Raw genomic sequence first — 57,671 nt, 5'->3', positions numbered from 1 at the left:
CAACCAATTCATATTCAATTTTTTTTATGGCATAGGTATCCCAATAAATATAAATCCATCCTTTGGGATGATAACCATCATTGAAAATTCCTGGTGTTTCCAAATTCACATATTCAAAACTTTCTGAAATTTGAATTTTATAAATCTTCCGGTCATTTTCAACTAGAACCGTATCCAAATTAAATTGGTGTTTGCTCATGATATCCTCGCCAAACAACGCACGTGAATTTCCCGCATTACGAACCATGTTTAATTTACCTTGAAATAAGGTTTCTAATCCGTTGGTACGATTATCATTCCATTTAATAGCCTTTATTAAGGAACTGGTTCTAATGGTATCACGCCTTAAATTATTCTTTGAAAACCTGATATTCTTGGATTTGTTTTTTAAATAAGATGTGTATGCTAATAAACTATCTACATCACGCAAATCATAACTTTTACGAACCTGATCTACATTAATTTTGAGATTTTCTGCCGTACTGGATGCGTAATTGGAATCGTGCAAAGTAATAGCACTTTCAATAAGCCATTTAAATTCCTTTTTATTGCGCTCTTTATGACGCATAAATCCTTTTTGTAAATAAGACGAATCCGGCAAGTTTTCTGGCAACTCTTCAATAGCACGCATGACGATATCCTTACCCGTTTTTGGTCTAGTTTCAGCTATTAATAATACCTCGTCTAGAGACGCTACATCTTCATCTAAATAAATTTCAAAAGAGGCATCAAATTCATCAACCGGGATTTTATAACTTTTAAATCCAATTGAGGATACAATTAACGTATCTTTTTTATACTTGTTTGGTACGGTTAATAAGAATTTACCATCCGCGTTTGAAACGGTTCCGATAGTTGTATTTTTAACATAAATACTCGCACTTTCTATAGGTTGAAACGTGCTCCCTTCTAGAACCGTATTTGTTAATTCGGTTTGAGCTGAAGCACATGTTCCAATAACAAGTAGCAGGATACTTAAAAAATAGGTTTGAAAACGATTTGTCATTTAAAGTTTATTTACTTGGTTGCAGGCTTGTAATCTACGCCGTCCAATGTCATTTTAGCGATTATTTCCTTTAGCATTTTCGCCAAAATAACTTTCGAAGTTATTTCGTCGCTGGCTTATAATCTTTTCCATCCAACGTCATTTTGGCGATAATTTCTTTTAGCATTTTCGCCAAAATAACTTTCGAAGTTATTTCGTCGCTGGCTTATAATCTTTTCCATCCAACGTCATCTTGGCGATAATTTCTTTTAGCATTTTCGCCAAAATAACTTTCGAAGTTATTTCGTCGCTGGCTTATAATCTTTTCCATCCAACGTCATTTTGGCGATAATTTCTTTTAGCATTTTCGCCAAAATAACTTTCGAATTTATTTCGTCGCTGGCTTATAATCTTTTCCATCCAACGTCATCTTGGCGATAATTTCTTTTAGCATTTTCGCCAAAATAACTTTCGAAGTTATTTCGTCGCTGGCTTATAATCTTTTCCATCCAACGCCATCTTGGCGATAATTTCTTTTAGCATTTTCGCCAAAATAACTTTCGAATTTATTTCGTCGCTGGCTTATAATCTTTTCCATCCAACGCCATCTTGGCGATAATTTCTTTTAGCATTTTCGCCAAAACAACTTTCGAAGTTATTTCGTCGCTGGCTTATAATCTTTTCCATCCAACGTCATTTTGGCGATAATTTCTTTTAGCATTTTCGCCAAAATAACTTTCGAAGTTATTTCGTCGCTGGCTTATAATCTTTTCCATCCAACGTCATTTTGGCGATAATTTCTCGCAAAATTTCAGATGTACCACCTCCAATTGGTCCTAGTCGGCTATCACGTAATAATCGTGCCATAGGATATTCTTCCATATAACCATAACCACCTAAAAATTGAAGACACTGGTATATCACCTCATCGGCCATTTTGGTAGATTGCAATTTGGAAATCGTTGCTTCTTTAACCACATATTCACCTTTATTCATTCTGTAGGCAATAGAGTAGTTAAATTCTTTACAAACAATCATACTTGCGTATGCATCTGAAAAGGCATGACGTAAGGCTTGGAATTTATTTATACTCTTTCCAAAGGCGTAGCGTTCACTCATATATTTCTTGGCATAATCTAAAGCAAATTCAGCGCGAGCATGTGAGTTTACGCCCATAATTAAACGCTCAAATGCAAAATGTTGCATGATATATGGAAACCCTTTATTCTCTTCACCCATTAAATTTTCAGCAGGAATGGTCACGTTATCAAAAGCAATTTCGGCAGTATCACTTGCTCGCCATCCTAATTTATCTAATTTGGTTGCAGAAATACCAGGTGTATCACGATCCATAATAAACATACTAATTCCCTTGTTTCCTAACTCCGGATTTGTTTTAGCGGCAACTACTAAATAATCGCTATAAACCCCATTTGTAATAAATGTTTTGGATCCGTTAAGGACATAAGTGTCACCTTTCTTTTCAGCCGTTGTGCGCATTCCTGCCACATCACTACCACCAAAAGGTTCGGTTACACAAAGGCAACCAATCATATCACCAGAAATACTTGCTGTTAAATATTTTTCCTTAATAGCATCACTTCCTTCAGCATTTACGTGTGTCATTGCCAAATAAGCATGCGCCCACATATTGGCTGCAAAACCGCCAGAATTAACTTTTTGCAGTTCTTCAAGAAAAATGATTGTATAAAATAAGTCTAAATCTAATCCGCCATACGCTTCCGGATAATTAACACCAAAGAAGCCCATATCCCCGAATTTTTTCCAAATAAAACGCTCAACAGTTCCGTCTTTCTCCCATTTTTCAATATGTGGAACTACCTCTTTCTGTAAAAAATCTTTTAAGCTCTGTCTAAACAAGTTATGCTCTTCGGTGAAGTACATAGTATTCATAAATTTTGGTTTTTTGTATAATTATTCGAGTGTCAAATATAACGTAATTATCTCAATCTTGTTTACAGGGAAGTCTTTAACTTTCGTTAAATCGGTTAATGATTTAAAGCCATCCAGAAGAATTCGTTGCTCTATAATGTTGTGCGCCACTTCATAATCTATATATGGAATGGTAACCAACTCATCTCGCGTAGCTGTGTTTACATTGAAACGCGCAATGGGTTTTGGTGTTTTTACAGTGAATTGTTCTTGAATGCGTTCAATGACCTCAGCAGACAAGCCATACACTTGCGTTAGTTCTACATCAGCAATAAATTGACCTCCTATTTTTTCGCGATAGGAAACTATGCGCTCGGATAAAGCATCACCAATACCATAAATACGTTTTAATTGAGAAGCTGTTGCTTGGTTTAAATCAATTTTCTGCGCAAATGTTTTGGGTTTGCTATTGTAGTTATTAGAATTGAAAGGTTTCGGTTTCGGATTTGTAACCCATTCTGGAAATTTAAAATTTGGTGATAATACGGCTAAAAGCGAATCAGACACTTTGGTTACTTGCTGAAATTCTGATGCCGAATTCACCCATTTTTCCGATGCTCTAAACTTATGAAGTCTATCTATTTCTTCATTGCTCATGCCTAAAGTATAGCCTTTATAGTCGGTTATATAATTAGGGTTGAAAGGAAATATTTTGAATTTAGAATTTTCAATCTGAACCAATTTTAAAGAATCAATTTCCTGCTGGAGTTCGTTATTGATGAGCGCCTCATGGTTGTTGCCATCTAATGTTTTATTATAATAGTGAAACAAAACTTGAAGAATCACCATGATAGCGATTAACAAAAAAATCCCATTTCGCTGTTTTTTAGTAAACGTGAAATGGGATTTCATAATGATTAATTTAGAAGTTTATTTCTTATCCAACCTTTTATATAATTGGTTAGTTTTTAGTTTCTGTATGTATTCGTTTAAATCGAATTTCACCTCACTAGACATAATGTAAAGACCAATTATGTTTGGAAACGACATGGCTAAAATCATCATATCTGAAAAGTCAAGAACAGCCCCTAAACTAACGGATGCTCCAATAACTACAAATACTAAAAATAACATTTTATATATAAATTCAATTTTCTTACTCTTACCAAATAAGTATGTCCAAGCTCTCATTCCATAATAAGACCATGATATCATAGTTGAAAATGCAAATAAGAATACCGCTACCGCTAACACATATGGGAACCAAGATATTTGACTACCAAAAGCATCAGATGTTAATTGTGCACCAGCCATACCTTCTACTTCATGCATACCAGTAAAAATTAATACTAAAGCCGTTAATGTACAAACAACAACTGTATCAATAAATGGTTCTAATAAGGCCACAAAACCTTCCGATGGTGGATTGTTTGTTTTCGCTGTACTATGAGCAATAGCTGCAGAACCTACACCTGCTTCATTGGAAAATGCGGCACGCTGGAAACCAACTATTAATACGCCAATAACGCCGCCTTTAAGAGCTGAAGGACTAAAAGCACCTTCATAAATAGCCGTAAATGCAGGGCCAATATTTTGAATATTCATAATAATTACGGCAAGGGCAGCAACTACATAAATACTAGCCATTACAGGAACCACTCTACCTGTTACTTTAGCAATACTGTTAATACCTCCAATAATAACAACTCCTACTAAAATTGCGGTTATAATACCAAAATAGAACCCGTTACCTTCTAACATAGGAAACTGACCTGCTAACTGCTCAAAAGATTGATTGGCTTGAAACATATTACCACCTCCAAAAGAAGCACCAACTGCTAAAACGGCAAACATACCGGCAAGCACTTTTCCAAATCCTTTCATGTTACGCTTTTCAAGCCCGTAACGTAGGTAATTCATGGGGCCACCAAACACACGACCATCAGGCAGAATATCACGATATTTAACACCTAAAGTACACTCTACAAATTTTGTTGACATCCCTAATAATCCACAAACAATCATCCAGAAAGTTGCACCTGCTCCTCCCAAGGATACTGCTACAGCTACACCGGCAATATTCCCTAAACCAACAGTACCTGAAACGGCTGTTGCCAAAGCTTGAAAGTGTGTAACTTGTCCAGGTGCATCTGGATCGTCATATTTTCCACGTGCTAAATCAATAGCATGTCCAAATCCACGGATATTAATAAAGCCCATTCTAATTGTAAAGAATAACGCCCCCAATACTAACCAAATAACAATAAATGAAATAGGTTTTGTTAGTGGGTCACCATTTGGATGGGTTAAAACAACTGGCTTATCATAAGTTACTTGTGCGAAATTATGAGCACCTTGTTCAATTACGTGTTGCGCATTATCTGAATTAAAAATAACGTTTCCTTCTGCGGTTAAATGCTTTAATTTTCCTTTTGCTGATGAGTTTACCGTAATATCATTTCCAGCCATATCCTGAATAACGGCAATTGGCTCATCTTTAAGGACATTTTCACCATCGTCTTTAAGCCAAGACTTAAGTGTATATTTATTTTGAACTTCGTTCGTCCAATTTGGAATACCTATTTGTTTGCTATCTGCATAGACAACTGGGTCATAAATTCCTATTGCAGCAAAAGGATCCCAAAAAAGCACCGAACCTAGCGCACTAACTGCCGGTGTCATGGTGCCATTAAAAACCTCTGTAATTGCTTCCGTTTCTACCGTATAAACCACTGTCTTACTGTTTCCTGCAGCATCTGTAACAACAACTGAATACGGAACTCCTTCTGTAAGCCCCATAGCTCTATTAGAAGTTAACGGTGTACTTTGATTACTCCAGCGATAGGTATAAGGCTCTACTCCACCTTTAACCGTAATTGTTACAACACCATCGTTAATTGTGGATGAAGGGTTTGAGACTTGCCCTTCTATTTCAAAATTTTGCGCAAACGCTATTATGGGCAGAATTGCAGTAAAAATTGAAAGAAGAATTTTCTTCATAAGATTTTTTATTAGTTAGTTTTTTATAAATTAGTAGGACAAGATGCTAAAAAAAAATGAGTTTTTAAAACATCTGTTGTTAAAAACAAAATTTGATTAACGGATGTTGTAAACTGAATTAAGCTTCATTATCTGTTCTGGCCTTCCAAGCACGATAACTTTAGAATTAGGCATTAGGCGTTGTTCGGCTTCTGGATTAATAATATAATCGCCATTTTCATCTTTATAACCTATAACATTACAACCTGTTTTTTGGCGTAAATCCAAATCGCGAATGGTACGAATTTCCGTTGTATCATAGAATTTACTCACCGCAATTTCTTCAATATTAATATTGGATTTCCCAACAATAGATAAGTTATCAATAAACTCAATTAAATCGGGAACAACCACCAAAGATGCCATGTGATCTCCACCTATTTTATCTGGCAAAATAACATTATTAGCACCAGCTAGTTTCAACTTGTTGTAAGACGTTTCTTGAGATGCACGACTAATAATTGTCATATCCTGATTTATTTGCCGAGCAGATAATACCACAAATAGGTTATCCGCATCATTAGGCAATGCAGAAATTAAAGTCTTAGCCTTCTCAATTCCTGCTTGTAAAAGAATCTCGTCTTCATTGGCATTTCCATGAACAAATGGCACCATTTCACTTTGGAATTTTTCAATAACCTCTTTATCCCGTTCAATTACCACAAAAGGTTTTTTATAAGCCATTAGTTTATGTGCAGCTTGTTTGCCGTTTCTGCCATAGCCACAAATAATAATATGACTAGAAAGATTATCAATCTTTTTTTGCATTTTCTTTTGTTTTAAATCTTCAAAATTATTTTTACTCAAAATATATTCGGTAATCACACTAATAGCATAACCAACAATAATAACACTAGTAAGAATTAAAAAAATAGTGAATATTTTAGAAGCATCATCCAAAGGGCGGACTTCGCCAAAGCCTACCGTTGTAACGGTTATTACTGTCATATAAAGCGCGTCTACCCAGCGGTAACCGGACATAATCATAAACCCTATAACGCCAACTAAAAGCAATAAAATTAACAAGACAATTGCTATTATTATTTTAGAACGAAAAAGATTTAAAACGAAGTTTCTCATACTTATAAATCAAACACTGATGAGCGCTTTGTGAATAATAAGTCTTTTATTCGCATCCAAAAAGCAATAAACAAATAGAGGGCAAAACCAAAGCCTAATGTCACAAAGGTGAGATACATAAATGAGGTTCTTACAACCTTCGCACGAATACCCATGCGGTCAGCTATACGCTGGCAAACGTAATAACCACGCTTTTGAAAATAAAGTAAGGCATTATAAAAAAAATTCATGTTGCAATGTAATAATTTATTTGCTTATTAAGCGATTTCCAATAGCGCATTGTAAACATTTATTTGGATTGCAATACTGCATCTTCAGCTGTAATAACGCTTGTGAAACACTGGCGTAATTAGGCATTGGTTTCAATTGGTTAAACTTATTTACAATGGTATTGTTTTCGGAAGGAACATGTGCCATAAGTTCTAGTAGTTCTGAAATTACATCTGTTCCTTGTTTTTTATTGTAGGCAAATTTTAAAGGCACAACCGTATTTATAATTAATAGGTGAATAAAATTTTTAGTCAAAATCTTTTTTGATGGTTTGGAAGTCGTTTGAAACGTAAAATGTGTTCTCCAAAATTCAGAACAGCCCACTTGAAAAAGCTTATAAATTTGCTCAAGGGTTTTACAATCCATTATTTTTGAAAACAATGCGTCATTTTCAGTATATAAGACGGCCAATTGTGATAAGCGTATGGTTGGAAAATTAGGAGGCCGTAACTTAAAAAACTGCGGTTGTGTTACCAAACTATTATCCAATTGAAATTTGTTTTTCATAAATTTATAATGCGCCTTCAATTGCAGCTCATAAGGCTCATTACTTTCTGAACTTAATAATCCGGCCTGACCTAAAAATAAGGCTTCCAGCTCTTCAGGTTTATTTTGAAGTTTTCTAATGATAGCAAAATCTATAGATTGTGCCATGCTTAAAAACGCATCACCATTAATATTAAGACCAAAGTTTTTAGCGAGCATGGCAAACAACACGGCTTCCCAATTGTTTTTTGATTTTTTCAATAAATGCGTAATTGCAACGGACTTCTGCTCTAAACGTTCTATATATAAGCGTTCCAACCAATTTTGCAATAAAAAGTCTGGTGTATCACTAAATTCATTTTCGCAATTTATCCATGATTGTTTTTTAGAGAAGAGTTCATGGTAATTATTAAGTAATTTTTTATCCACATGATGCTTCAGTTCCAATGTTGGAATTACGGTATTATCTTTTCTGAAAACATCGGTATCGTGTTCCCAAACCACATGAAGTATCACGTTTTGATACGCAGGATCTTTTTCATGATGATGCACATACCAATCGCTAGATTTAATATGAATTTCTACATTTCCTGCCCAAAGCTGATTATCAATTTTAAGTTGCGCTGCAAAAAAATCAGGGCCAGAAAGCTGATTGTGCTGTCCTGAATTTACCACAGTAATAAGCTGCTCTTGAGTTGTTTTCAAATTCAAAAGCTGAAACTTTTTAAACTGCCATAAATAATGTAAAAACGCTTCTTGCATCCTCCTAATTTACATATTTTAAACTAATTATGGCGCTGTGTTGCGAGTTTCGTATTTTTACAAAAACTAAAAATAAGCGGAAACTAACTATTTACATGAAATATCTTGCTTTTCTAACCGTAATCCTTCTAACACAAACACCTATGACACTTTATAACTTTAATACAGATAGTAAACAAACCGATTGGTATATTCTTGATGATGTGGTTATGGGCGGAAAATCTAATGGCACGTTTAGTATTAATGAAGCTGGAAATGGTATTTTTAAAGGCGAAATATCATTAGAAAATAATGGCGGTTTTTCTTCTGTTAGACACGATTGTAATGTAAAAAATCACGAAGGTTTTACACGTTTTAGAATCCGAATAAAAGGTGATGGTAATCCCTATCAATTCCGTGTAAAGTCCAACAAAAATAATAGATATAGTTATGCAGCCACATTTCAAACCTCTGGAGATTGGGAAACCATAGACATTGCCTTTACTAATATGCCTGCTGTTTTCCGTGGTCGAAATTTAGACATGCCCAATTTCCCTGGTAAAAATATGGAAGAAATTGGTTTTTTAATCGGTACTAAAAAACCGCAAAAATTTCAATTAGAAATAGAGAGTATTGTGTTAGTAAAGTAAAATTTCATCTGAACTTTTTAGTATCTTCGAATTCATGAATACAATAGAAATCCGACAGGTAAATGTAGTGCAATATATCAATCCATTGCGCGAAGGTGGTTCGCTTCCAGCCATAGTAAAAGCGGATGATGGCTTCCTGTATGTCTTAAAGTTTAGAGGTGCTGGTCAAGGCAAAAAAGCATTAATTGCCGAACTTATTGGTGGCGAAATTGCACGCGCTATCGGTTTACATGTGCCCGAATTGGTGTTCATGAATCTAGACGACTCCTTCAGCAAAACCGAACCTGATGAGGAAATTCAAGATTTACTCAAATTTAGTGTGGGTTTAAATCTCGGACTTCACTATTTATCTAGTGCTATTACTTTTGATCCGTTAGTAACCCATATTGATTCTTTGACGGCTTCCAAAATAGTTTTAATGGATAGCATCATTAGTAATATTGACCGAACCGCTAAAAACACCAACCTTTTAAGTTGGAATAAAGAATTATGGGTTATTGATAATGGTGCTAGTTTTTATTTTCACCATAATTGGCAAACATGGGAAAACCATTTAACGAGAACGTTTCCACTTATTAAAGATCATGTATTACTAGAGTTTGCCAAAAATTTAAATGAAGCTTCTCAACACATTACAACACAACTTAACACGGAGAAAATTGAAGAAATTATTTCATTAATCCCGGAAGATTGGCTTGAAAGTGACGCGGATACGTTTTCTCCAAACGACATGAGAGCAGCTTATACCACCTATTTAAAGGCCAAACTTGCCATGATTGATCAATTAGTTAAAGAAGCTGAAGATGCCAGATAACGTTACTTTTGAATATGCCATTATAAGATTGGTTCCTAAAGTTGAACGGGAGGAATTCTTTAATATTGGTGTGATCCTTTTTTCGAAGCGGAAAAAATTTCTAGGCATGAAGTATTATATAAATCCTAAAAAACTAGCCGCATATTCAAGCGACATAGATAAAGCTGAAATTGAGAGCTATTTAAAAGTCTGGGAGTCCGTTTGCCAAGGTAATCCTTCTGGTGGCCTTATTGAAAAAATGGAAGTTTCTGATAGATTCCGATGGTTGGCAGCTTCCAAAAGCACCATTCTTCAATGCTCCAAAACACATTCAGGACTCTGTACAAATCCAAAAGAGACCTTGGAAGGCCTCTTTGAATTGTTTGTATTGTAAAATTCGTTCTTAATTCTTAATCAACTTTTTTGTTGAAGTTTGACCATTTTGGTTAATAATCTTTAAAAGATAAATACCGCGTGTTAAGGTTGGTGCAAAATTTTCAAAATTACGAGTCTTTGAAGAAACATGAACCCTTTTTCCCAATATGTTATAAACCTCAATCGTTTTTATTGGAGTTACTGTATCTAAATTAATCATGTTTGTGAACGGATTAGGATAAATTTTTACTACTTGACTTTCTATATCTGCAGTTGATAATAAAAAGGATGCATAAACATAATCTGTAATTGAAACAACGGTAGAATAACTATCTAATTCTTGCTTAAGCAAATTAGCATCACAATTACATACCAATTCATATTGTTCATAGGAAGTTCCAACATTTACATTCTCATAAAGACGCACATTATAATCAGAAAATATTTGATTTAATCCTCCATCATTTGTAACGGCTATTTCATTGGAGTATGACACAAAACTGCCGACATTATTGTCTACTAGATTTAGAACTAAACCATTAGACAAAACATCCCCAGAAAATATATCAACGTAGTTTATTACTGAATTATAATTTGTTAAGTCTTGCAAAAACTGCTCCACGTCACAGTCTTCACAACTTACAACACCTAATTTATCCATCATGGTTTCATTTGTATAACCATAGACCATTTCATAAGACGTAACGTTATGATTTTGAAATATTAGATTTAAACCGGCATCATTGGATTCGTTTGAATACTGTCCTCCAACCGTTAATGAATACCCAACATTTTCATCCACCAACTCAATCTGAATCTGATGTTGTTGCGCATAAGTAGAAATGTTAATAAAAATAAATATAAAAAAGTATATATGTTTCATACAAATAGATCTAGCACTTTAAAGGTACAAAAAATAACTTTTAGGACTTAATCTTCCAAAAGGTTAATTGAAACCTTATTCAACATAACCCATTTTCTCCATCCATTCGTTGTTGAACATTTTTCCAACATAACGACTTCCGTGATCGTGGAATAAAACAACAACTACATCATCTTTTGTAAAATGCTCTTTAAGCTGTAACAAGCCTTTTATTGCTGCTCCCGCCGAATTCCCTAAAAACATGCCTTCTTCCTTGGCTAATTTCTGGGTATATATAGCGGCGTCTTTATCCGTAACTTTGGTAAAACCATCTATAATACTGAAATCCACATTTTCTGGTAAAATATCTTCACCAATACCTTCGGTTACATATGGATAAATTTCCTTCTCGTCAAAAATTCCTGTTTCATGGTATTTTTTAAAGACACTTCCATACGTATCAATTCCCCAAATTTTTACATTCGGATTTTGCTCTTTTAAATATTTACCAACACCAGAAATAGTTCCTCCTGTTCCAACACCAACAACAAAATGCGTAATTTTTCCATCGGTTTGTTTCCAAATTTCTGGACCTGTGCTTTCGTAATGTGCTTTGGCATTACTTGGGTTATCATATTGATTAACATACCAAGAATTTGGTGTTTCTTCACCCAATCGTTTGGAAACAGAATAATAACTTCTTGGGTCATCTGGCTCCACATCTGTTGGACACACAACTACTTCTGCTCCAACGGCACGAAGAATATCCATTTTTTCTTTAGACTGCTTATCTGAAATCACAAAAATACATTTGTAACCTTTTACAATAGCAGCTAAAGCTAATCCCATACCTGTGTTTCCTGACGTTCCTTCAATAATCGTTCCGCCCGGTTTTAAACGTCCATCTGCTTCCGCATCCTCAATCATGGTTAAAGCCATACGATCTTTAACAGAGTTTCCGGGATTAAAAGTTTCGTATTTAGATAATACCAAACATGGTAAATCTGCTGTTAATTTATTTAATTTTACCATGGGTGTATTACCAATGGTTCCTAGTATATTTTCTACGTAATCCATATATGAGTTTTTAAGATAATCGTTCGCACTAAACAATAGCGATTACCTTTTTACATGTGTTCTTAATTTAGAATTGCAAAGGTATGATTTTGATAGGAAAGCACGAAAGGTTTTTTGATAGGGAGTTTTTGCATGGAGATTTGTGGAGAAACGTGGAGATTCATAAAGAGTTTACGTCAAAATTATTTAATGATAACCTGATAAACTGCAACTATGACTGAAAACTGTAAACTGCGATTGAGTACCGCAAACTGTAATCTGAACATTACTCAAACCGAATAGCTTTAACTGGCGAAATTTTTGTGATGATATAAGAAGGAATCAACAACATTAGTAAACACAGAATAAACGTACCAATATTTAAAGCGGCAATATAGGTGATGCTTAAATAAACAGGTGCTTCACTTACGTAGTACACATTTGGGTCTAAAGGGAAAATTTTAAAATATTTTTGCGCCAATAGAATGCCTAAACCAATGAGGTTTCCCCAGATTAATCCTAAAACTATTAAATAGGATGCGTTGTACAAGAATATTTTTCGGATGGTCCAGTTATTACTTCCCAACGCTTTTAAAATACCAATCATTTGCGTGCGTTCTAAGATTAAAACGAGTAATGCGGTAACCATATTAAATCCCGCTACCAGAACCATAATGCCAATAATGCCATAAATGTTTTTTACAAAAATACTTATCCACTCAAAAATGGAATCGAATTTTTTCTCCACCGTAACGGTATTAAATTCAGATGGTGTGTTTTGATATACTTGCTCGCGAATAGCATCTAATTGCGAATAATCATCCACAAAAAGCTCAAAATGACCAACGTGATTTTTTTCCCATTTATTAATACGTTGTAAATGTTTGATATGCGAAATGAGATAAGTTTTGTCAAATTCCTGAAATCCGGAATTATAAATACCCACAATTTCATAAGGAATAATACGTACTTTTTGGTTGAAATCTTTATTTACAAAATAGGTTTGAATGGTATCTCCAACCGTTACATGTAACCGATTGGCGGTGAATTCGGAGATTAAAACATCCTGACTATAGGCATCTGTATATTCTGGAAGTTTCCCTTTAACTAGGTATTCTTGAAAATAATCCCATTTATAATCCGTACCAACACCTTTTACAATTATAGCTTCAAAATCGGTTTCGGTTCTAATAATTCCAAATTTTGTTGCCACACCTTGGATATGTTCAACACCTTCAACCGCGTTGAATTCAGGATAAAAATCTTGATCTAATGAAAGTGATCCATCACTCTCTTGCGAATTATTATTGCCAAACTTGGAAATCATTAATTCACCATTAAACGCAACTACTTTTTCACGAATTTTTTGTTGAAGCCCAATTCCAGTAGCAATGGAAATCATCATGACAATAATACCAATGGCAATTGCAGCGATACCAATTTTTATTATTGGTGCCGAAACGCTACTTTTATACGCTTTACTATCAATAATGCGTTTTGCTATAAAATATTCGAAATTCAAATGATGCAATTACTTTTAAATCGATTCAAAAATACAGTTTTATTATTTGTTATGGTACTGATTTCTTGTGGAAACTTTTCACAAACGGAATCAGTTGAAAAAACAAATATGCTTCAAAATTCAGCACATTCTAATCCTGAAACGAAAAAAGATTTAGTGGTTGGTGCTAATCAAACAGATGCGTATTTACCCTTATTAAAAGGAAAGCGAATTGGTATTGTTGCCAATCAGACTTCGGTTATATTTAAAAACTCGGGACATACAAGTTACACGCATTTGGTAGATTCATTAGTCGCATTAAACCTCAATATAAAAAAAGTATTTGCGCCAGAACATGGTTTTCGCGGAACTGCTGATGCTGGCGAAGTAGTTAAAGATGGAATAGACACTAAAACCGGCTTGCCTATAATTTCGCTGTATGGTGACAATAAAAAACCAAAACCTGAACAATTGGCTGATATTGATTATGTAATTTTTGATATTCAAGATGTTGGTGCCCGTTTTTACACTTACATTTCCTCATTACATTATGTTATGGAAGCTTGTGCAGAACAAAATATTCCACTCTTAATTTTGGACAGACCCAATCCAAACGGTCATTATATAGATGGTCCTGTTTTAGAAATGGCTCATAAAAGTTTTGTTGGCATGCATCCAGTGCCTGTGGTTCATGGTATGACTATTGGCGAATATGCCCAAATGATAAATGGCGAAAAGTGGTTGAAAAACAACGTTAATTGCATACTCACGGTTATTCCTGTAAAAAATTATACGCACCAAACAGCTTATAGTTTACCAATTAAACCATCGCCCAATTTACCGAACGATGTGGCTATAAATCTGTATCCGAGTTTGTGTTTTTTTGAAGGCACCAATGTTAGTGCTGGACGTGGAACAGAAAAACAGTTTCAAATATTTGGGAGTCCTTTTCTAGATAAAGCGATGTTCAATTATAATTTTGAATTTACTCCAAAACCAAATGAAGGTTCCAAATATCCAAAACATGAAGGAAAAGTTTGTTATGGTTTAGATCTAAGTGACGCGCAACAACTAAACCGACTGGATTTAAATTATTTGATTGAAGCCTATCAAGCAACATCGGACAAAGCAACCTTTTTTAATAACTTTTTTATCAAATTAGCAGGAACTGACAGGTTGCAAAAACAAATTGAAAGTAGTCATACCGCCTACGAAATTAAAAAAACCTGGGTTCGTGATTTGCAAACCTATGATAGCATGAGACAAGCATATTTAATTTATAGATAACATACGGCTAATCGTACGGTTTTCCGTTAGGTCTTAAATTCGCGGCTCTGTATTCTGCTCGTGTTTGAATGACATAGCGTTTATCATTACTTAAACGCCTTGGATCAGACAAACTATAAGGAACAAAAATTGTTCCTTCACTTTCACCTTTACTAATTTTAGTGGTTTTGTAAATCGCTACAGCTTTGTTTTTAGTGGTAAATTTTTTATTCTTTAAAGCCGTTTCGCTTGGCGGATAAAATTGCTTTAATGCTTCATTATTTATTAATAGTCCTTTTGTATCAGGAGACGGTTTAATCTGCTTTTCCGATTTGACCAATTCACGAGCTTTTGAGTCATTTATTTCCGAAGGTTTTAAAATAATGTCCTTATCCATGTTCGTAGTTGCTGCTAATCGTGTATTAGGCGCAGCAAACTCCATGATGGGCAGCAATCTTGCAATTTTAAAAACAACGGTTTTACTGTAAATATAGGTGTCATCTTTACCTTCTATAAATAATACGGAAAGCGTATAATTACCAACCTCTAAAAAACTCAATGGGACTTTTACCTCCTTTTTGTTGCCACCAAGCGGCATAATCTGCACACCCGATTCGCTTATTATTTCAATTTTGGAAAGAGGATATTCACTTTTTAGAAGCAAGGTATCACCTGTCGCATTCAAATTATGAGCCAAGCTGGCTGCTTTGGTATTTATGTTCTTTGTTATAGTAGAATATATATTACTTTGTGCGAGGGAAACAAAATGGCAACTAGTAACTAAAATCATAAACATCACTATACGTAGTAGTTTCATGACGAATATATTTAAATTAAACAATCTGTTATGGGCTATTAATCAGATATTTAATACTGTAAAAGTATGAGGTCAAGGCAAATACTTCAAATATTGAGATGTTTATTCGTTCAGTCTTTATATTTAATAGACTAACAGAAGGTGAATGAAGAAATAATCGACAAACAGACAGTAAGATATGTTGCTGTTATTGTTACAGCTTTAATACTAACAACTTTATTTATAAGAAAGTTTTGTACGCTCAATTCTAGTAAAAGCATCGATTATATAAATAACAAAAACTATTTTTTTAGCGGATTGCGAAACAACGAGTACATGTTTTCCTTTAGATAAATTTTGTAACGGTATCTGAAAATTTTTAGCATCTATATACAGATCTATTTCACGCTTATATGCCGTATTAATAGAATAAATATGACTAATTTTTGTAGGACTTTGTAATAGTAGGGTGTCCTTGGTTGCATTTAATTCGTGCAGTAAGGTGTTTGCATATAAGTTCGTGTTTTTCTCAATTTTAGCCATGTAGCTGGTTTGCGAATTGGCAAACTGATTACTGAATAAAAAGGGAAATAGGAAAAAAGGGAAAACGTAAGTGTTCATAAAAATCATTGTGTTTTGTTTATAACCAACACAACGACAGCGCATTAATCTCTCGAGATAAATCTAAACAAACGCCCACAATTATTTATAATCTTGTCTACAAACAGCATAAAAGTCGGATGAAAGCTGTGCTTCTCATATACTTACCTATACTTACCTAAACATTTAGTCCTTTCCAGGAATAATAGTCGGTTTTTGATATTTCTTAAAAGGCTGCTTTAATAACTCACCAATTTTACCATTAGCAACTTCGTCTGGAAACACATCTACACCATAAACAATGTTATCCCGATCTAGTTCCATATAGGTTCCAAAGAGTCTATCCCAAATAGAAAATATATTTCCATAATTAGAATCTGTATAAGGCAGAACATAATGGTGATGGACTTTGTGCATATCAGGTGAGACCAACACATAACTCATTAACTTATCAAGCTTTCTAGGCATTCTTATATTAGCATGTGTTAATTGCGTAAAAATGACGGATAAAGATTGGTATAGAAAAACAATAGCTATAGGTGTTCCTACAATAAACACACCCAAAATGGTAAAAGAAAACCGAATGACACTCTCTATAGGATGGTGTCTGTTTCCTGTAGTTGTATCTACATGATGATCGGTGTGATGCACCAAATGAACCATCCAAAGTGGTTTGACTTTATGTTCCACAAAATGTGCCAAATAAGCGCCAAAAAAGTCCAGTAGTAACACTCCCAAAAGCGCATATAAACCTAAAGGCATTTCGGGTAACCAATTAATAATACCGAAATTATTGGCTGCTACCCAATCCGTGGACATAAGTAATAAAAAGGCCAATCCAAAATTAATAATGATGGTTGTTAAGGTGAAAAACAAATTTGGCCAAGCGTGCTTCCATTTCTTGTAACTAAACTGAAATAAAGGTAAGGCACCCTCTAAAAACCAAAAAAACATAATACCACCTACTAATAAAATACTTCGGTGTAATGTGGGAATGGTTTCAAAATAAGTGATAATTGCTTCCAAATTCTTTTTTGTTTAAAGATAGTAAAAGTTCAATTTAAAATTTAATCCGTTTTTTCATTTCCTCCACAATATTAAAAGCTGCCGGACAGATTTCTACATTTTTCATGGTAAGATTAGCTATTTGTTGAAATTTCTTTCTATCCGTATGTGGGAATTCGGCACAAGCTTTTGGCCTTACTTCATATATGCTGCAATAATTATCAGCTCCTAAAAATGTACATGGGACAGATTGTAGCACGTAATCATTATCTTCATCAACTCGTAAAAATTGATCAATAAACGGTTGTGGTTTCATTTTAAAATGTTTTGAAATCCGCTGAACATCCTTATCAGTAAATAACGGCCCAGTTGTTTTACAGCAATTGGCACATTCCAAACAATCTGTACGTTGAAATTCAGCTTCATGAAGTTCTTGCATGATATAATCTAATTGTTTTGGTGGTTTCTTTTTTAGTTTTTTAAAGAAATCTTTATTGTCCTTATGCTTATCTTTGGCAAGTTTTGGAAGGCTTTCTATTTTGGCTTTCAGGTTCAAATTTTCTGGTTTGAGATTCAAATCATTACAAAATTAGGAAAACCATCTTAACAATAAACTTTAAATAGCAAACTTTGGAATTAAAAGACATATTCGGAAAAGCATTATTGGATTATCAATCGGGAAATTATACGGAAGATTTAATTACTTCTACAAATATTTCTGAAGACGATGAGTTACCTATTCCCTATTTATTTAGAGCGTTTAAGGACATGCCCATGCTTGAACAGAAAGCTTTACAGTTAGCAAAAGGGAAAATTTTAGATGTTGGGTGTGGTGCAGGGAGTCATAGTTTATATTTACAAGAAAAAGGTTTTTCTGTTAAAGCTATTGATGTTTCGGAAGGCGCTATTGATGTGGCCACAGAACGTGGTGTAAAAAACGCTGAATTAAAAGCCCTTTTAGATGAAACCGAAACTTTTGACACCATTTTATTACTGATGAATGGTACAGGCATTTTTCAAGAGTTATCTGAAGTCAGCACCTACTTAAACCATTTAAAATTGTTGTTGAATCCTGGTGGTCAGGTTCTAATAGATTCTTCAGATATAAAATACATGTACGAAGATGAAGATGGCGGTTTATGGATTAATACCCAAGCCAATTATCATGGCGAATTGGACTACTATTTAAGTTATAAAGGTGAAGATGAAATACCTATGAAATGGTTATATCTAGATTTTGAAACCTTGAATCTTGCGTGCCAAACGGTTGGATTAAACTGTGAGAAGATACTAGATGGTGCACATTATGATTATTTGGCACGATTATATTACTAGTTCAAGGTTTAAATTTCAAGGTTTAAAGTTCAGTGCTCTAGGTTCACGGTTTTTGGTTTAAGGTTTTCCCAATTTCAACAATCAACAATCATTAATCTCCAATCCCTACTAATGCCTAAATACTAATAAACTTGAACTCCTCCCAAATAGGTTTGTTCCACTTTAGTTTCAGGAACTTGCTGAATATCAACATTCATAATATCACGATCTAGCATAATAAAATCGGCAAACTTACCTGCTTCTATACTCCCCTTTTCGTTTTCTTCAAAATTAGAATAAGCTGCCCAAATGGTCATACCACGCAAAGTCTCTTCACGTGATAAGGCATCTTCCATTTGAAAACCATCTTTAGGAAATTCCTTTAAATCCTGTCTGGCAACAGCGGCATAAAAGGTTAAAAACGGACTTACTTTTTCCACAGGAAAATCGGTTCCTAGTGCTACCTTCCCGTATGTATCCAATAACTTTTTATAAGCATAAGCACCTTTAATGCGTTCAGCTCCTATCCTATCTTCGGCCCAATACATATCGCTAGTTGCATGTGTAGGTTGTATGGATGGCATAATGTCATCAAATTTTTCAAAATCTTCAGGTGAAACAATTTGTGCATGTTCAATACGCCAACGTCTATCATTTTTGCCATTGAGTGCTTTTTTATAAATATTTAAAACGGCATGATTGGCCGAATCACCAATAGCATGTGTATTCAATTGGAATTCTGAATTCGCAATTCGTGTTGCTGCTTTTTCTAAATAATCTAAACTCGTAACCGGTAAACCGTAAACCGTATGTGCATCGGAATACGGCTCACGTAATAAAGCACCACGAGATCCAAGCGCGCCATCAGACGAGATTTTAAACGAGCGAATATGCAAACGATCCGTTTTTACAATGCCGTTTTTTAAGTAGTAATCTAACTGATCTTCCGTACCACTTGCCATGACGTATAACCTAATTTTTAAATCGCCCGTCTCATACAAACTCTCCATTATTTCAATAGCATCAGCCGAAACTCCTGCATCATCAATTGTGGTTAAACCAAATTTAAAACAGTCCTCTTGAGCGGCTAAAAGCGCTTTCACACGTTGACTTCTTGAGGCTACTGGCCAGTTATTAAAAACGAGGTTTTGAGCTCGATCTACTAAAACACCGGTTAACTTGCCATCTTTTTTAATGAAATCGCCTCCATCAATCTCACTGGTTTCCGTTACATTTCCTAAATTTAATGCGGCTTGATTAAACAAGGTAGCATGACCATCCACACGACCTAAAGCAATAGGTGTATCAGGGAAAAGCTGATTGAGTAAAGCGTTATTAGGAAATTCTTTTTCTTCCCAATCATTTTGATCCCAACCTCTGGCATAAATAACGCCAAGTTGATGCTCGTTCTGAAAATCTAAAACACGCTTTAAAACTTCATCAAAACTATCCGTCCCCATTAGGTCCACACTTAATAAATTATTACCTAAACCTTCAAAATGTGCGTGCGCATCAATGAAGCCTGGCACAATAGTTTTGCCTTGGGCATCAATAATAGTATCTGCTACGTATTTTTCTTGAAGTATTTTTGAAGAGGCAATTTCTAAAAACTTACCGTCTTTTATGGCGAAGGCTTCAGCTTTATCAAAATTACCATTTACCGTGTAGATGTTTCCGTTGATTACAATAGCATCAACTGGCGTTTTTTCTTTTTGACAAGACAATACGGTTGCGAAAATGGCTAGGGTTAGAAGTTTTTTCATATTCATTTTAAAATTAGTTTTCAATGCGTTCCTCTTTATAGTAGGAATACGCAAATGAACGTTTTGTAAAAATAGTAAAAGCGTTCAAATTTGAACGCTTTTATAAAAATTTAGATGTAATTAATGAGATTGCCACGTCGTTACCGCCTCGCAATGACATTCTATCTTTATCTTTTAGAAGTCGAATTTATAAGTCGCACCAGCTAAAGCCTGAAAGCCTTGTACTGGATAATTTAACCAACGTTCATAATTCTGGCTAGCCATATTATTTGCTTTGGCATAAACCGATAATCGGTCGTTAATATGGTAACCAACATGTGCATTGGCATCAAAAAAGCCATCTAATGTTACTTGTTGTGTTGGGTTTAACAATGAAGGAAATAACGGATTATCAATGGTTTGAAAACCTGATAATGCCTCACGCTCACCTTCATAAAACAGACTGGCGCCTGCAAACCATTTATCGCTAATTTGATAATCCACAAACAACGAGGCTTTGATATTAGGGAGATTCCAAGCTTCCGTTTCATATTTAGTATCATAAATAAAATAATCGGCTGCCAGACCTAATGTGAAATTACGATTCACATCCACATTCAATTCGCCACCAAATGAAAAGGTTGATACATTATCATAAACAACGCCAAACGAATTCCCGTATTGATAGGTTTCATTTAAATCGAAACCAAAAGGAATTAAATTGTTTCGGAATAAGGCTTTATCATTTTCAGCTATGTAAACACCTTTAAGATTATACCCCATATTATTGGATATTTTTCCTTTAAGTCCAACAAAAGCATGATATTGCTGATCTGTTGGAATAATACTTAAAGTTGGCGAAACAAATGGGTTATCTTGTGCAAAGCTGTAATAGGTATTCTGAATTAAGCCACCTTTAATACCACCATAAGCAATAACCAATTCATCTACCACACGATAGGAAGCAGAAATATTTGGGTAAATATAGAATTTGATATCTCCAGCTTGCGTATCATTTAAATACACCAAGGTTACACCTAGATCTAATGTTAAATCCTCTTGAATTAATTGATAGGTTGGTGCTAAACCAATGTTGAAATTTCCATATTTCAGTTCGTCATTCGTTATGTAGTTTCTCTCGAAACTACCACCAAGATAATCGATAGTTAAGGCCGTATTTATTTCGAAATTACTAATTTCAATATCGGAACTTATTTTCGCATTGAAATGATTTTCTCCTGATCCATTATCGTCTCCAAAATGTCTAAAAAGCACGGTTCCTTTATCAATATAGGTGTCTTCAAAAGCTATATCACCACCCACATGAACACCATAAAATGTATGTCCAGCGTCTATTCCTTGCGCATCTGCTTCGGTAAAACGCGGTTGATCCATGCCATACCAATTATATATTTGGTGTACACCGCCAAGGTTGACATTCCAAGACATATCGCGATTGTTTTGACCGTATGTTGCTTGCATTTTGGTATTATAAAAATTATCATCTAACAACACCTCATCCAGGCCACCTTGCGATGAGTGATGACTAAAGTAACCACCTACATTTTCTGTTCTACTAATAGCATGGTTTAAATAAACTTCACCCAAAATACTCGTATAACTACCAAAACCTAAAGACGCATAATTATCATACAATTTAGGTGCCTTTTGTTTATCTAAAACGGCCGCTTTCCCTTTTGCAGGCGTAAATGTAGACGCGACTGGAATTGAAAAAATATTATAGTCTATATCTTTTTTAGTTGCTGTAACATCATCATCTAATGATGGTGTTTCTTTTACCTTAAACGCATCTGAAATGGAAGGCGTATATGGTTTTACCACATTAATAACGTTGGTGTCCAACGTATCTTTATCGCGTTCTTGTGCCCACGAAAAAACCGATATAATAAGAAATAAACTCGTAAATACTATATGAATGTGCTTGCGCATAGATTTATTTTTTGATTGCTGAAATTGCTGCTGTGTTGTCATAATAATTATATCCAATTAGTTTCCTGCTGGATCTTGTTCTTGTACGGATGCGTTTGTTTTGGCTTGCTCTGATTTAATTTTGGTTAATTCTTTTTGAGCTTCCGTAACCACATCGTCATAGTCTTTGAAATTTTCAATAACGCTTTCTAAAATATAGGTGGCTTGAAAGGCATCATTTAAGGCATAATAATTTTTAGCCATAAGCACCAAACCTTTGGCACTGAACTTTTTATAACCTGAATAATCCTTGGCTAATTTTTGAACCGTAACATTAGACGCTTCATGATTTCCCGCTTTATTTTCAAAATACGCTTTGAAATAAAATGCTTCCGCGGCTGTTTCTCCAGATGCTGTTTTTTCTACTTCGGCATAAGCCGTTTTAGCACGTGTTTCATCGTTCGTTTTCATGGCAGAACGTGCAATAATAACATAAGCATCACTGGTAATTCTATTATCAATTTTTGATTGCTGCAACACCTTTTCAGCATACCCAACGGCGTCATTATATTTATTTAATTGATAATTGGCTTTCATTAAATTGGATTGCGCATACACGACATTCTGTGGAAAACGGGCTTCGGTTTCCAAACGCTTCAGCACAGGAATGGCAGCTGACCAATTTTTAGAATCTAAATGAATTTGTGATAATCTAGATAAAGCTTCCTCTGAAAACTCACTTGGCGTTGCACTAATAACCGCTTGGTAATGTGGCGCCGCATTTTCTTTTAAATCGGTTTTAAAGTATAACTGTGCAACATAAAAATGCGCTTTCAAATTATGAAGTCCCTTTGGAAACTGATTTAAATACCCATTAAATTGCTTAATGGCATCGTCCGTTTTGTTATCTAAATATTTCTTTTCGGCAGACTCGTACGTGGCATTATCTAAATCGGCATCAGAAACAGATACATAATCTAGCGTTTGTACCCAAGCTGCATATTCGTTGACGCGACCTAAATCAATATAAATTAATCTGACGGTTGAAACCGCTTGATTGGCTTCAGCTGTATTTGGATAATTGGTTGCTACAGTTTTAAATTTATCGAGTGCTTCGTTATTTCTACTGGCATTATAATGTACTAAACCTTGACGCAATAAGGCTTTAGGCACGAAGGTACTTCTCGGATTTTCACGAGCCAAACGATCGTACATTTTCATGGCTTCCACCGTTTGATTAGCTTTGATATAGGAATTACCAAGCTCGTACATGGCATCATCCCGAAGCGTAGAGTTTGGATATTTCTGAATAAATTCTTCTAAACCACTTATTTTCTGGGAAGATTCACCTTCATAACCTTCACTTAATGTTTTTTGGAAAAAGGCATAATCGGCATCCACCTTATTCATTTTTACAGCTTTATCATAGGCAGCAATAGCAGCACTATAATTACTAGACACAAAATGCGCATCACCCAAACGTAAATACGTATCGTTTAAACGCACGGGATCTAAATCAGTTCCTTGGAGAAACTTATTAAAAAACTCGCTGGATTTTGTGTAGTTCTTTTGCTTGAAATAGGTATAAGCTATGTTATAATCACTATTTTTATATTCGGGCGTTGTTGTTGCCGTATTGGATTGTTGAAATTGTTTGAAACCAATTAAAGCATCATCGTAATTCGTTAAATTATAGTCGGTTTCTGCTTTCCAAAAGGTCGCACGCGTGGTGTATGTTTCGTTGATAGCTTCTTTAATAGATTTATTAAAAAGTGCTTTTGCTTCTTGATAATTCCCTTCATTGTACAATTCCAATCCACGATAAAAAGTCACTTTCTGATAGGCTTCCTTACTGGCAAAACTGCGTTTCCCTTCTAATAACTTTAAAGCTTCTTGATAATTTTTGGAGGTGATATAAGAATCAATTAAAAGCAATTCAATTTCCTCTTTATAGGTTGAATTTGGATAGGTTTCCAAATAGGTTGTCAACACCTGCGGAACGGATTGATACGGATTGCCAATTTCGTAACTAATTTTAGCATAGTTCAACCAAGCATCTTCTTGAATCTTTAAATCGAAATCCATTTGAGATGCATTTCGAAACGCATTTAAAGCCTCCTGCTTTTTATTCAACTTAATATAGCTTTCACCTAAATGGTAATAGGCATTTTGCGCCACACTATTATTGCCATCAATAATTTTATTGAATTCTGAAATGGCTTTTTCAAAATCGCCTTGTTTGTAATGCGCATAACCTAATTGATAATAATCGGTATTATTCCATTTGCCATTTTTACCTTGATATTCGGTTAAATACGGAATAGCTTCCGCATATTTTTGTTGGTTGAAATAACTTTCGCCTATAATTTTGTTTAGCTCCGAAATTTCAACCCGATTACTTTTTGGCAATTGCGCTTTGGCGAGTTTTATAGCTTCGTCAAAATTTCCTAATTTAAAGTTTAAATCCGCTTGATAATAAGATAGCTTTTCTTTGTATTTTTCTTGATCGCTTACTTGGTCAAAATAAGTGTTGGCTTCTTGATAATCATCGCTTTCATAAGCCATAAAACCAATGTAGTATTTAGCTTGAGAGCCATATTCGGCAGAATTTTCAATACGCGATAAGTAGTTTCTAGCTGTTTTATAGTCTTTGGTTGCAAACGCCACGTATCCATTATTGAAACTAAATTTATCGCGCTCATTTCGGGATAAACTACTTTCTTCCACACGATCATACCATTTTTTAGCATGCGCATATTTTCCGTTTGTAAAATAATAGTCGGCTACATCTAAAAAAGCCGAATTTCGTTTGGTACTTGTTGGATGATTTTCAACAAAATCCTCAATAAGTTTATCCGCATTTTGTTGATTTAAACGAACGGCACAATTAGCCACGTAATAATCGCAATCCGCTATAATTTCATCGTTATCAGCCGTTTTTTTCAACGCTTTAAAAAGTGATTGTGCGGCTTGATATTGACTATTATTATATAAAGTCAGGGCTTTTTGATAATCAACCAAATGATTGGTATACGCTTCTGATTGTTGAGCGTGACTGCTTAATAAAATTCCCAGTAAAAATATAAGTGAAAGAACCGTTTTTTTCAACATGAAACCATTTTTAAATTTAAAAATCAAAGATAATTTAATCTGTATTTTATAACGTTAGAATTATGTTATAATTATAAACAGACTTATAAAAATGATAATTGTTGCACACAAAACATGTTTAATTTATTTCTGATGGCTAAAACAAAAAACTTGCGTAACAATTTATGATTTCTGCTTTCCCTTTTTGTCATTAATTGCTTACTTTGTCAAGCGTTATAAAACGTAATAATAATTAGTTTAAAAATTCATGCAGCACGTACTTTATCTTAAGGATGCCTCTATATTTCAAGGCGACAGTTTGGTTTTATCTGATGTTAATGTTGAAATTAACAAAGGTGATTTTGTTTATTTAATTGGGAAAACCGGATCGGGAAAAAGTAGTTTTATGAAAACGCTTTATGGCGATTTACAACTTACCAAGGGCGAAGGCAGCATTGTTGATTTTGATTTACGCCATTTAAAAGAGAAGGATATTCCGTTTTTACGCCGAAAATTAGGTGTCGTGTTTCAAGACTTTAAACTATTAACGGATAGAACCATTAATGAAAACTTATTATTTGTTTTAAAAGCAACTGGCTGGAAGGACAAAAAAGACATGAATACACGTGTGGAAGACGTTTTAAATAAGGTTGATATGAAAACCAAAGGCTTCAAATTCCCGCATGAACTATCTGGAGGTGAACAGCAACGAGTAGCTATAGCACGCGCTCTATTAAATGATCCAGAACTTATTTTAGCCGATGAGCCTACTGGAAATTTAGATCCCCAAACTAGTGTGGAAGTTATGGAAGTGTTACGCGATATTAATAAAAACGGCAACACCATTTTAATGGCAACTCATGATTACGCGCTACTTTTAAAGTACCCAAGTAAAACTTTAAAATGTGATGACAATCAAATTTATGAAGTAGTACAACGTAAGGCATAATTGTTTTCAGATTCTAAAATTTTAGTAGTTATAAATGCCCTCTATCCTTTTATCATGTTTTATACAAAAATAAAGTCGCATTTCCACTTACTGTAAAACGGTGTAACCGCAATTAATTATGTAGATTTGACCCCTTGACTAAAATGCCCAAATGCTTTCTATTTTAATTCCAACATATAATTATAATGTATATCCGCTAGCCAATAAGCTAATGGAAGACGCAAGTCGTTTAGGCATTCCATGCGAATTAATTTGTATGGACGATGGTTCTGGTTCGGATTTAAACACAGCCAATGAACGGATTAACAACTTACCCAACGCTACTTTTTTAATAAGTAAAAAAAACAACGGTAGAACCCTTACCCGGCAACTGCTAGCCAAACAAGCCAATAACGATTGGCTTTTGTTTTTAGATGCTGATGTTATGCCGAAAAATGATGATTTTTTAAAAAAATATATGGATTTGATTAGTGACTCAAATCCCATTATTTTTGGTGGTATTGCCTATAATGAAAAAGATTACCAATTAGAAAACTCACTCCGTTTTAAATTTGGCAGTAAACGTGAAGTTGTAAGTGCTCAAAATCGAAATAAATTACCATATCGCGTGGTGTGTTCTGCAAATTTCCTAACCAAAAAAAACATGTTTTTGGATATTAACGCGTTAAATTTAAATCACGCTTATGGTATGGATTACATTTTTGGAATGACATTGAAAACACAATTAATTCCTGTAAAACACATTGACAACGAGGTTTATCATTTAGGTATTGATGAAAATCATAACTTTTTAGCTAAAACAAAACGAGGGCTTCAAACGTTACATTCTAGAAACAACGATATGATTATTTTGAATAATCAAATTAATCTTCTAAAATATTATAGAATCTTAAAAAAAATAAGACTTCATAACTGTTTTGGTCAATTTATGTTATATTTAGATAAACCTGTAACGTCAAATTTGGTCAACAGTAAAAACCCAAGTTTGTTTTTATTTGACTTATATAGGTTGGGGTATTTTTGTAGACTTAAATAGACTTTCAGCCTCTTGAACCATTAATCTTTCAATTCTAAAACCAATTTGAATAATTTAACAACTTCTTCAAACCCACTTTTTTCAATTATAATTCCGCTTTATAACAAGGCTAATTTTGTAAAAAGCACCATTGATCAGGTTTTAAATCAGCGTTTTCAAAATTTTGAAATTATTGTGATTAATGACGGGTCAACAGATGCCAGTTTAGACGTTGTTCAAAATATTAAAAACGACAAAATCTCTATTTTCACCACAAAAAACCAAGGTGTATCAGCTGCTAGGAATTTTGGTGTTTCTAAAGCAAGAACTGATTATATGGTATTTTTAGACGCCGATGATTCATGGCTTCCAAACCATTTAGAAAACTTAAAAAACTTATTAGATGCGTTTCCAGACTGTGGTTTATATTGCACAGGTTATGCTAAAAAAATAAAATCTCATGTGTACCCAGCGTCTTTTAATAAGGTTCCAAATGACGTAAATTGGTACGGAATTATACCCGATTATTTTGAATCGAGTATAACCAATGCTATAGCATGGACTTCTGCCAGCATGGTTCCTAAAAGTGTGTTGCTCGAATTAAAGGGTTTTGATGAAGGCATTACATTTGGCGCTGGTGAAGACACAGATTTATGGATCCGCATTGCCTTGAAGTATCCTGTAGCCTTTAATAATGACGTAACAGCCATACATAATCTTCATGCAGAAAATAGAATTTCTAATACAAAAACAGATTTACGCACCTTTATAGATTTAGATAAGTATGACAGTTTTGCCAAAAACCACCCTTCTTTAAAAACGTATTTAGATATAAATAGATTTTCAATTGGAATTAAATACCGTTTAAATGGGCAGCATGTTTTGGCTGAATCCTACTTCCAGAAGATTGACCCCAATAGCTTGAATAGCAAACAACGTATGTTAATAAAGAAGAATCAACAAACCTTAATAGTTTTAAAGTATCTTCAAAAAAATTTAAGAAAATGGCGAATTAATTTATCACCTTTTAAATAGTTCAAACGCTTCATAATCGCGAATATAATCGCTTTCATCATAATCTTCTGAAGCTAAAACCAAGCAGACCGATCCTGAAGAAAAATTATCAATTTCACGCCAAATTCCCGGAACTATTAACAAGCCTTTATCTGGTTTATTTAAGGTGATTTTCCGTTCATTTTCACCATCTTTTAGGTGTACTTCAAAACTACCACTTAAGGCAACAAGCATTTGATATAGTTTTTTATGTGCATGACCACCACGATACGAATCGCTTGGTACATCATATAAATAATAGACTCTTTTTATATTAAATGGAATACAGTCTTTTTCAATTACGGCAAGTTTTCCACGTGTATCACTAACCGTTGGAACTTCAACAATTGAAACGTTATTTATAGTTGTTTTCATCTAAATTTTCAATTAATTTTTTCCAATCTTCACAAATATTTTCTAAAGAAAACTTTTCAACACTCCTTTTAGCATTGGATTTGCATTGCTGGTAGAGTGTCTCATCAAATATAAAACTATTCATGGCTTCTGCCAGAGCATTCGCATTATAATTTTCTACGAGCAAGCCATTGTGTTTGTTCTGAATAATTTCATTAGGACCAGATTGGCAATCTACAGAAATAACTGGTGTTTCTAAATATAAGGATTCCGGTAATACCAACGGAAACCCTTCATAACGACTGCTTAAAACCGTAAACTTTGCATGTTTAGCATATATATAAGGGTTGTCGGTTTGCGGTTTAAACACGACATCTTTCTCTAATTTAAGCGTTTTTACAAAACCCGTTAACATGGCTTTATCTGAACCGCTTCCTAAAATTAAAAGTTTATAGTTTTGCCGTGCTAATGCCGATTTCTTGTAAGCTTCAATAAGCAACTTCAGATTTTTAGAATCATCATCTAATCGGCCATAAAATAAAATATAGTCGGTTTCTAAAAACGGATCATTATTTGGCTCTGACGCTCGTTTATCAATGTTCTGAAAGTCAAATGCATTATGAATACATTCAATATGTTTTAAGTTATATTTCTTTTTAAAATGAGTTGCAATGGCTTCAGAAACACCAATCATAACTTCATGCTTATACAAATAGCTACTTAACCAATCCTGCTTTGGAAACATGATATTGGTTTCAAACGAATGAATAACATACACCGTTGGTGCTTTATAAATGAATTTGGAAATAATAAATTCCCGATACGATTGTACACGCGAACGATGATCTATAATAACATCAAAATTCTGTGTTTTTAAAAACTTTCTAAACTTAAAAAGCCTAGAAATCCGGTTAAAGGATGATTGCTTATCAGATTTGTAAAGCCCTAAATTAAATAAGGTTCCTGAATAGGTATAGAATACATCTGGAAAAATGGTAACAATATGCACATCATAACCTAGCCTATATAGCAAGTGAGACTGCAAAGCTGCCGCATGTTCCGCACCACCTTTTCCAAGGGAAGATACTACCAAACAAATCTTTTTATTGTTACTTTGCAAGAATTTAGATTTAAAAATCAAATATAGTAAACGAATTGGTGCCAACTAAATTTTAGTTAACCTAGCTCTATTTTTGAAAAGACTAATAGTATATTGATGAAAATTTTATTAATCGGTGAATATAGCAGGCTCCACAATTCTTTAAAAGAAGGTTTAGAAGCTTTAGGAATGACGGTTACGATAGCTGGTTTTGGTGATTATTTCAAGAATTACCCAGTGGATATTCGTTTTGAAAACTCGTTTAACTCTGGCATTCCATTTTTGATCAAAAAGGTAATTTATAAACTTACGGCAATCGATTTGAATTCTGTATTTATAAAAAGGCAGTTTGAGAATCATAAAAACCATCTGAAAGGTTATGACATCGTTCAACTGATAAATGAAAACCCATTTAACACTCTACCTAAAACTGAAAAATTACTTTTAGATTTTATTTTTAGACACAATAAAAATGTCTTTTTATTGTCTTGTGGTACAGATTACATAAGCGTTAAGTATGCTTTTGATAAAAAATTTAAATATTCCATTTTTACGCCATTTGAGCAAGAAAAGGTACCCAAAGCAAACTATTGGCATATACTAAAATGGCAAAGGAAATCTTATAAAAAATTACACGATTATATGTTTAAAAACATTAAAGGTGTACTGGCTAGCGATTTGGATTACCACATTCCTTTAATAGGAAATAAAAAATATTTGGGCATGATGCCTAACCCTATAAATTTAGAAAAATTAGATTATATCAATTTAAAAGTAACCGATAAAATTGTCATTTTTCATGGTATCAATCAAAAGAATTATTACAAAAAAGGCAATGATATTTTTGAAGCTGCTTTGGACATTTTAAAGAAAAACCATGCCGATAAAATTGAAATTATTACTGTAAAAAGTTTGCCTTATGCTGAATATATAAAAGCATTTAATCAAGCGCATATTTTGCTAGATCAAGTTTTTGCCTATGATCAAGGTTTTAATGCTTTGGAAGCTATGGCAAAAGGCAAGGTCGTTTTTACAGGTGCAGAACAAGAGTGGTTAGATTACTACAATATTGAAGAGGATACGATTGCCATTAATGCGGAACCTGATGCTGAAAAAATTGCTAGAAAATTAGAATGGTTGATATTACATCCTGAAAAAATTTCAGAAATCTCCAAAAACGCTAGAGCTTTTATTGAAAAAGAACATCATTATGTTGATGTTGCAAAACTGTATTTAGAAACGTGGGAATCTAAACTCTCGGAAAACGCAACTCCAAAGATACTCTAGTTATATCCTTATTATTATTTACGGCTGCACCATGAATTAAAAAAGGCGTAAAAATTAAAGCGTCTCCCGGTTTTGGGTTTGGTCTTGTCATTTTAATAGTTCCGGTTTTGGTTTCCAATATACATGGCACATAATATATATTACCATTAATTTCGGCACCTTTACTCGCGGTTCTTAAAATGTTATTCTCTGGAATTAAATGGCTGCCTGGAAAAACAGGTAGGGATGGGTTTTCATTACAGCCTTCAATTGGAATCCAGACATTTATAATATCTTCCCAATAGCTTAAATAACCATCTCTGTGCGGTGGATTTATATCTAAAGAATTCGGTCTGCTTATCCTGATTTGGATATGCGATTTTTGGAGTTCTTCAACCCATGATGTTAATTTATAACCTAAAATTGCTCCAAAACGTTCTGCTAGCGCATCAATATTAAAGTCGAAATCTTCGTTTTCTAAATTTCTAGTGATGTTAATTACTTGGTTGTGTAATTCATCTGTGTTTACTATTTCATGGTATTTAGCTAGTGTAAAGGTGTTTTCATCCAACGAAATATTATTTGCTTTTATAGCCTTAATTATGTTTTGAGTTAGAGATTCTTTCAATCTTGAAAATTCATCATTTATAAAAGCACCAACAACTTTATACCCTTCATGCTCCCAAGGCATTTTTGATAAAACACTATTTGTTTTATTATAAAGCAATTCTTCTTTTCCCCAAAAAAACGCACCCTTTACATTAAACTCATAAGGTTTATCATCAATATATATATGACAGGTTTTTGTATTCATAGGTTTAAGAATCTAATTCATTTTCATCTTCAGAAATCACACCAAACAATGATGAACTAAAAATAAGCAATATCAATCCGTAATATAAAACATAGGATGCAAAGTGTGCAATATTAGCACCTTTTACACCATAAATATCAATAAAGTAAATACTCATAAAATATAAAATGGCCACTGAAAAAGCTTCGGTTATAATATAATGCCAGAACATTTTTTTTGCTAAAAACTGATACGCAATTACAATGGAAAGTACTTTTACGAAATCGCCTAATAATTGCCACAAGAATAAATCGGCTACGGGTTTGAACTCTTCAGTAAACAATACCAAAACTATAATATGGCGCAATAAATAAATCACTAATAATCCGCCAGCAAAAATGGGAATAATAGTTTTATAGAAATTGAAAACTTCGGCTCTAAATTCTTTTTTATTATCAATTTCAGAAAATCTTGGTAAAATATAAAGGGTCAATAAAGAGGATACGAACATTAAGTAATATCGAGAAATTCGGTTCATAGATTCCCACATACCGGCTTCTCTTAATCCAACCGTATCTGTTATATAATTCCGAATGGCAATGGCTACAATTGGCAGTAAAAAGGCAGAAAAAATAGCCATCACAGAATAAGAACTCAATTTTTTTACATAATCTAAACTAATATGTTTCACCTGAATTAATCCTGCCAAACTACGCCTGTTAGCAATACCAACCAAGGTAATAAAGAATAACAAGGATTCAGAGATAACAACCGAAATCAAAGCACCATCCAAGCGCTCTTTATATATTAATAGAATGGTTATGGAAAGCCCAAAAATCTGTCCAATAATATTAATAACAATCAGTATTTTATATTTTGAAAAGCCATTCAGGATTCCAAAAATGAACATGTTTAAGGCATAAAATGGCAAAGCAATGGCCATAATCCGGATTACATAAGCATAGTCATTATAATAGGCAAAGACAGAATCATTAATAGATTCCGCATTATAGTAACAGAAAAAAGATACGATTATGGTCGCAATAAAACCGGAATAGAAAACGGTGGAAATTGTTTTACTAAGCTCCAAAGTATTCTCTTTGAATTCGGCAACATATTTTACCACGCCATTATACAAACCCAATGTAGAAACCGCTTGAACCGAGCTTAAAAAATTACGCAAGTTCCCAATTAAAGCCATTCCTTCTAATCCAACAAATAAAGCAATCACTTTGGAGGTTAAAAACCCAGAAATGATTTTAACTAACATTGAAACCGAGTTTAAAGAGGCAACCTTAAACAAGACATTACTATTAATATAGTTTAATAAACGTTTCAATTAGTAGGTGTTTAGGATGTTAATAATTTTTATCACATCAGAATCTGACAGAATTGGGCTCATGGGAATACTAACCACATTGTTATGTATAGTTTCTGTAATGGGTAATTTTAAATGCGCATAGTTGTGTAATGCCGTTTGTTTATGCGGTGGAATTGGGTAATGGATTAGGGTTTCCACATTATGTGACTGCAAATAGTTTACAAACAAAGCTCTATCCTCTACCTGAACCACAAACACATGAAATACATGATTTTCAGAACCGTCATAGAATGGCAGTTTAATTTTAGAGTTTTTAATTCCTTTTAAATACTGATTTGCTACTCGGCGTCTTTCGTTATTATCAGCATCTAAATCTGGTAATTTAATATTTAAAAAAGCAGCTTGTAGGGCATCTAAACGTTTATTGTAACCAACACGTGTATTTACATATTTTTTTTCAGAGCCATAATTTCGCAATTCAGAAATAGCCTTTGCTAATGCCTTATTGTTTGTTGTTACTGCGCCAGCATCACCTAATGCACCCAAATTTTTTCCTGGATAAAAGCTAAACGCAGCTGCATCTGCCAAATTTCCTGCTCTTTTTCCGTTGGAATATTTTGCTCCTTGCGCTTGAGCAGCATCTTCCACAACCAGTAAATTATGATTTTTAGCTAGATTATTTATGCCGTCCATATTGGCCAATTGACCATATAAATGCACGACCAAAATAGCTCTTGTTTTTGATGAAATGTGTGTTTCAATTTTAGAAACATCAATGTTGTAAGTTTCTGGATCTGGCTCAACAAAAACAGGCTTTAAGTCGGCATGGATAATGGCTAAAACACTTGCTATAAACGTATTTGCAGGTACGATAACTTCATCACCAGGTTTTAATTTGCCTAATGCCATGTAGGCTTTAAAAATTAAAATTAAAGCATCCAATCCATTACTGATACCTATGGTATATTTAGTACCACAATATTGCGAAAAACGCGTTTCAAAAGCATCAACTTCAGGACCAAGAATGTAGCTGCCATTTTTTAAAAATTGCTGAAATTTTTCTTGAAATGCTGCTTCATAACGTGCATTTATTGCTGAAAGATCTAGAAATTTTATCATAGCATCACGTTATTTAGTTTTACATGATTACACACGGGTACCGAATAAAAATCTTGTGTCATACTACGAGCTCCAAATCCTTCTTTCCAATAGAGTAATCCAGAATTCACCTGTTTACCTTGATTTTCGTTAGAAATACCAAAGTCGAAAAATGGTTTATTTTTAAAGGCAGTTTTCAAAAGAAAGTCATGTAAAAAATCCAAACTCCCTAATTGATTTTTATCCGCATTCCCCGAAATATATTGCGAATGTGCTACCTGATCTGTTATAAAAATCGTGGTTCCAGCAACCAATTCATTATTTCTATAAACGTTGAATTGCTTAATATTATTAGGAAAACGCTCTTGTAATAATTTAATTTCGTTTAATGAATGAACTGGTTTCGCGTCATGCTTATCTTCCAAATTCGGTATAAGAATGGTATTCCAAAAATCATCAAAAAGATTGTCATTTTTAACGACTAATTGATTTTTAACGCCACGTTTTACGCCATCCTTTCGGTCTTTTGAAAATGCTACTTCTTCAGAAAGTTTCACAACTGAAAGCATATCACGCCTGATTAATTTGGCTTCCATTAAAAACATGAGGTAGTTACTTTCATCGTTTGGAATACTTGAATAAATAGCAGGCAATTGTTTAATCTGCAATGTATTAAACCCTTCAGATTCGAAAAACAGAAGAAGACTTTTAAAAATTTCTAAAACCGCATGAAATTTTAATTTGGCACTATATACCAAACCTCCATAGGTTAACCCTTGATGACTAAAAATTGTTTTTTCTACTTTATTAGCTGGAAAAACGGCAATAGGTTTATCATTTTTAAATATAATTACAGACGCATCCTGAAAACGATCTTGATGATAGTCTATAAAATCCCGATGGAATAAAAACGTACCATTTTTAGAATTATAAACCAATTTATTCCATTGAGAATAAAAAGACGGTTCGTAAAACTGAACAGCATATGTAGAATTATTTAAATGGCTATCGGTCAAAATTTAAATTTATTTATAAGCGGTTTCAAGAACCACCAATCTCTTTCTTTAAAATACAACAACACACTAATAATAATTAAAAATTCAAAAGGAAAACTGAATCTATTATTGGTACCATAAGTTAATAGTGCTTGAAGTATGGACGCTATAAATATAACAGACATTATTATAAAACCGATATCTATTGTTCTATTTTTAATGGCTTTTATAATTAATACTGGCACTAAGAGTAAAAAAACAATTCGGAATAGATATATAATAGGTTCCTGAATATACCAAATACCTCGAAATAGTTTGTTGGCGTATTTAAAATTGAAATCGTTATAATTCCAATAAAGCGTAGGGTTCCAGAAATCGCGCCAAGAATAAAAAACCACTTGATGCAAGTATTCCATGGGATTGTTGGCAATGGTAACTTTAGCATATTCTGTTAGCGCTTTGGATAATTCGGAAAACTCCATATGGTACTTATCATAGGCGCCATCATCATAAGCATACCAAATGGACATGGCAATGTCTTTATTTTCTAGAATGGCTTGGTCTCTATAGGCTACATAAGGCTCTGAAAGCCATTTGAATTCATCGGGAGATTTTTCGGCAAAACGCACACAATTCTGGGAGATATAAACACCCATTAAGGTGGTAGAAGAAAAATAACCGTGATGTTTTTCTACAACCGAAGACCATCCTAGATACGCTAATACAGGAAATACTAAAATGATAAATCGCGAGGCTAATAATTTAAAATTTTTAGGCTCCTGTAAAAACCAAAAACCATATAATAGAAAAGGAATATATAGATAAAATGGCTTGGTAAGCACCAAATAACCAAATAGTAAACCCAATATCACATGCATAGCAAACGTTTGCTTGTTTAGGGTAATTAAGTAAAAAGCCAGCGTGATTAATAACAGGACAAAGGTTTCCATTAAAATGGCCGTTTCAAAAAAGTAAATATGAATAAACGTTTGTAAAAACAGCGTGATATAAAGACTTTGTTTTTTTGAAAACCTTAAATTCTGTAATAATAAATACCACAAAATAGCTGTTAAAATTCCAAATAGAAATTGATAAAAAACAGTAACATACAAATTTCCAAAGGACAGTGCTATAATTAATGCATAACCTGGCGTTCGTGCACCATCATAGCCCGAATAACTTAAGGCAGAAATATGCTGGGCCAAATCAATATAGCCCGAGCTATCTGGATAGATAGTAACATGCGTATAAAACACAAAAAAGATGAACATACGCACCAGTAAACCAAACGCACTGATATAAATTATATTGGTATCCTTTATCATATTTATAAAATAGCCTTATTATTTAATAGTTGGGATTTCAAATTTTCCAATTTTCTACTATTTGAGATTCTGTAAAATAGGCAACCTTCTTATGTCCGGTTTGCTTGCTCAAAATATTTAATTGAAGCGACCCTAAAACAAAAACACCTATACTTATTAATAAGGAATTAAAAAGCGTTGCCATCAAGGTACTACTCCAACCAGGAACAGCAACATCAATCACATATTTTTTATAGAGAATAAAGCCTGTTAAAATAAGGATACCTAAAATTAAAAACATACAAAGTTTTATAAACACAAAAAGCAAGCTTTGAGCATTTTCCACGAAGGAATTGACGGCATGATAAAATAAGTTTTTGAAACCCATTTTAGATTCGCCCGAAATTCGTTGATTCCTATCCCACTTCACTTGTGTTTTATAGCATTTCTGATTATCGAGAAAAGCCGCTAAATGCACAAAAGAATTTTCCGTAGCCGTGTTGACCAGTTTCGGACTCATCATACAGAAATTACCGAAGTTTAAGCGTTTACCAATAACTACTTTAAACAAGCTTTGATATAAGCGATAAAAGAATTTAAAGCGCCAGTTTTCATTGCGCTTGCCGCGGATTACCTGTACCAAATCCTTATCTGTATGTTTTAATAATTCTTGTATAGCGGCAGGATCATCTTCACCATCTGCATCCATGATTATTACATTATCAAAATTTTTAGAATGTGCGTAAATGAGTCCTTGTTGAATAGCTTTTTGATGTCCCATATTGAATTTCAAAGCTAGCAACACAGTGTTTATAGTAGGTGACGCTATCTTTAGGTTTTGAATTCGTGCTTTAGTATCATCAAGTGAGCCATCATCAATATAAATCAGTGCGAATAAAAAAGGAAGTTTTTCTAATTCAGTTACAAGCTGATTAGTAAGAATATCAATTCCTGAACTTTCATTAAAACAAGGTAAAAGAACGGCTATTTTTTTCATGTAATTTTATAAAATTAAAAATACAGTTTCTCTATTTGGTTAGCTTATTAAAAACAACTTCATTCTGTGCATTTTTGTCATTATAATTACCAATAGGTTCCCATTTGGAAAAAGGTATAAAACTTTTATGTACTTAAAGTTATTTTCAACTTGTTTGGGCTTTCAGTAAAATTGACATTACGCGTATGCAAGCACTAAAATACTTATTATTTTAAAACATTTGGTCGTTCTAAAAATTTTATTAGTTTATCTTTCACAACTCAATTAGTATTCAGTCTATCCATGTTGAAAAAACGGAACATAACTTATAAGAAAGGTATTGAAATTATTCTTTATGCGCTGGTCTTCCTCTATTGTATTTTCCATGATGCTATTTATTCCCCAGATACACCTAGTTACATAAATGCAAACATCTATAGATCGCCTGGTTATCCTATTTTTACCAGGTCTATTCAAATCGTTTTTCAAGGTTATTTTAATTTTTTTATTGTTTTAATTCAAGCACTATTAGGTCTTTTTGCAGTTTACACCATTAGCTCAAAGGTTCGTAAAATTCTAGAATTAAATTATGTATTACATCTGATTTTTTTAGTACTCTTACTTTTTCCTTTTTTTTCACCATTACAAGTGGCAAACAATATTAGTTCTGAAGGTTTAAGCTATCCTTTATATTTATTCTTTTTATCTTTTTCTTTAGATTTCATAATACTGAATACCAAGAAGTCCCTTATTTATATAATAATTTGCAGCATCTTTTTGGCTTTAACCCGAGGACAATTTTTAATACTTCCATTTGTTTTGGCCATTTTATATATTTTTAAATATAAAAGAACCGTATTTAATCGGTTTCATTTAACGAGGTTTATACTATTATTGATTATCCCTTTTATTTCAATTTTGGTAGATAAATCATATCATAAAATAAAAGATGGCTTATTCATTTCCACGCCATTCACTTACATAAATGCTGCTGCATCAGCATTATATATTAGCAAGGCTGAAGATGTTAATAGTTTAGAAAATGAGGATTATAAACACATATTTAATGATTGTTATTCCTTTATCTCAAAAAATAAATGGCTTTTATCTAGTGAAGAACGAATGAGTAACGCTGAAGATTATAAGCACTTTCACAGAAATTTAGGAAAAATATGCAATTTAACACTACATGAACGAGGTACAGCGTATTTTCTAAACAAAAATAATACGATTGTCGAAGCCAGATATTATACGGAGCAAGCTGCTAAAGCTATGTTTCCCATATTAGTGAAAAATAATTTTAAGGAATGGATTTGTTTGTTTTACAGTAATTTAATTTATGGTTTTAAACTACCAATACTATTTATATTTGTTTTATTCGCGATGCTTTTTAGTGCCTTTAAAGCAATTAAAGTATCTAATAAAAACGTTTATATAGTATTATTTCTATCTGCTTTAATTCTATCAAATGCATTAGTTGTTGCATTTGCCAGCCATTCTATCATGAGGTATTTATTTTATAATTATTCATTGTTTTTTTTAATCCTTGTGTCCATTTTTAAATATATAAATCATGTCAGAGAAAATTGAATTATCTATTGTAATGCCTTGCCTAAATGAGGCGGAAACTTTAGAGATTTGTATTAGAAAAGCACAAAGTTTTTTAATAAAAAATCATGTGCGTGGTGAAATTATAATTGCTGATAATGGTAGTACTGATGGTTCACAAAATATTGCTAATTTACTTAATGCCCAAATAGTAACTATATTAGAAAAAGGTTATGGAAGTGCTCTTCGTGGTGGCATCAAGGCTGCATCTGGCAAATACATTATAATGGCAGATGCAGATGATAGTTATGACTTTGAATCGCTTTTACCATTTTTAACAACCTTAAGATCTGGTTCAGATTTTGTTATAGGAAATCGGTTTAAAGGCGGAATTGAAAAAGGTGCCATGCCATTTTTACATAAATATTTGGGGAATCCTGTTCTCTCCTTTTTGGGTAGATTGTTTTTTAGAATTGAAATAGGCGACTTCCATTGTGGTTTACGCGGGTTTTCAAAAGAAGCATACCTTAAGATGAATTTAAAAACTACTGGAATGGAATTTGCTTCAGAAATGATAGTTAAATCCAAACTCAATAATCTTTCAATGGTGGAAGTTCCTACAAAACTACATCAGGATGGTAGAACAAGACCACCACATTTGAATACATGGCGAGATGGCTGGCGTCATCTTCGTTTTTTATTATTGTACAGCCCAACTTGGTTGTTTTTAATCCCTGGAATTACGTTAATGGTTTTAGGTTTTTGCGTGTCCGTATTATTAATAATTCAACCAGTAATTATAAAACATATTATGCTGGACATACATACCCTTTTGTATTCATCTAGCATGATTCTTATTGGGTTTCAATTTTTTGTTTTTTATGCACTTACCAAAATATACGCCGTTGAAAATGGATTACTACCAAAAAGCAATCGCTACAACAAACTATTTAAATATTTGAATCTAGAAACAGGACTGATAACTGGTGGCGTATTTCTAATAATTGGAATTACATTGAGCTTTTATGGATTTTCTATTTGGAAAGACACCCATTTTGGCAACTTAAATCCATCTCATACATTCCGGATAATAATACCTGCAGTATTCACTATATTATTTGGTATGCAGATTATATTTTTCAGTTTATTTTTTAGTATCCTAGGTTTAAAAAATAATCCAAATTAATTCTATTTTTTAATCTAGTTGCAGTTAACAATTCTCGGAGTTTGATAAAGACATGATAAAATGATTGCAACACATTCCTGAATTAAATTACCTATTTTTTTTATATTCTTATAAAACAAAAAAGAGGAATCGTTTTACGGATTCCTCTTGAGGGTATAATTAAGTACTCGAATTTTGATTAGAAATTCTTATTACGTTTTCTTTCAACTTCTGTTAAGTAAATTTTACGCAAACGAATATGGTTTGGTGTAACCTCAACATACTCATCTTTCTGGATATATTCTAAAGCTTCTTCTAAAGAGAACTTTATTGCCGGAACAATCTTGGCTTTATCATCAGCACCAGAACTACGAACGTTACTTAACTTCTTGGTTTTTGTTACGTTAATGGCCATATCGTCACCACGTGAGTTTTCACCAATTACTTGACCTTCATAAATATCTTCACCTGGATCGACGAAAAACTTACCACGATCTTGTAATTTATCAATAGAGTAAGGAATTGCTTGACCTTTTTCCATAGATACTAATGAACCATTTTGACGTTCTGGAATACCACCTTTTAACGGTTGGTATTCTTTAAAACGGTGTGCCATAATAGCTTCACCCGCTGTAGCTGTTAATAATTGGTTACGTAAACCAATAATTCCACGAGATGGTACAATAAACTGACAAACCATACGGTCGCCTTTAGCTTCCATACTAGTCATTTCACCTTTACGCATGGTTACCATTTCAATAGCTTTCCCTGAAACATGTTCTGGTAAATCAATTGTCATTTCTTCAACTGGCTCACATTTTACACCATCAATTACCTTGATAATTACTTGTGGTTGACCAATTTGAAGCTCATAACCTTCACGACGCATGGTTTCTATTAATACCGATAAGTGTAATACACCACGACCAAAAACCATAAATTTATCTGCACTATCCGTTTCTTCAACACGTAATGCTAAATTTTTCTCTAGTTCTTTAAATAAACGGTCTTTAATATGACGAGACGTTACAAATTTACCATCCTGACCAAAAAATGGCGAATCATTAATTGTAAATAACATACTCATTGTTGGTTCATCAATAGCAATTGTTTTTAAACCTTCTGGGTTTTCAGCATCTGCAACCGTATCGCCAATTTCAAAACCTTCAAGTCCTACAATAGCACAAATATCACCTACTTGAACTTCTTCTACTTTTTTACGACCTACACCTTCAAAAACATGTAACTCCTTAATTCTGTTTTTCACAATGCTTCCGTCTCTTTTTACTAACGAAATATTCTGACCAACTTTAAGTTCACCACGTGTTAAACGACCAATAGCTATTCGACCGGTGAAAGACGAAAAATCTAAAGATGTAATTAACATTTGTGTGTTTCCTTCTGGAATTTTTGGCGCTGGAATATGCTCAATAACCATATCTAATAATGGCTCTATATTATCTGTTTCAACTTTCCAGTCGTCACTCATCCAGTTATTTTTAGCTGAACCGTAAACGGTTGGAAAATCTAACTGCCACTCCTCTGCACCTAATTCGAACATAAGATCGAATACTTTTTCATGCACCTCATCTGGTGTACAGTTTTCTTTATCTACTTTATTAATAACTACGCAAGGCTTTAAACCTAAATCGATAGCTTTCTGCAACACAAAACGCGTTTGAGGCATTGGACCTTCAAAAGCATCAACTAATAAGCAAACACCATCTGCCATGTTTAAAACACGTTCCACTTCACCACCAAAATCGGCGTGACCAGGTGTATCAATAATATTAATTTTTGTGCCTTTATAAATTACCGATACGTTTTTAGATGTAATAGTAATTCCACGTTCACGTTCTAAATCATTATTATCTAATATTAAATCACCTGTATTTTCGTTTTCACGAAACAATTGACAGTGGTACATAATTTTATCCACCAAGGTAGTTTTACCGTGATCGACGTGAGCAATGATTGCAATGTTTTTTATTTGAGCCATATATGGTGCCTTATTTTAAGCGTGCAAAGGTACATTAAATTATTTTCTAATTTAACATCTGAACAAATAAATGTTAATCACCTCGTAATATTAGGGTTATGAAGGAATATTTGTAAGTTAATTCCGTATTTACATGGAATAAATCCATGAGAATTCATGCTAAAAAATCAACTTTTTACACCCCGTCTAAATAGTTAATAATTTGTTATATTGGGGTTTTAATATACGAACTATTTGTATATTTCGTTGTATAATAATTGATAGTAAAAGTATTTACACCTGATAATTAATAGCAAAAAAAGGTATACTATTTACTACAAAATATAAGTTTAAAACCTAATTTTTGTAGACATGAAACCAATAAATGAGTATTATAAGTTTATTCCATATTTATATTTTATTGCAGCCATAGCCTATTGGTTTACGGATGTAAATAGAAACGAAGGCATCTCTGCTTATCCTATTTTATTGTTTGCCCTACCCTTTGTTTGGCAACTGTTTAAACCGAGCAAGCATCTTAATTTTACTTTAGGTATTGTTTTTGTCTGCTTATCGTCCTATATGATTTTAGCCTATTTATCAGATCTGTTTAAAATTATTTCATTTTCAGAAACCGTTAAAAGCTTCATCATTGTAGGTGGTCTGTTTGTTTTTACCAATTTTGCCATGTCCCTTTGGATGATAAGAAATAGCATAAAAAAAACTTTTTAAATGTGTATCTTTGCAGACTAAAATTCAGTCCAAATGATACTTAAAGACGTACCAAAATTAAAACATATAAATTCTGATAATTTTTTCTTATTAGCAGGTCCATGCGCCATTGAAAGCGAAGACATGGCATTGCGTATTGCAGAAAGAATTCTGACCATTACAGACAAGCTAGAAATTCCATTTATATTTAAAGGAAGTTTTAAAAAAGCCAACCGTAGCCGTATTGATAGTTTTACGGGAATTGGCGATGAAAAGGCACTTAAAATTCTTAAAAAAGTATCAGAAACTTTTGATGTTCCTACGGTAACCGATATTCATGAAGTATCTGATGCTGCCATGGCTGCTGAATATGTGGATGTTTTACAAATCCCAGCTTTTTTAGTTCGTCAAACGGATTTAGTAGTCGCGGCTGCCCAAACAGGCAAAGTCGTAAACTTGAAAAAAGGACAATTTATGAGTCCGGAATCTATGAAACATGCCGTACAGAAAGTCAAAGATTCGGGTAGCAACAAAGCATGGATTACCGATAGAGGTACTATGTTTGGCTATCAAGATATGATTGTAGACTTCCGTGGAATCCCAACCATGCGCGAATATGCACCAACTATTTTAGATGTTACGCACTCCCTACAACAACCTAATCAATCTGCAGGTGTTACTGGTGGACGTCCTGATATGATAGAAACCATTGCCAGAGCTGGTATTGTTAACCATGTGGATGGCTTATTTATTGAAACGCATTTTGATCCAGCTAACGCCAAAAGTGATGGCGCTAATATGTTGCATTTGGATAATCTTGAAAAACTATTAACCAATTTGGTTGCTATTAGAAAAACGGTTCAAAGTTTATAATTTTTATTACTTTTGCCAACTGAAAATCTATTACAGATTTGCCTTTAATTTTGAATTTAAGGGCAAATCTGTAATTTTTTTTAGATAAACGTTAAGGAACATACATTTCTTACGTCCAAACAACCCAATCTAACTAAAGAACTAAATACAACAAATGATAGTAAACCCAACTAAAATGCTATTTATAGTATTTTTTAGCATTTTAAATTGGAGTGCTTTTTCCCAAAAAGATTCAACTTCACTTTACACATCTCACAATAAAGGTAAAATATTTTTAAGCTGGGGCGGCAACAGAGAGGCCTTTACCAAATCCGACATTACATTTAAAGGAGATAATTATAATTTTACACTGCAAGATGTAAAAGCCCATGATAAACCGAAAGGTTGGCACATAGATTATATTAACCCAACGCGCATTACTATACCACAAACTAATTTAAAAGTTGGCTATTTTATAACGGATAATTATTATGTAGCTTTTGGCGTGGATCATATGAAGTATGTCATGACTCAAAACCAATATGCTAATATTGATGGTTATATTAATTTGCCAGCAGACGAACCTGGTGCGATTTACAATGGCGTGTACCAAGGTGAGCAAATTCTAACCACAGAAGATTTCTTAACTTTTGAACACACCAACGGATTAAACTACGTGTATTTGGAATTTGGAAGGTTTGATGATTTATCATTTTTATTCGGTATTAAAAATACGGATATTTTTCAAATTAATATTACCGAAGGAATTGGTGCAGGTGTTTTATATCCAAAAACAAACACCAAATTATTACAAAAAGCCAGGTATGATGAGTTTCATGTATCTGGTTATGGTGTATCTTTAAATGCTGGTTTAAACTTAACCTTCTTTAAACATTTCTTTGTTCAAGGTGACTTAAGAGGTGGGTTTATTAATATGCCAGACATTAAAACCACAAGCAACTCCAATGATAGCGCGTCACAACATTTTATGTTTATTCAAACCGTTATTTCTATTGGCGCAATTTTTAGAATATAATTATGATTGAAATTAGAGAAGCAGTAATAAACGATTTACCTGAAATAACCAGTCTTTTTAGGAATACCATTTTACATATTAATTCCAAGCATTATACCGAAAATCAAATAGCCGTTTGGGCATCTGGTGCAGATAATGAAAAGAAATGGACGGCTCGTATTACCAAAAATTATTTTATTGTTGCTGAAGCAAATAACACCATTGTTGGTTTTGCCTATTTAACACAAGGTAATTATTTAGACGGATTGTTTGTACATAAAGACTACCAACGTCAAGGCATAGGCGCCAAATTATTACGCGTTATAGAATCGCAGGTAATAATGGCAGGATTTAAAGAAATAAAATCGGATGTTAGCAAAACAGCCCTTCCGTTCTTTGATGATTACTATTACGAAGTCGAAAAAAAACAGATGAAACATTTAAAAGGTGAAGTTTTTGAAAACTACATCATTTATAGAACGTTGTAATTACCGCCAAAACGATTTGTCTTTGTGTTCATAAACTTCTTTTAATATATCCATCAACACAGCATCATTGACACCTTCAAGGGTTTTATACCGAAGCGATTTAACTATTTTACGCTTTTCGGAAACTAAATACGGATCAAATTTTTTGGATATATAAGCCGAATGCCAAAAACCAATATCCACATAATCTTTACTTTGATTGATATAACAAATAGGTCGTTTCCCGATGTAATAACACGGTAATTTCCATTTATATTTTAATTCAGCTGTTGGCAAGGTGTGTATTATGACAGCTTGGACATGCATCATAATCGACTTAAATGGTTCGGGCTTATTTAAAATATAGACATCTGCTGGTTTCATATTTTTTTCTCTTCGTTCAAATTTAACATAAATTTATTTGTAATTATTCGAAATTAAAAACTAACTTTGTATTTCAAAGTACTTTTATATGGAGTCAAAAGATTATTTAAAAGACATTACCGAAATTAAAAACCTGATGAATAAGTCGTCCAGGTTTATTTCATTGAGTGGTTTATCAGGCATTCTTGCAGGAATTTATGCGCTTATAGGTTCAGCAGTTGCCTATTGGTTGGTAATGAAGTATAGTAATGGCACACTTATTTTAGATGGTTATATTTTTAAAATCGTGATGATCGATTTGTTTCTCATTGCCTTCTTAAGCATAGTTACCGGTATTTTCTTAACCACTAGAAAAGCCAAAAAACATGGCGAAAAAATTTGGGATGGGACTTCCAGACGATTAGTAATAAACTTTTTAATCCCTCTTATTGCAGGCGGTTTGTATATTCTGATAATTTTAGGGCAACAAAAATATGGTCAAACAGGTGCTTTAATGCTTATTTTTTATGGATTAGCATTAATTAACGCTTCCAAATATAGTATTGGTGATATTCGCTATTTAGGTTTTATACAAATTATTTTAGGCCTAATTTGCGCGTTATTTCCTGGATACGGATTTTGGCTTTGGGTATTAGGTTTCGGGATTATGCATATTATTTATGGTACGTGGATGCATTTTAAATATGATAGAAATCCAACGTTGAATAATTAGAATAAAATTTGATTCGCGCGAAAGCGGGAAACATTATGAGCATTATAAACAACATAAATAAAGTATTTGATCATAGAATCCGCTTAGGCATCATGTCTGTTCTGATGGTGAATGAATATGCCGATTTTAATATGCTGAAAGAACTTCTAGGAGCTACCGATGGCAATTTAGCAAGCCATACCAAAGCCTTGGAAAAAGCTGAATACATTTCAGTAGAAAAACAATTTATTGCTAGAAAACCAAATACGCGCTATGCCACAACTAAATTGGGCAGATCCGAATTTAAAAAGCATATTGAAGCCCTTGAAAAATTAATTAATAAAACCTAAAATTTTGAATACGCTCAATTAGAGCTATTTTTTTATAATTCTACTTTGTAATTCAAAGTACTTTAAACTCAAACACATGGACCATACAAACAAACCGCAACAGAACAAATTTGGAAACTGGATTAAAACATCCATAACAGCTAGAATGCTTATGGTAGGCTTCTTGGTAATCATTCTACTAATTCCGTTAGCATTTATTAATGATTTAATTTCAGAACGCTCCAGAAGGCAACAAGACGTTGTTCATGAAATTAATGACAAATGGGGAAATAATGTAATGGTTTTCGGGCCTATTTTAAAACTGCCTTATAAAACCTATTCGGAAACAAAAACCTACAACGAAAAAACTAAAACCTATTTAACAGAAACCAAAACGGAAATTAACTACGCCTATATATTTCCCGAAAGTTTACAAGCAGAAGCCGATGTGAATTCTAAAACATTAAAACGCGGAAACTTTGAATCGGCTGTTTATACAACCAATATGAATTTTAGTGGTCATTATATAAAACCGCAACTCCAACTTAAAGACATCAAAGACGCTGATATAATTTGGGATAAAGCCAGCATCATTATAAAAACCTCCAATTTAAAAGGCATTAAAAACGAAGTGAATCTGAAGCTAAATGATAGCAGTTATAAATTTGAAACCAATTTTACCGATAACGCCAACCACTATGCTGGAAATTTAGACGAATTAGAATCCGGATTTTTAAAGGAAAAAGATGTTCCAAAGTCCGAAGCTATTTCATTTAGTTTTAGCATGGCCTTTAATGGCAGTCAGGATCTTCAAATTATTCCTATTGGAAAAACAACCACTATGACAATGGCATCCAATTGGGCAGATCCCAGTTTTATTGGTAATTTCCTACCTAATGATGAAACGAAGGCCATTTCAAAAGACGGTTTTGAAGCGCAATGGAAAATACTTCATATTAATCGTGCTTTTTCGCAACAGTATTTAAACCAAGTTCCAAATTTGAACCAATATGCGTTTGGCACCAAATTTATGGTCATGGTAGATGAGTATCAAAAAAGTGAACGTTCTGCCAAGTATGGGTTTTTAGTAATTGGATTAACGTTTTTAGTATTCTTCTTAATTCAAACATTAAGCAAAATAAGCATCCATCCGTTTCAATATTTAATGATTGGCTTGGCATTAACCATGTTCTACACATTATTAGTATCTATTTCAGAACACAGCAACTTTTTAAAAGCCTATTTAGTTGCAGGTATTTCGGTTATTATGCTGATTACTATCTATTCAAAATCCATATTAAAAACCATGAAGTTCCCCTTATTTATTGCTTTATCCCTAACGGCTTTATACACGTTTATATATGTGATTATTCAATTAGAAAATTACGCGCTTTTAGTTGGCAGTATTGGGCTGTTTTTAATTTTAGCAAGCGTCATGTTTGTCTCCAGAAAAATAGATTGGAATAACGATTAAGTTTGGTTGATAGTGCTAACCTCATTCGGCATATTCAATATAAAGAATCAGGTTTTTAAAAAAAAATAACAATGAAAGGATTACAAAACTTCGGAAAAATGACCGCTTTAATTAGCTTTGGAATAGGAACGTCCATATTCGCACTCTATTTATATTTTGGCGAACCTAGTTTCCCAATTCACTTGGGGTTCGTATTTATTATAATTGCGTTCATTATAAATATAACCATCCTCACCGTATTAATTGGTTCTGCTATTTTAAACCCTAAAAATCGATTAGAATCTCTAAAAACTTGCGCCATTATGTTGTTGAATATTCCTGTCGTCATATTATATTTCTACATCGTTTTCCCTTTCCTATTCTAAATAATACGACTCATGAAACTACACTTCAATAGAATATATTTCTTAGGCTTCGTTATATTATTCATAATCGAAGGACTCATTGCTTACTTTTTAAAAACAGGCTTTATTCGTCATACCTTTGGTGATTTTCTCATCGTGATTCTACTCTACTGTTTTGCGAAAAGTTTTATAAATGCCAAACCAATCCCTGTCGCTTTTGCTGTGCTTTTATTCGCTTTCATAATTGAATTTTTACAACTAGGAAACCTATTAGAACATTTAAAACTACAGAACAATACCTTCGCTATACTTATTTTAGGAAGCACGTTTCATGTATCAGATTTAATAGCTTACACCTTGGGAATAGTTACTGTTTTAATTTTTGAACTTAAACTGAAGACATTATGAATACTTTAAAAACACTAGTACTAAAGCGCTTTAAAATCTTATCGCTACTCACGATTTCTATGGGGTTTAGTGTGCTTTTATTACTGATACGAATGAAAATTACACATTCCTTCTTTTTCATTTTTTTGGTATGGAACCTGTTTTTAGCTGCAATTCCTTACGCTATCACCACATATTTAGTGAGTAAACCTAAACTTTCCAAATTCACCCTATTAATGAGTGGCATAATTTGGCTGTTGTTTCTACCAAATGCACCATATATTATTACAGATTTATTGCACTTAAAAATTAGTTCCAACAACTTATTATGGCTTGATGTTTTAATAGTCACATCATTCGCTTATAATGGGTTAATTCTATTTTTTCTTTCCCTATTCGATATGCGAAAATTACTTTTAAAACATGTAAGGAAGTCTATTGTTACATATAGTTTTCCCATTATATTTCTTTTAACAGGATTTGGAATTTATTTAGGTCGGTTTTTAAGATATAATTCTTGGGAAATACTCAATAAGCCGTTTCATCTTTTAGATGATTGCTTGGATATTTTATTACAACCAAATCATCATGCAGAAGCTTGGTTATTTACTCTAACATTTGCCGCTTTTCTGGGAATTGGTTTTAAGATGTTTTCAGCATTTCAGAAGACCATAAACAGTTAAACTTCCCGATTCTTCTCCTGAATTTTTCGCACAATATTGGCGGCCATATTTCTAGGTATAAAGCGTGGTAAGGTTCCTAAAATTTTATTAATGCCTCCAGGAATTGCAACGCATTTCCCTTTCATCATGCATTTGTATCCATAAGCAGCTACCGCTTGGGCACTCGCCATATTAAAGGTGATTTTGTTTTCAGAACAATCATTAGCAACCACTTGCTGAAATGATGTTTTGGTGGGCCCTGGACACAGGGCTGTTACCGTTACTCCAGTTCCTTTAAGTTCGTTAGAAATGGCTTCTGAAAACGATAAAATATACCCCTTGGTGGCATAATATAAACACATTAAAGGACCAGGCTGAAAGGCTGCCAATGACGACAAGTTTAATATTTTTCCGGAACCTCTTTTAACCATACCTTCCACCACTAATTTCGTTAAGTGTGTCGTGGTTAAAACATGTAAATTTAGCATTTGAGATTGGCGTTCCCAATCCACTTCATGAAACGCTCCAAAACACCCAAAACCTGCATTATTAACTAAAGCATCAATTTCTGTATTGCCTAATTCCGACATTATTTCTGAAGATATATTGATTTGACTTAAATCTTTTGCCATAATCTTCACATCAACAGAAAATGATTTTTCTATATCATGTTTTGCTTCTTCAAGCTTTTCAGAATTTATATCTACGAGAACCAGATTATAATCATCTTTGGCAAATAAAAGTGCCAATTCAAATCCCAAACCTGATGCGCCTCCAGTTATTAATGCTGTTTTAATCATACGCTTAAAAAGTTATTTTCCATCAACATAATCCTGCAGGTAAGCAAAACGCTTGGTTAATTTTCCGTCATTAGTAATCCGAGCACGTTTTAAAATACCGCGTTCATCATCGTTGAAAAAAGCAGGAATTACGTGTTCCAAAAACATTTCACCAAAACCTTCACTAGCATCTTTCGGTAATTCGCAAGGCAAATTATCAACTGCCATAACGGTTATGGCATTTTTAGCATCAAAAGCCACTTCACTTTCTGCTTTCGCATCATAACCATAAAATGGATCTGCAATAGTTGATGCTCTTAAGGTTGATGCTACAGGACCATCCACATCACAGCTAATATCAGCAACATACTTTATTTTAAAATCTGGATGCTTGGCGTCGTCTCTTGTAAATAAATACGGCGCATTGTTTCCATAAAAATGACCAGCAATAAAGAAATCTGTTACTTTAGCATAGGCCATAAAATTACTTTCGTAACCCGTTGGGTCTTTATAAAATTCTTGCTTAAAGCCTACTTTACCATCTTTGCGTTTATTGTATTCCATAACATCGGCCATGCAATAAACAGGCTCCGAGAAGGTGCTGGTAATGTACAAAGCATCACTAACTTCTTTAATTTTTAAATGATCAAGAATTTCTTTAGCACCTTGTGCTACTTTACCAGTTCCTGTCAGCAAAATTTTTATGTTAGGGATGGTTATTTTATCTAATTCTGCTTTTACAGCATCCAAATCAGCCAAGGTTTCCACTTTAGGCAAAGTAAATAAACCGTTACGCAAACCTAACATACGGAATCCGTTGTAAGCACCTACTAAACCCGCATAACGACCAAAACCAATAAGTCGCGATCCTGTTTGACGAACAATAGTTTCATGATCATACATAGAAATATTATTATCCAACATTGCCAAAAGAAGCTTTCTATTGTACGGCTGTTTTTTAATGGTATGCGAAAAGAAGAAGTATTTTTTATTAGGAATTAAATATTCAACCGGCACTTCCTTAACGCCTAACATAACATCGCAATTGCTCACATCATCGGTTACGGTAAATCCAAGTGCTTTGTATGCTGAATCTGGAAAAATTCGAATATCGCTAGACTCCACAATAAATTCTGCTTTTGGGAATTTCTCTCGTGCTTCGGCTAATTTTTCTGGTGAAAATACCACACGTCTATCTGGTGGATTTTTTCGTTCTTTTATTATGGCAAATTTCATGAATACGCATATATTATATTTTCGTTAACCAAGCCCAATATGTTCATGAAAACGAAAAACGTTTTATTACTTTAACTGACACATGCGCCGAATATAACTTTGGTACATGTTTTGCACGAAAATACATGGAATTCGATTGTTGCACAACTTTTTTTTGGTAACTTCGCTTTCCTTTTGAGAAATCTTTTAAAAATGATTTTTTTTGAAATAGATTCCCGAAGTAAAATGGGGATAAATTAAAGGATACAAAAGTAATTTTGCTGAAGAGATCCCAAATTATGTTTGGGATAATTCAATCACGCAAAAGTAAATTTTGTTATTTCATTAAATGGGGTCGACTGGTTTTGACAGCGAGATCACTCATTTGGTAAGCACGTCGTGTAATGACTTTGAAACACGTAAAAGGCTAGGTCACACTTTTAAACGGCGAGAATAACTACGCTTTAGCTGCGTAATCTGAATTATAGTAAGATTGTGCTAGTTCCTACTAGGTAGGAAGGCTAAATGTCTCCTGAAAGCCTTGATTAACGGCGTTCTATTAGAGGCATCGTAAAAGTTAATATAGCATACATAGCGCTTTGATGTGTATGTGAAACTCAAAAAGATAAGGTGTTAGTAGGTTGTCTTTAACCAGCTAACACACGAAAACCCAAGAAAAGAATAAACGTGTAGAAAGCCCTTTGATGGCTTGTTTGGACGAGGGTTCGATTCCCTCCGACTCCACTTTAAACCCTGTAATTCATTGATTTACAGGGTTTTATTTTTTTAGTTGACAATTCAGTTGACAATTTGTTTTGGTTGTTTTAAGGTTTTTTAAACTTAAAAAAGCTTCAATCCATTACAGGTCTTAATAAAAAACCCGATTAAATTATAATTAAAATTACGTAGATCTACGTATATCTAATTTGGGTTTAAATAAGTTATATTTACATAATGGAGATATAGACAATTGTCTATATCCAATTGTTGTAAGTAATGCGAAAATCGAGCTAAAATTTAACATTTGAACTAAAAACGCCAACGCGCAAACAGCACATTTATTTTTTTACCAAAGCGAAAATCCAACGCTCAAAAAAAATAAAAGAGCTGTTTTTTTTCCACGCTCAAATCCAATTATCCAATTAAAATTTATAAATTTGACCAACTTTGTCAAGACTAATAAAAAAAAGACAAAATGGAACAAATCGGAATAATTATCAGAGCGGAAAGAGAAAAACGGAATCTACTATTAAGAGAAGCTTCTGCTCTACTTGAAATTGACCAAGCCATTTTAAGCAAGATTGAAAGAAACGAAAGAAAAGCAACTAAAGAACAAATCTTAAAGTTTTCGGAAACTTATAATCTTGATAAAGAATACCTATTAGTTAATTGGTTAAGTGATAAGATTTACAAAAATTTAGAAAACGAAGAACACGCTTTAAAAGCATTAAAAGTGGCTGAACAAAAAATAAAGTATGGCAATAAATAAAACATTTACTTCTGCAAAACAAGAATTTGATGCAAAGTTTGAAAACAGCAAAGAATTTGAATGCTTTTTACCAGAGCATTTGACATTCGACAAAAAAAATTCAATTAAGAATAAGGCTGGAAATAAAAATGAAGAATATTATAAATGGCAATTTCTGTATGGAATTGTTTATTCTGGAATGTTCGCAAAAGACTTTATTGGAACAGAAGTAAACCTTCCAAAAGGTAATAAAAGTTCTGCTGCATTAAAACTTGACGGAGCAATTTTTGATGATGCAAATTGGTTTGATTATTACCAAAAATATCATATAGAAAAAGATGCAGATGCTTTGGATTGGCTTCGAGAACACTTATTAGTTTCAATAGAATTTAAAAAAGAAGATAGTAAAGATGTAGAAACTGTTTGGAACAAACAGTTAAAAGCATATTTAAAAGAAAGTGAAAGAGAATTTAGTCTTGGGCTTTTATACGATACAGAAAGACTTTATCTTTTTAGAAAACATAATGGTAAAACTGTAAGATATAGTGATGAATTTAATTTAAAAGGCGAAAAAAGTACAACTAAAGAGTTAAGCTTACATCTTCCAGACCCATATTTAAACCTACCTAATTTTGACCAATTAATTGAGTGGACAAATCCAAAACATTTAGACCGTTCAAAAAGACAAAATACAGATTTAGATATTATTTCAGGTGTTCAATCAACGCAAATTAATGATGCAATGTCTTCCATTCTTCGAACAATGGACAAACAGGGAATGGTAAATCAAAAAGGGTTTGAAATTTTAATTCAAATTCTTTCGCTAAAAATATTTGACGAAAAAGAAAACGAAAAAAGACCAAAAAGGTATTTAGACTTTTATGTTACAAACGAAGAAAAAACATATCAAACGTTAGCAGACATTGACTTACAAACATTTATAAAACGTATAAATGACTTAAGAGAAGATGCTTCTGGAACATATTATAGAATTCTAAAAGACAACCCTTTAAACGTCAAAAATGAGAACCACATAAAAGTATTAATAGAGGTTGTAAATCAATTTCAAGATTATTCTTTTGTTCGCTCTCACAAAACTGACCTTTATCAATTGGTATTTTACAAGTTTGCGACACCTTTTGCCAAAGATTCAAATGCACAATTTGTTACACCACTTCCATTAATTGACTTTTTAGTAAATATTGTAAATCCAAGAAACGGAGAAACCGTAATTGACCCAACAGTAGGAATTGCTGATTTTCTTTCAGTTTCTTACGTCAATTCAAATAGTAAATTAGACGACAACAATATTTTTGGTTTAGACATTGACGAACAAATGGTAATGTTAGCAACTTTAAATATGCTTTTGAATGGAGATGGAAATGCAAAAATCAAGGCAAAACCAGGTTATGGTTCTCTACTTACAAAGTTTGATAACAAAGGAGATTTAATTGAGCTAATTCCATCAATGAATAAAAATGGAAATTGGGATAATAGACCAGATGATAGAAAAATAAAGAAATTTGATGTTGTATTAACAAATCCACCTTTTGGAGACGACAGAGCATACGAACCAAAAGACCAAAAAGATAAGGAAGTTATAGAATGTTACGAACTTTGGGATGCTTATGGTGGAAAGAAGATAGATTTAGGAGTAGTTTTTCTTGAAAATTCTTATCAAATTTTAAAAGAAAATGGTAGAATGGGAATCGTACTTTCTAACTCAATTGCTTCAATTGATTCGCATAAAAGAACAAGAGAATGGTTAATGAATAAAATGCGTATTGTTGCAATATTTGACTTACCTGCTAATGTTTTTGCAGAAACTGGTGTTAATACATCAATAATTGTAGCATACAAACCAAACCCAAAAGAATTAGAAAAGCTAAAAGAAAAAAATTATGAAGTCTTTTTCAAAGACATTCAAAAAGTGGGTTACGAAGTAAAAACAAAAAAAAGAGTAAAATACTTCGAACAAACTTATAAAATAGATTTTGAAACATTTGAAACAAAGATTGACAAAGAAGGTCGTGTTCTTTTAGATGAAGATTTTACAGAAACAGTTAGTAAGTTTAAAAGTTGGTGTAATTCACAGGAAAAAGCTGTTCAAGATTTATTTATAAAAGCAAAATAATATGAACATTAAATACAACGACATAATTGAAAATGATTTTATACTTTCAAACGATTCGTTTAAATGGATAGAATTTAATAAGAAGATTGACTTACTAAAATCAAAATACCCAAATCTTTTAAGAAAATTCACTTCTTTCGATGGTTATGCTTTTCCATCTCGTGAATATGTTACTAAACACACAGGTTTAGAAAAAAAAACTAAACTGATTCAAATAAGTAATGTAAACGATACAGAATGGTTAGTTACTGAAGGTCAAAAATTTGAGTTTTTACCAAACACATTTTTGGAAAATAAAAAAAGGTATTTATTGAATGAAGATTACATATTAATTTCTTTAACAGGTGGCTCTGATTTAGAAAAGGATATTTCATCTTATTTTGACAATTCATTCCAAGCTTTTTTAAATCAACGTGTTAGTGCTTTTAAATCCATAACTAATAAAGACAGAGACTTATATTTTTATTTTTATGGATTCACTAAATCACTGTTTTTTAAGGAACAATGGTTAGGTCGTGGTGGAATTCAAAAAAATACTGGAGCTAAAGAAAGGAAAAACACTTATATCCCAGAATTAACAAATTCTAAAATAATTAAATATGTTTCACTACTAACACAATCCATAATAAATAAGGAAAAACTAATTAGAGATAGACACGATAATATCTTAAAATTAATAGACAACGAATTAATTAATAATCAAAAACCTAATAGCTATAGATTTAAATATCCAACATTCAATGAATTAAATGATATTGGGCGAATGGATACTAATTTATATAGAGAAGAATTTAAAAAAATTGACTTTTCTATCAAAAATTATAGTAATGGTTTCCAATCAATCTTTGATTTAGGTTTTAGTTTATCGAGAGGTCAAAATTTACAAGTTTTCAATATTGGTAAAAGTGTTTATTCTAATAGTTACTACGAAGGTTTTTATACACTTATGTTACCTAAACACTTATCAAAATATGGTACTGTTCACACAAAAGCATTTATTGGAAATGGTAAAGAATTAAAAACACTTAAGCAAGGAGATTTAATATTTGGAGCAGAAGGATTTGAAAAAGGAAGGTCAATTGTAATAGTTGAAGAAAAAGACAGAACAATTACAAACATTCACGGTATTACAATTCAACAAGAAGAAAAGAATTTAACCAAAGCAATTTTTGTAAAATGCTTTTTAGATTATTTAAGAGACAATGAAATAATCGATTTGTTTGCTGTTGGAGGAAATGGTGGAAGTTTAGCTCAAAAATATTGGCATTATATACCTTTTCCAAAATTTGATGAGACTAAACAAAAAGAGCTTGCAAAGCTATATTATAATCCAAAAACTGAAATTGATTTTGATAATGCAACTTTAGAAAACTATTTAGAATTAGATAATACTTTTAATGAAAAAGCTGGAATTTATGAATTAGATAAATCAGCTAAAGAATTGAAAGAGCGTTTAAATGAAGTGATTGACAAAATTGTGAATGACGAAAATATTGAAATAACATTTAGCGGAATTGCCAACGCTTAAAGCCATACACATTTGCAATTCACTATAGCCATACACAAGCCCAAAATTGCAAAAGAGTATGTCTTGCCAACGTTCACATTTGAAACAAATAAGAAACATCGGAAAACCAAGCAGAACGTGAAAAGCACTACTTACAACAACGTGTATAAAACATAGCTATTATAGGCTTTTCGAGAGGTTTTTGTATATTTACAAAGTACGCCAAATTTTTTATTTGGTTATATTTAAAAAAGAAAATTAAACATAAAAATAAAAAATTCGGCTCGTGCTAAATCCGAAAAGTTAGCGTTAATTTATACGCTACGTTTCATACACAAGACCGTTGGCAATAATACTGACCCGTCCTAAAATAAGGCTACATAATTCAAAACAATTATGTATAAAAATGACAAAGTAATTAGACGGTACAGTGAACCTTTCAAATTAAAAATTTTAGCCGAACTTACAACGGGAAAACACACAAAAAGCGAACTGTGCAAACTCTATTCCATTGCACCTACAACGGTCAATGAATGGATCAAAAAGTATAATCGTAAAGACTTAATGAACACCAGAGTAAAAGTGGAAACAAAAGACGAAATATCTAGAATTAAAGCACTTCAAAAAGAAGTTGAACAGCTTAAAAAACTACTACTTAAAAAGGATCTGGATGCCATGGTATTGGATTCTTACCTGGAAGTAGCTGCTGAAGATCTTGGCTATAAATCGGTTAATGAACTAAAAAAAAAGTTAAGTATAAAGCCTTAATAAAAGCTAAAGAGAAATCTAGGGGATTTGCTTCGTTAACAACTATAACCCGTTGTTTTGGACTTAAACGTGATGCGTATTATAAATACAAATCTCG

The 57,671-nt window shown here is 33.1% G+C and carries 54 protein-coding genes and 1 other RNA gene (1 of these 55 running past the window's edge); 26 read left to right on the top strand and 29 right to left on the bottom strand.

The features are described from left to right. From ACFPH8_RS08310 to ACFPH8_RS08280, 7 genes are all read right to left on the bottom strand, one after another. Positions 1-1,006, bottom strand: the 5' portion of a protein-coding gene (locus ACFPH8_RS08310) for a carboxypeptidase-like regulatory domain-containing protein (RefSeq protein WP_376860088.1). It extends 422 nt beyond the left edge of the window; 1,006 of the gene's 1,428 nt are visible here — the first part of the coding sequence; it begins with the start codon at positions 1,004-1,006; the stop codon falls past the left edge of the window. A gap of 723 nt (positions 1,007-1,729) precedes the next feature. Continuing rightward, entirely contained in the window at positions 1,730-2,899 is a 1,170-nt protein-coding gene (locus ACFPH8_RS08305) for an acyl-CoA dehydrogenase family protein (RefSeq protein WP_376860086.1), read from the bottom strand. A 21-nt stretch (positions 2,900-2,920) separates the two neighbouring features. Beyond that, positions 2,921-3,790, bottom strand: coding sequence for a ComEA family DNA-binding protein (locus ACFPH8_RS08300; RefSeq protein ID WP_376860084.1), 870 nt, complete (start codon positions 3,788-3,790; stop codon positions 2,921-2,923). An 18-nt stretch (positions 3,791-3,808) separates the two neighbouring features. After that, positions 3,809-5,878: an amino acid carrier protein gene (locus tag ACFPH8_RS08295; RefSeq protein ID WP_376860082.1), complete on the bottom strand. Its 2,070-nt coding sequence runs from the start codon at positions 5,876-5,878 to the stop codon at positions 3,809-3,811. 96 nt (positions 5,879-5,974) lie between these two features. Continuing rightward, complete coding sequence (locus ACFPH8_RS08290; RefSeq protein WP_376860080.1) at positions 5,975-6,997, bottom strand: potassium channel family protein; 1,023 nt, start codon at positions 6,995-6,997, stop codon at positions 5,975-5,977. Between the two features lie 2 nt (positions 6,998-6,999). Next, positions 7,000-7,227, bottom strand: a complete 228-nt coding sequence (locus ACFPH8_RS08285; RefSeq protein ID WP_066251082.1) for a PspC domain-containing protein — start codon at positions 7,225-7,227, stop codon at positions 7,000-7,002. Positions 7,228-7,243: 16 nt separating this feature from the next. Beyond that, positions 7,244-8,515 (bottom strand): DUF2851 family protein, encoded by a 1,272-nt coding sequence (locus tag ACFPH8_RS08280; RefSeq protein ID WP_376860078.1) that lies wholly within the window; start codon positions 8,513-8,515, stop codon positions 7,244-7,246. 95 nt (positions 8,516-8,610) lie between these two features. On the opposite strand from ACFPH8_RS08280, the gene ACFPH8_RS08275 reads away from it, so the two are divergent. The 3 genes from ACFPH8_RS08275 to ACFPH8_RS08265 are packed head-to-tail and all read left to right on the top strand — an operon-like array spanning position 8,611 to position 10,331. Then, complete coding sequence (locus ACFPH8_RS08275; RefSeq protein ID WP_376860076.1) at positions 8,611-9,144, top strand: CIA30 family protein; 534 nt, start codon at positions 8,611-8,613, stop codon at positions 9,142-9,144. A gap of 34 nt (positions 9,145-9,178) precedes the next feature. After that, the gene (locus tag ACFPH8_RS08270) at positions 9,179-9,958 is read left to right on the top strand and encodes a HipA family kinase (RefSeq protein WP_376860074.1); all 780 of its coding nucleotides are present in this window, start codon (positions 9,179-9,181) and stop codon (positions 9,956-9,958) included. Then, positions 9,948-10,331, top strand: coding sequence for a DUF3037 domain-containing protein (locus ACFPH8_RS08265; protein WP_376860072.1), 384 nt, complete (start codon positions 9,948-9,950; stop codon positions 10,329-10,331). Before ACFPH8_RS08270 ends, ACFPH8_RS08265 begins: the two co-directional genes overlap by 11 nt. A 9-nt stretch (positions 10,332-10,340) precedes the next feature. On the opposite strand, the gene ACFPH8_RS08260 is transcribed toward ACFPH8_RS08265, so the two are convergent. The 3 genes from ACFPH8_RS08260 to ACFPH8_RS08250 form a co-directional block, all read right to left on the bottom strand. Next, positions 10,341-11,195 (bottom strand): T9SS type A sorting domain-containing protein, encoded by an 855-nt coding sequence (locus tag ACFPH8_RS08260; protein WP_376860070.1) that lies wholly within the window; start codon positions 11,193-11,195, stop codon positions 10,341-10,343. 75 nt (positions 11,196-11,270) lie between these two features. Continuing rightward, complete coding sequence (locus ACFPH8_RS08255) at positions 11,271-12,251, bottom strand: PLP-dependent cysteine synthase family protein (RefSeq protein WP_248395246.1); 981 nt, start codon at positions 12,249-12,251, stop codon at positions 11,271-11,273. Positions 12,252-12,516: 265 nt separating this feature from the next. Continuing rightward, positions 12,517-13,752 (bottom strand): ABC transporter permease, encoded by a 1,236-nt coding sequence (locus ACFPH8_RS08250; RefSeq protein ID WP_248395247.1) that lies wholly within the window; start codon positions 13,750-13,752, stop codon positions 12,517-12,519. Between ACFPH8_RS08250 and ACFPH8_RS08245 the strand changes: the two genes are divergently transcribed. Next, on the top strand, positions 13,753-15,018 hold the full coding sequence (locus tag ACFPH8_RS08245) for an exo-beta-N-acetylmuramidase NamZ family protein (protein ID WP_376860067.1): 1,266 nt from the start codon (positions 13,753-13,755) through the stop codon (positions 15,016-15,018). A 7-nt stretch (positions 15,019-15,025) separates the two neighbouring features. Here the strand turns inward: ACFPH8_RS08245 and ACFPH8_RS08240 are convergent, their stop codons facing one another. The 4 genes from ACFPH8_RS08240 to ACFPH8_RS08225 all read right to left on the bottom strand — a co-directional run bounded on the left by ACFPH8_RS08240 (position 15,026) and on the right by ACFPH8_RS08225 (position 17,975). Further along, positions 15,026-15,814, bottom strand: a complete 789-nt coding sequence (locus ACFPH8_RS08240) for a hypothetical protein (RefSeq protein ID WP_376860065.1) — start codon at positions 15,812-15,814, stop codon at positions 15,026-15,028. A 216-nt stretch (positions 15,815-16,030) separates the two neighbouring features. After that, on the bottom strand, positions 16,031-16,414 hold the full coding sequence (locus ACFPH8_RS08235) for a hypothetical protein (protein WP_376860063.1): 384 nt from the start codon (positions 16,412-16,414) through the stop codon (positions 16,031-16,033). Positions 16,415-16,579: 165 nt separating this feature from the next. Further along, complete coding sequence (locus tag ACFPH8_RS08230) at positions 16,580-17,419, bottom strand: sterol desaturase family protein (protein WP_376860061.1); 840 nt, start codon at positions 17,417-17,419, stop codon at positions 16,580-16,582. A gap of 34 nt (positions 17,420-17,453) precedes the next feature. After that, on the bottom strand, positions 17,454-17,975 hold the full coding sequence (locus tag ACFPH8_RS08225) for a YkgJ family cysteine cluster protein (RefSeq protein ID WP_376860059.1): 522 nt from the start codon (positions 17,973-17,975) through the stop codon (positions 17,454-17,456). A gap of 53 nt (positions 17,976-18,028) precedes the next feature. Here ACFPH8_RS08225 and ACFPH8_RS08220 point away from each other — a divergent pair, with 53 nt between their 5' ends. Beyond that, positions 18,029-18,733 (top strand): class I SAM-dependent methyltransferase, encoded by a 705-nt coding sequence (locus tag ACFPH8_RS08220; protein ID WP_376860057.1) that lies wholly within the window; start codon positions 18,029-18,031, stop codon positions 18,731-18,733. 122 nt (positions 18,734-18,855) lie between these two features. Here the strand turns inward: ACFPH8_RS08220 and ACFPH8_RS08215 are convergent, their stop codons facing one another. From ACFPH8_RS08215 to ACFPH8_RS08205, 3 genes are all read right to left on the bottom strand, one after another. Next, positions 18,856-20,475 carry an amidohydrolase gene (locus tag ACFPH8_RS08215; RefSeq protein WP_376860055.1) on the bottom strand — a complete coding sequence of 540 codons (1,620 nt, stop codon included), beginning with the start codon at positions 20,473-20,475 and terminating at the stop codon, positions 18,856-18,858. Between the two features lie 174 nt (positions 20,476-20,649). Beyond that, positions 20,650-22,404, bottom strand: coding sequence for a porin family protein (locus ACFPH8_RS08210; protein ID WP_376860053.1), 1,755 nt, complete (start codon positions 22,402-22,404; stop codon positions 20,650-20,652). A 57-nt stretch (positions 22,405-22,461) separates the two neighbouring features. Then, on the bottom strand, positions 22,462-25,494 hold the full coding sequence (locus ACFPH8_RS08205) for a tetratricopeptide repeat protein (RefSeq protein ID WP_376860051.1): 3,033 nt from the start codon (positions 25,492-25,494) through the stop codon (positions 22,462-22,464). A gap of 247 nt (positions 25,495-25,741) precedes the next feature. Here ACFPH8_RS08205 and ACFPH8_RS08200 point away from each other — a divergent pair, with 247 nt between their 5' ends. From ACFPH8_RS08200 to ACFPH8_RS08190, 3 genes are all read left to right on the top strand, one after another. Next, positions 25,742-26,422: a cell division ATP-binding protein FtsE gene (locus ACFPH8_RS08200; RefSeq protein ID WP_376860049.1), complete on the top strand. Its 681-nt coding sequence runs from the start codon at positions 25,742-25,744 to the stop codon at positions 26,420-26,422. Positions 26,423-26,573: 151 nt separating this feature from the next. Beyond that, positions 26,574-27,458 (top strand): glycosyltransferase family 2 protein, encoded by an 885-nt coding sequence (locus tag ACFPH8_RS08195; protein WP_376860047.1) that lies wholly within the window; start codon positions 26,574-26,576, stop codon positions 27,456-27,458. Between the two features lie 45 nt (positions 27,459-27,503). Further along, positions 27,504-28,472 carry a glycosyltransferase family 2 protein gene (locus ACFPH8_RS08190; protein WP_376860045.1) on the top strand — a complete coding sequence of 323 codons (969 nt, stop codon included), beginning with the start codon at positions 27,504-27,506 and terminating at the stop codon, positions 28,470-28,472. Here the strand turns inward: ACFPH8_RS08190 and ACFPH8_RS08185 are convergent. Together ACFPH8_RS08185 and ACFPH8_RS08180 are read right to left on the bottom strand one after the other, a co-directional pair. Continuing rightward, positions 28,458-28,865, bottom strand: coding sequence for a sugar 3,4-ketoisomerase (locus ACFPH8_RS08185; protein ID WP_376860043.1), 408 nt, complete (start codon positions 28,863-28,865; stop codon positions 28,458-28,460). The two genes, ACFPH8_RS08190 and ACFPH8_RS08185, sit on opposite strands and share 15 nt — an antisense overlap. Beyond that, positions 28,846-29,937, bottom strand: coding sequence for a glycosyltransferase (locus tag ACFPH8_RS08180; protein WP_376860041.1), 1,092 nt, complete (start codon positions 29,935-29,937; stop codon positions 28,846-28,848). Before ACFPH8_RS08180 ends, ACFPH8_RS08185 begins: the two co-directional genes overlap by 20 nt. Before the next feature lie 123 nt (positions 29,938-30,060). Between ACFPH8_RS08180 and ACFPH8_RS08175 the strand changes: the two genes are divergently transcribed. Further along, positions 30,061-31,230, top strand: a complete 1,170-nt coding sequence (locus tag ACFPH8_RS08175) for a glycosyltransferase (RefSeq protein ID WP_376860039.1) — start codon at positions 30,061-30,063, stop codon at positions 31,228-31,230. Here ACFPH8_RS08175 and ACFPH8_RS08170 read toward each other — a convergent pair. From ACFPH8_RS08170 to ACFPH8_RS08145, 6 genes are all read right to left on the bottom strand, one after another. Beyond that, a complete protein-coding gene (locus ACFPH8_RS08170) occupies positions 31,193-32,023 on the bottom strand; it encodes a phytanoyl-CoA dioxygenase family protein (RefSeq protein WP_376860037.1) in 831 nt (276 codons plus the stop codon). The genes ACFPH8_RS08175 and ACFPH8_RS08170 overlap by 38 nt on opposite strands. 4 nt (positions 32,024-32,027) lie before the next feature. Then, the gene (locus ACFPH8_RS08165; RefSeq protein ID WP_371922357.1) at positions 32,028-33,272 is read right to left on the bottom strand and encodes an O-antigen translocase; all 1,245 of its coding nucleotides are present in this window, start codon (positions 33,270-33,272) and stop codon (positions 32,028-32,030) included. A gap of 69 nt (positions 33,273-33,341) precedes the next feature. Next, positions 33,342-34,442: a DegT/DnrJ/EryC1/StrS family aminotransferase gene (locus tag ACFPH8_RS08160; RefSeq protein ID WP_376860035.1), complete on the bottom strand. Its 1,101-nt coding sequence runs from the start codon at positions 34,440-34,442 to the stop codon at positions 33,342-33,344. After that, the gene (locus ACFPH8_RS08155; RefSeq protein ID WP_376860033.1) at positions 34,439-35,437 is read right to left on the bottom strand and encodes a GNAT family N-acetyltransferase; all 999 of its coding nucleotides are present in this window, start codon (positions 35,435-35,437) and stop codon (positions 34,439-34,441) included. The genes ACFPH8_RS08160 and ACFPH8_RS08155 overlap by 4 nt, the downstream gene beginning before the upstream one ends. Continuing rightward, complete coding sequence (locus ACFPH8_RS08150; protein ID WP_376860031.1) at positions 35,434-36,741, bottom strand: hypothetical protein; 1,308 nt, start codon at positions 36,739-36,741, stop codon at positions 35,434-35,436. Before ACFPH8_RS08150 ends, ACFPH8_RS08155 begins: the two co-directional genes overlap by 4 nt. Positions 36,742-36,778: 37 nt before the next feature. Beyond that, entirely contained in the window at positions 36,779-37,717 is a 939-nt protein-coding gene (locus ACFPH8_RS08145; RefSeq protein WP_376860029.1) for a glycosyltransferase, read from the bottom strand. An 897-nt stretch (positions 37,718-38,614) separates the two neighbouring features. Here ACFPH8_RS08145 and ACFPH8_RS08140 point away from each other — a divergent pair. Both ACFPH8_RS08140 and ACFPH8_RS08135 read left to right on the top strand, forming a co-directional pair. Continuing rightward, entirely contained in the window at positions 38,615-39,286 is a 672-nt protein-coding gene (locus ACFPH8_RS08140) for a hypothetical protein (RefSeq protein ID WP_376860027.1), read from the top strand. Further along, positions 39,270-40,430, top strand: a complete 1,161-nt coding sequence (locus tag ACFPH8_RS08135) for a glycosyltransferase family 2 protein (RefSeq protein WP_376860025.1) — start codon at positions 39,270-39,272, stop codon at positions 40,428-40,430. The genes ACFPH8_RS08140 and ACFPH8_RS08135 overlap by 17 nt, the downstream gene beginning before the upstream one ends. Before the next feature lie 178 nt (positions 40,431-40,608). Here the strand turns inward: ACFPH8_RS08135 and typA are convergent, their stop codons facing one another. Then, positions 40,609-42,408 (bottom strand): translational GTPase TypA, encoded by a 1,800-nt coding sequence (gene typA / locus ACFPH8_RS08130; RefSeq protein ID WP_248395270.1) that lies wholly within the window; start codon positions 42,406-42,408, stop codon positions 40,609-40,611. A gap of 351 nt (positions 42,409-42,759) precedes the next feature. Here typA and ACFPH8_RS08125 point away from each other — a divergent pair, with 351 nt between their 5' ends. The 4 genes from ACFPH8_RS08125 to ACFPH8_RS08110 all read left to right on the top strand — a co-directional run bounded on the left by ACFPH8_RS08125 (position 42,760) and on the right by ACFPH8_RS08110 (position 45,453). Then, a complete protein-coding gene (locus ACFPH8_RS08125; RefSeq protein WP_248395271.1) occupies positions 42,760-43,119 on the top strand; it encodes a hypothetical protein in 360 nt (119 codons plus the stop codon). 33 nt (positions 43,120-43,152) lie between these two features. Then, positions 43,153-43,971, top strand: a complete 819-nt coding sequence (gene kdsA / locus ACFPH8_RS08120) for a 3-deoxy-8-phosphooctulonate synthase (protein WP_248395272.1) — start codon at positions 43,153-43,155, stop codon at positions 43,969-43,971. Between the two features lie 175 nt (positions 43,972-44,146). Continuing rightward, positions 44,147-44,986, top strand: coding sequence for a hypothetical protein (locus ACFPH8_RS08115; protein ID WP_376860022.1), 840 nt, complete (start codon positions 44,147-44,149; stop codon positions 44,984-44,986). Positions 44,987-44,988: 2 nt separating this feature from the next. After that, positions 44,989-45,453, top strand: a complete 465-nt coding sequence (locus ACFPH8_RS08110) for a GNAT family N-acetyltransferase (protein ID WP_376860020.1) — start codon at positions 44,989-44,991, stop codon at positions 45,451-45,453. Here ACFPH8_RS08110 and ACFPH8_RS08105 read toward each other — a convergent pair whose 3' ends face one another. Next, a complete protein-coding gene (locus ACFPH8_RS08105) occupies positions 45,454-45,816 on the bottom strand; it encodes a DUF1801 domain-containing protein (RefSeq protein WP_376860018.1) in 363 nt (120 codons plus the stop codon). It lies immediately after the preceding gene. Positions 45,817-45,904: 88 nt separating this feature from the next. On the opposite strand from ACFPH8_RS08105, the gene ACFPH8_RS08100 reads away from it, so the two are divergent. The 6 genes from ACFPH8_RS08100 to ACFPH8_RS08075 all read left to right on the top strand — a co-directional run bounded on the left by ACFPH8_RS08100 (position 45,905) and on the right by ACFPH8_RS08075 (position 49,724). After that, positions 45,905-46,528, top strand: a complete 624-nt coding sequence (locus ACFPH8_RS08100) for a hypothetical protein (protein ID WP_248395276.1) — start codon at positions 45,905-45,907, stop codon at positions 46,526-46,528. A 35-nt stretch (positions 46,529-46,563) separates the two neighbouring features. Beyond that, positions 46,564-46,857, top strand: a complete 294-nt coding sequence (locus tag ACFPH8_RS08095) for a winged helix-turn-helix domain-containing protein (protein ID WP_066250966.1) — start codon at positions 46,564-46,566, stop codon at positions 46,855-46,857. Positions 46,858-46,933: 76 nt separating this feature from the next. After that, the gene (gene creD, locus ACFPH8_RS08090; RefSeq protein WP_376860015.1) at positions 46,934-48,310 is read left to right on the top strand and encodes a cell envelope integrity protein CreD; all 1,377 of its coding nucleotides are present in this window, start codon (positions 46,934-46,936) and stop codon (positions 48,308-48,310) included. Positions 48,311-48,381: 71 nt separating this feature from the next. Next, positions 48,382-48,675 carry a hypothetical protein gene (locus tag ACFPH8_RS08085; RefSeq protein WP_376860013.1) on the top strand — a complete coding sequence of 98 codons (294 nt, stop codon included), beginning with the start codon at positions 48,382-48,384 and terminating at the stop codon, positions 48,673-48,675. 12 nt (positions 48,676-48,687) lie between these two features. Continuing rightward, positions 48,688-49,062, top strand: coding sequence for a ribosomal maturation YjgA family protein (locus ACFPH8_RS08080; RefSeq protein WP_376860011.1), 375 nt, complete (start codon positions 48,688-48,690; stop codon positions 49,060-49,062). Continuing rightward, the gene (locus tag ACFPH8_RS08075) at positions 49,059-49,724 is read left to right on the top strand and encodes a DUF1361 domain-containing protein (protein ID WP_248395281.1); all 666 of its coding nucleotides are present in this window, start codon (positions 49,059-49,061) and stop codon (positions 49,722-49,724) included. The genes ACFPH8_RS08080 and ACFPH8_RS08075 overlap by 4 nt, the downstream gene beginning before the upstream one ends. On the opposite strand, the gene ACFPH8_RS08070 is transcribed toward ACFPH8_RS08075, so the two are convergent. Together ACFPH8_RS08070 and ACFPH8_RS08065 are read right to left on the bottom strand one after the other, a co-directional pair. Then, positions 49,721-50,503 (bottom strand): SDR family NAD(P)-dependent oxidoreductase, encoded by a 783-nt coding sequence (locus ACFPH8_RS08070; RefSeq protein ID WP_248395282.1) that lies wholly within the window; start codon positions 50,501-50,503, stop codon positions 49,721-49,723. The genes ACFPH8_RS08075 and ACFPH8_RS08070 overlap by 4 nt on opposite strands. 12 nt (positions 50,504-50,515) lie before the next feature. Beyond that, positions 50,516-51,718, bottom strand: coding sequence for an NAD(P)-dependent oxidoreductase (locus ACFPH8_RS08065; protein WP_376860008.1), 1,203 nt, complete (start codon positions 51,716-51,718; stop codon positions 50,516-50,518). 330 nt (positions 51,719-52,048) lie between these two features. Here ACFPH8_RS08065 and ssrA point away from each other — a divergent pair. The 5 genes from ssrA (at position 52,049) to ACFPH8_RS08040 (ending at position 57,574) form a co-directional block, all read left to right on the top strand. After that, positions 52,049-52,444: a transfer-messenger RNA gene (ssrA, locus tag ACFPH8_RS08060) on the top strand. A gap of 448 nt (positions 52,445-52,892) precedes the next feature. Then, the gene (locus tag ACFPH8_RS08055; protein WP_376860006.1) at positions 52,893-53,186 is read left to right on the top strand and encodes a helix-turn-helix domain-containing protein; all 294 of its coding nucleotides are present in this window, start codon (positions 52,893-52,895) and stop codon (positions 53,184-53,186) included. Next, positions 53,173-55,299: an HsdM family class I SAM-dependent methyltransferase gene (locus ACFPH8_RS08050; RefSeq protein ID WP_376860004.1), complete on the top strand. Its 2,127-nt coding sequence runs from the start codon at positions 53,173-53,175 to the stop codon at positions 55,297-55,299. Before ACFPH8_RS08055 ends, ACFPH8_RS08050 begins: the two co-directional genes overlap by 14 nt. A 1-nt stretch (position 55,300) precedes the next feature. Continuing rightward, a complete protein-coding gene (locus tag ACFPH8_RS08045) occupies positions 55,301-56,827 on the top strand; it encodes a restriction endonuclease subunit S domain-containing protein (RefSeq protein ID WP_376860002.1) in 1,527 nt (508 codons plus the stop codon). A 375-nt stretch (positions 56,828-57,202) separates the two neighbouring features. After that, positions 57,203-57,574 carry a transposase gene (locus tag ACFPH8_RS08040; protein WP_376860000.1) on the top strand — a complete coding sequence of 124 codons (372 nt, stop codon included), beginning with the start codon at positions 57,203-57,205 and terminating at the stop codon, positions 57,572-57,574. The last annotated feature ends 97 nt before the right edge of the window (positions 57,575-57,671 follow it).

The organism is Bizionia hallyeonensis (assembly GCF_042657385.1).
GTDB lineage: Bacteria > Bacteroidota > Bacteroidia > Flavobacteriales > Flavobacteriaceae > Algorimicrobium > Algorimicrobium hallyeonense.
This window is presented reverse-complemented; position numbering and strand designations above follow the sequence as displayed.

Bases quoted from the DNA above. Each gene is read 5' to 3' on its own strand.
- ACFPH8_RS08305 (WP_376860086.1), bottom strand. From the start codon at position 2,899: ATGAATACTATGTACTTCACCGAAGAGCATAACTTGTTTAGACAGAGC.
- ACFPH8_RS08300 (WP_376860084.1), bottom strand. From the start codon at position 3,790: ATGAAATCCCATTTCACGTTTACTAAAAAACAGCGAAATGGGATTTTT.
- ACFPH8_RS08295 (WP_376860082.1), bottom strand. From the start codon at position 5,878: ATGAAGAAAATTCTTCTTTCAATTTTTACTGCAATTCTGCCCATAATA.
- ACFPH8_RS08290 (WP_376860080.1), bottom strand. From the start codon at position 6,997: ATGAGAAACTTCGTTTTAAATCTTTTTCGTTCTAAAATAATAATAGCA.
- ACFPH8_RS08285 (WP_066251082.1), bottom strand. From the start codon at position 7,227: ATGAATTTTTTTTATAATGCCTTACTTTATTTTCAAAAGCGTGGTTAT.
- ACFPH8_RS08280 (WP_376860078.1), bottom strand. From the start codon at position 8,515: ATGCAAGAAGCGTTTTTACATTATTTATGGCAGTTTAAAAAGTTTCAG.
- ACFPH8_RS08275 (WP_376860076.1), top strand. From the start codon at position 8,611: ATGAAATATCTTGCTTTTCTAACCGTAATCCTTCTAACACAAACACCT.
- ACFPH8_RS08270 (WP_376860074.1), top strand. From the start codon at position 9,179: ATGAATACAATAGAAATCCGACAGGTAAATGTAGTGCAATATATCAAT.
- ACFPH8_RS08265 (WP_376860072.1), top strand. From the start codon at position 9,948: ATGCCAGATAACGTTACTTTTGAATATGCCATTATAAGATTGGTTCCT.
- ACFPH8_RS08260 (WP_376860070.1), bottom strand. From the start codon at position 11,195: ATGAAACATATATACTTTTTTATATTTATTTTTATTAACATTTCTACT.
- ACFPH8_RS08255 (WP_248395246.1), bottom strand. From the start codon at position 12,251: ATGGATTACGTAGAAAATATACTAGGAACCATTGGTAATACACCCATG.
- ACFPH8_RS08245 (WP_376860067.1), top strand. From the start codon at position 13,753: ATGATGCAATTACTTTTAAATCGATTCAAAAATACAGTTTTATTATTT.
- ACFPH8_RS08240 (WP_376860065.1), bottom strand. From the start codon at position 15,814: ATGAAACTACTACGTATAGTGATGTTTATGATTTTAGTTACTAGTTGC.
- ACFPH8_RS08235 (WP_376860063.1), bottom strand. From the start codon at position 16,414: ATGAACACTTACGTTTTCCCTTTTTTCCTATTTCCCTTTTTATTCAGT.
- ACFPH8_RS08215 (WP_376860055.1), bottom strand. From the start codon at position 20,475: ATGAAAAAACTTCTAACCCTAGCCATTTTCGCAACCGTATTGTCTTGT.
- ACFPH8_RS08210 (WP_376860053.1), bottom strand. From the start codon at position 22,404: ATGCGCAAGCACATTCATATAGTATTTACGAGTTTATTTCTTATTATA.
- ACFPH8_RS08205 (WP_376860051.1), bottom strand. From the start codon at position 25,494: ATGTTGAAAAAAACGGTTCTTTCACTTATATTTTTACTGGGAATTTTA.
- ACFPH8_RS08200 (WP_376860049.1), top strand. From the start codon at position 25,742: ATGCAGCACGTACTTTATCTTAAGGATGCCTCTATATTTCAAGGCGAC.
- ACFPH8_RS08195 (WP_376860047.1), top strand. From the start codon at position 26,574: ATGCTTTCTATTTTAATTCCAACATATAATTATAATGTATATCCGCTA.
- ACFPH8_RS08185 (WP_376860043.1), bottom strand. From the start codon at position 28,865: ATGAAAACAACTATAAATAACGTTTCAATTGTTGAAGTTCCAACGGTT.
- ACFPH8_RS08175 (WP_376860039.1), top strand. From the start codon at position 30,061: ATGAAAATTTTATTAATCGGTGAATATAGCAGGCTCCACAATTCTTTA.
- ACFPH8_RS08170 (WP_376860037.1), bottom strand. From the start codon at position 32,023: ATGAATACAAAAACCTGTCATATATATATTGATGATAAACCTTATGAG.
- ACFPH8_RS08165 (WP_371922357.1), bottom strand. From the start codon at position 33,272: ATGTTAGTTAAAATCATTTCTGGGTTTTTAACCTCCAAAGTGATTGCT.
- ACFPH8_RS08160 (WP_376860035.1), bottom strand. From the start codon at position 34,442: ATGATAAAATTTCTAGATCTTTCAGCAATAAATGCACGTTATGAAGCA.
- ACFPH8_RS08150 (WP_376860031.1), bottom strand. From the start codon at position 36,741: ATGATAAAGGATACCAATATAATTTATATCAGTGCGTTTGGTTTACTG.
- ACFPH8_RS08145 (WP_376860029.1), bottom strand. From the start codon at position 37,717: ATGAAAAAAATAGCCGTTCTTTTACCTTGTTTTAATGAAAGTTCAGGA.
- ACFPH8_RS08135 (WP_376860025.1), top strand. From the start codon at position 39,270: ATGTCAGAGAAAATTGAATTATCTATTGTAATGCCTTGCCTAAATGAG.
- typA (WP_248395270.1), bottom strand. From the start codon at position 42,408: ATGGCTCAAATAAAAAACATTGCAATCATTGCTCACGTCGATCACGGT.
- ACFPH8_RS08125 (WP_248395271.1), top strand. From the start codon at position 42,760: ATGAAACCAATAAATGAGTATTATAAGTTTATTCCATATTTATATTTT.
- kdsA (WP_248395272.1), top strand. From the start codon at position 43,153: ATGATACTTAAAGACGTACCAAAATTAAAACATATAAATTCTGATAAT.
- ACFPH8_RS08115 (WP_376860022.1), top strand. From the start codon at position 44,147: ATGCTATTTATAGTATTTTTTAGCATTTTAAATTGGAGTGCTTTTTCC.
- ACFPH8_RS08110 (WP_376860020.1), top strand. From the start codon at position 44,989: ATGATTGAAATTAGAGAAGCAGTAATAAACGATTTACCTGAAATAACC.
- ACFPH8_RS08105 (WP_376860018.1), bottom strand. From the start codon at position 45,816: ATGAAACCAGCAGATGTCTATATTTTAAATAAGCCCGAACCATTTAAG.
- ACFPH8_RS08100 (WP_248395276.1), top strand. From the start codon at position 45,905: ATGGAGTCAAAAGATTATTTAAAAGACATTACCGAAATTAAAAACCTG.
- ACFPH8_RS08095 (WP_066250966.1), top strand. From the start codon at position 46,564: ATGAGCATTATAAACAACATAAATAAAGTATTTGATCATAGAATCCGC.
- creD (WP_376860015.1), top strand. From the start codon at position 46,934: ATGGACCATACAAACAAACCGCAACAGAACAAATTTGGAAACTGGATT.
- ACFPH8_RS08085 (WP_376860013.1), top strand. From the start codon at position 48,382: ATGAAAGGATTACAAAACTTCGGAAAAATGACCGCTTTAATTAGCTTT.
- ACFPH8_RS08080 (WP_376860011.1), top strand. From the start codon at position 48,688: ATGAAACTACACTTCAATAGAATATATTTCTTAGGCTTCGTTATATTA.
- ACFPH8_RS08075 (WP_248395281.1), top strand. From the start codon at position 49,059: ATGAATACTTTAAAAACACTAGTACTAAAGCGCTTTAAAATCTTATCG.
- ACFPH8_RS08070 (WP_248395282.1), bottom strand. From the start codon at position 50,503: ATGATTAAAACAGCATTAATAACTGGAGGCGCATCAGGTTTGGGATTT.
- ACFPH8_RS08065 (WP_376860008.1), bottom strand. From the start codon at position 51,718: ATGAAATTTGCCATAATAAAAGAACGAAAAAATCCACCAGATAGACGT.
- ACFPH8_RS08055 (WP_376860006.1), top strand. From the start codon at position 52,893: ATGGAACAAATCGGAATAATTATCAGAGCGGAAAGAGAAAAACGGAAT.
- ACFPH8_RS08050 (WP_376860004.1), top strand. From the start codon at position 53,173: ATGGCAATAAATAAAACATTTACTTCTGCAAAACAAGAATTTGATGCA.
- ACFPH8_RS08045 (WP_376860002.1), top strand. From the start codon at position 55,301: ATGAACATTAAATACAACGACATAATTGAAAATGATTTTATACTTTCA.
- ACFPH8_RS08040 (WP_376860000.1), top strand. From the start codon at position 57,203: ATGTATAAAAATGACAAAGTAATTAGACGGTACAGTGAACCTTTCAAA.